The 54992-nt window shown below is 63.4% G+C and carries 56 protein-coding genes (1 of these 56 running past the window's edge); 30 read left to right on the top strand and 26 right to left on the bottom strand.

Annotation, left to right across the window (positions count from 1 at the left end):
• The 3 genes from NKJ88_RS28075 to NKJ88_RS28065 all read left to right on the top strand — a co-directional run.
• Nucleotides 1-202, top strand: the end of a protein-coding gene (locus tag NKJ88_RS28075) for a superoxide dismutase (RefSeq protein ID WP_023673687.1). It extends 401 nt beyond the left edge of the window; the window shows 202 of its 603 coding nt (coding positions 402-603); its start codon lies off the left edge, out of view; the stop codon is at nucleotides 200-202.
• A gap of 159 nt (nucleotides 203-361) precedes the next feature.
• The gene (locus tag NKJ88_RS28070; protein WP_023684552.1) at nucleotides 362-799 is read left to right on the top strand and encodes a c-type cytochrome; all 438 of its coding nucleotides are present in this window, start codon (nucleotides 362-364) and stop codon (nucleotides 797-799) included.
• Between the two features lie 9 nt (nucleotides 800-808).
• Nucleotides 809-1759: a cytochrome c gene (locus NKJ88_RS28065; protein ID WP_352446351.1), complete on the top strand. Its 951-nt coding sequence runs from the start codon at nucleotides 809-811 to the stop codon at nucleotides 1757-1759.
• Nucleotides 1760-1779: 20 nt separating this feature from the next.
• Here the strand turns inward: NKJ88_RS28065 and NKJ88_RS28060 are convergent, their stop codons facing one another.
• The 3 genes from NKJ88_RS28060 to NKJ88_RS28050 all read right to left on the bottom strand — a co-directional run bounded on the left by NKJ88_RS28060 (nucleotide 1780) and on the right by NKJ88_RS28050 (nucleotide 5086).
• On the bottom strand, nucleotides 1780-2169 hold the full coding sequence (locus NKJ88_RS28060) for an SET domain-containing protein (RefSeq protein WP_023673684.1): 390 nt from the start codon (nucleotides 2167-2169) through the stop codon (nucleotides 1780-1782).
• Between the two features lie 146 nt (nucleotides 2170-2315).
• Nucleotides 2316-2942 (bottom strand): LysE family translocator, encoded by a 627-nt coding sequence (locus tag NKJ88_RS28055; RefSeq protein WP_023702202.1) that lies wholly within the window; start codon nucleotides 2940-2942, stop codon nucleotides 2316-2318.
• Nucleotides 2939-5086: a S9 family peptidase gene (locus NKJ88_RS28050; protein WP_352446350.1), complete on the bottom strand. Its 2148-nt coding sequence runs from the start codon at nucleotides 5084-5086 to the stop codon at nucleotides 2939-2941. Before NKJ88_RS28050 ends, NKJ88_RS28055 begins: the two co-directional genes overlap by 4 nt.
• A gap of 114 nt (nucleotides 5087-5200) precedes the next feature.
• Here NKJ88_RS28050 and NKJ88_RS28045 point away from each other — a divergent pair, with 114 nt between their 5' ends.
• Together NKJ88_RS28045 and NKJ88_RS28040 are read left to right on the top strand one after the other, a co-directional pair.
• Nucleotides 5201-5575 (top strand): SH3 domain-containing protein, encoded by a 375-nt coding sequence (locus tag NKJ88_RS28045; protein WP_352446359.1) that lies wholly within the window; start codon nucleotides 5201-5203, stop codon nucleotides 5573-5575.
• A 412-nt stretch (nucleotides 5576-5987) separates the two neighbouring features.
• Nucleotides 5988-6413: a Ros/MucR family transcriptional regulator gene (locus NKJ88_RS28040; protein WP_023673680.1), complete on the top strand. Its 426-nt coding sequence runs from the start codon at nucleotides 5988-5990 to the stop codon at nucleotides 6411-6413.
• A 126-nt stretch (nucleotides 6414-6539) separates the two neighbouring features.
• Here NKJ88_RS28040 and NKJ88_RS28035 read toward each other — a convergent pair whose 3' ends face one another.
• Complete coding sequence (locus NKJ88_RS28035; RefSeq protein ID WP_023673679.1) at nucleotides 6540-6968, bottom strand: SufE family protein; 429 nt, start codon at nucleotides 6966-6968, stop codon at nucleotides 6540-6542.
• A gap of 116 nt (nucleotides 6969-7084) precedes the next feature.
• Nucleotides 7085-7453 (bottom strand): DUF5330 domain-containing protein, encoded by a 369-nt coding sequence (locus NKJ88_RS28030; RefSeq protein WP_023684546.1) that lies wholly within the window; start codon nucleotides 7451-7453, stop codon nucleotides 7085-7087.
• A gap of 532 nt (nucleotides 7454-7985) precedes the next feature.
• Here NKJ88_RS28030 and NKJ88_RS28025 point away from each other — a divergent pair.
• The 3 genes from NKJ88_RS28025 to NKJ88_RS28015 all read left to right on the top strand — a co-directional run bounded on the left by NKJ88_RS28025 (nucleotide 7986) and on the right by NKJ88_RS28015 (nucleotide 10915).
• Nucleotides 7986-9731, top strand: coding sequence for a sensor histidine kinase (locus NKJ88_RS28025; RefSeq protein ID WP_023709816.1), 1746 nt, complete (start codon nucleotides 7986-7988; stop codon nucleotides 9729-9731).
• Nucleotides 9706-10494 carry a peptidoglycan-binding domain-containing protein gene (locus NKJ88_RS28020; protein ID WP_023826777.1) on the top strand — a complete coding sequence of 263 codons (789 nt, stop codon included), beginning with the start codon at nucleotides 9706-9708 and terminating at the stop codon, nucleotides 10492-10494. The genes NKJ88_RS28025 and NKJ88_RS28020 overlap by 26 nt, the downstream gene beginning before the upstream one ends.
• 73 nt (nucleotides 10495-10567) lie before the next feature.
• Nucleotides 10568-10915, top strand: a complete 348-nt coding sequence (locus NKJ88_RS28015) for a DUF1491 family protein (protein WP_023670160.1) — start codon at nucleotides 10568-10570, stop codon at nucleotides 10913-10915.
• On the opposite strand, the gene NKJ88_RS28010 is transcribed toward NKJ88_RS28015, so the two are convergent.
• The 4 genes from NKJ88_RS28010 to NKJ88_RS27995 form a co-directional block, all read right to left on the bottom strand.
• Nucleotides 10902-11909, bottom strand: a complete 1008-nt coding sequence (locus NKJ88_RS28010) for a DUF2336 domain-containing protein (RefSeq protein ID WP_023702198.1) — start codon at nucleotides 11907-11909, stop codon at nucleotides 10902-10904. The two genes, NKJ88_RS28015 and NKJ88_RS28010, sit on opposite strands and share 14 nt — an antisense overlap.
• A gap of 396 nt (nucleotides 11910-12305) precedes the next feature.
• Entirely contained in the window at nucleotides 12306-12854 is a 549-nt protein-coding gene (locus NKJ88_RS28005) for a DUF1254 domain-containing protein (RefSeq protein ID WP_023735535.1), read from the bottom strand.
• Nucleotides 12847-13431 (bottom strand): DUF1214 domain-containing protein, encoded by a 585-nt coding sequence (locus tag NKJ88_RS28000; protein ID WP_023670163.1) that lies wholly within the window; start codon nucleotides 13429-13431, stop codon nucleotides 12847-12849. The genes NKJ88_RS28005 and NKJ88_RS28000 overlap by 8 nt, the downstream gene beginning before the upstream one ends.
• A 73-nt stretch (nucleotides 13432-13504) precedes the next feature.
• Nucleotides 13505-15664 (bottom strand): transglycosylase domain-containing protein, encoded by a 2160-nt coding sequence (locus NKJ88_RS27995; protein WP_023687235.1) that lies wholly within the window; start codon nucleotides 15662-15664, stop codon nucleotides 13505-13507.
• Nucleotides 15665-15791: 127 nt separating this feature from the next.
• On the opposite strand from NKJ88_RS27995, the gene NKJ88_RS27990 reads away from it, so the two are divergent.
• The gene (locus NKJ88_RS27990) at nucleotides 15792-16091 is read left to right on the top strand and encodes a glycine cleavage T C-terminal barrel domain-containing protein (protein ID WP_023824203.1); all 300 of its coding nucleotides are present in this window, start codon (nucleotides 15792-15794) and stop codon (nucleotides 16089-16091) included.
• On the top strand, nucleotides 16081-17634 hold the full coding sequence (locus NKJ88_RS27985; protein WP_352446349.1) for a trimethylamine methyltransferase family protein: 1554 nt from the start codon (nucleotides 16081-16083) through the stop codon (nucleotides 17632-17634). The genes NKJ88_RS27990 and NKJ88_RS27985 overlap by 11 nt, the downstream gene beginning before the upstream one ends.
• 12 nt (nucleotides 17635-17646) lie before the next feature.
• On the opposite strand, the gene NKJ88_RS27980 is transcribed toward NKJ88_RS27985, so the two are convergent.
• From NKJ88_RS27980 to NKJ88_RS27970, 3 genes are all read right to left on the bottom strand, one after another.
• Nucleotides 17647-17811: a hypothetical protein gene (locus NKJ88_RS27980; RefSeq protein ID WP_023698576.1), complete on the bottom strand. Its 165-nt coding sequence runs from the start codon at nucleotides 17809-17811 to the stop codon at nucleotides 17647-17649.
• Between the two features lie 136 nt (nucleotides 17812-17947).
• A complete protein-coding gene (gene groL, locus NKJ88_RS27975; protein ID WP_023684537.1) occupies nucleotides 17948-19576 on the bottom strand; it encodes a chaperonin GroEL in 1629 nt (542 codons plus the stop codon).
• A 64-nt stretch (nucleotides 19577-19640) separates the two neighbouring features.
• Nucleotides 19641-20003, bottom strand: coding sequence for a co-chaperone GroES (locus NKJ88_RS27970; protein ID WP_023727642.1), 363 nt, complete (start codon nucleotides 20001-20003; stop codon nucleotides 19641-19643).
• A gap of 247 nt (nucleotides 20004-20250) precedes the next feature.
• On the opposite strand from NKJ88_RS27970, the gene NKJ88_RS27965 reads away from it, so the two are divergent.
• Complete coding sequence (locus tag NKJ88_RS27965; protein WP_023670169.1) at nucleotides 20251-20514, top strand: hypothetical protein; 264 nt, start codon at nucleotides 20251-20253, stop codon at nucleotides 20512-20514.
• Nucleotides 20511-20777, top strand: a complete 267-nt coding sequence (locus NKJ88_RS27960) for a DUF1488 family protein (RefSeq protein ID WP_023727641.1) — start codon at nucleotides 20511-20513, stop codon at nucleotides 20775-20777. Before NKJ88_RS27965 ends, NKJ88_RS27960 begins: the two co-directional genes overlap by 4 nt.
• A gap of 43 nt (nucleotides 20778-20820) precedes the next feature.
• Here NKJ88_RS27960 and NKJ88_RS27955 read toward each other — a convergent pair whose 3' ends face one another.
• Both NKJ88_RS27955 and NKJ88_RS27950 read right to left on the bottom strand, forming a co-directional pair.
• Entirely contained in the window at nucleotides 20821-20988 is a 168-nt protein-coding gene (locus NKJ88_RS27955) for a hypothetical protein (RefSeq protein ID WP_245261983.1), read from the bottom strand.
• A gap of 31 nt (nucleotides 20989-21019) precedes the next feature.
• Nucleotides 21020-21229 (bottom strand): hypothetical protein, encoded by a 210-nt coding sequence (locus NKJ88_RS27950; RefSeq protein ID WP_023727640.1) that lies wholly within the window; start codon nucleotides 21227-21229, stop codon nucleotides 21020-21022.
• 217 nt (nucleotides 21230-21446) lie between these two features.
• Between NKJ88_RS27950 and NKJ88_RS27945 the strand changes: the two genes are divergently transcribed.
• Nucleotides 21447-21854 carry a DUF3168 domain-containing protein gene (locus NKJ88_RS27945; RefSeq protein WP_023670173.1) on the top strand — a complete coding sequence of 136 codons (408 nt, stop codon included), beginning with the start codon at nucleotides 21447-21449 and terminating at the stop codon, nucleotides 21852-21854.
• A 6-nt stretch (nucleotides 21855-21860) separates the two neighbouring features.
• On the opposite strand, the gene NKJ88_RS27940 is transcribed toward NKJ88_RS27945, so the two are convergent.
• Entirely contained in the window at nucleotides 21861-22247 is a 387-nt protein-coding gene (locus NKJ88_RS27940) for an ester cyclase (protein WP_023684533.1), read from the bottom strand.
• A 280-nt stretch (nucleotides 22248-22527) separates the two neighbouring features.
• Here NKJ88_RS27940 and NKJ88_RS27935 point away from each other — a divergent pair, with 280 nt between their 5' ends.
• The 8 genes from NKJ88_RS27935 (at nucleotide 22528) to NKJ88_RS27900 (ending at nucleotide 29679) form a co-directional block, all read left to right on the top strand.
• Nucleotides 22528-22788 carry a hypothetical protein gene (locus NKJ88_RS27935; protein WP_023670174.1) on the top strand — a complete coding sequence of 87 codons (261 nt, stop codon included), beginning with the start codon at nucleotides 22528-22530 and terminating at the stop codon, nucleotides 22786-22788.
• An 81-nt stretch (nucleotides 22789-22869) separates the two neighbouring features.
• Nucleotides 22870-23535 carry a response regulator transcription factor gene (locus NKJ88_RS27930; protein ID WP_023670175.1) on the top strand — a complete coding sequence of 222 codons (666 nt, stop codon included), beginning with the start codon at nucleotides 22870-22872 and terminating at the stop codon, nucleotides 23533-23535.
• A complete protein-coding gene (locus NKJ88_RS27925) occupies nucleotides 23519-24937 on the top strand; it encodes an ATP-binding protein (protein WP_023670176.1) in 1419 nt (472 codons plus the stop codon). The genes NKJ88_RS27930 and NKJ88_RS27925 overlap by 17 nt, the downstream gene beginning before the upstream one ends.
• A 174-nt stretch (nucleotides 24938-25111) precedes the next feature.
• Nucleotides 25112-25555 (top strand): RT0821/Lpp0805 family surface protein, encoded by a 444-nt coding sequence (locus tag NKJ88_RS27920; RefSeq protein WP_023670177.1) that lies wholly within the window; start codon nucleotides 25112-25114, stop codon nucleotides 25553-25555.
• Nucleotides 25556-25640: 85 nt separating this feature from the next.
• Nucleotides 25641-26780, top strand: coding sequence for a c-type cytochrome biogenesis protein CcmI (gene ccmI, locus NKJ88_RS27915; protein WP_352446348.1), 1140 nt, complete (start codon nucleotides 25641-25643; stop codon nucleotides 26778-26780).
• Between the two features lie 3 nt (nucleotides 26781-26783).
• A complete protein-coding gene (gene ccmE, locus NKJ88_RS27910; RefSeq protein ID WP_023670179.1) occupies nucleotides 26784-27227 on the top strand; it encodes a cytochrome c maturation protein CcmE in 444 nt (147 codons plus the stop codon).
• Nucleotides 27227-29218: a heme lyase CcmF/NrfE family subunit gene (locus tag NKJ88_RS27905; RefSeq protein WP_023684529.1), complete on the top strand. Its 1992-nt coding sequence runs from the start codon at nucleotides 27227-27229 to the stop codon at nucleotides 29216-29218. Before ccmE ends, NKJ88_RS27905 begins: the two co-directional genes overlap by 1 nt.
• On the top strand, nucleotides 29215-29679 hold the full coding sequence (locus tag NKJ88_RS27900) for a cytochrome c-type biogenesis protein (RefSeq protein ID WP_023670181.1): 465 nt from the start codon (nucleotides 29215-29217) through the stop codon (nucleotides 29677-29679). The genes NKJ88_RS27905 and NKJ88_RS27900 overlap by 4 nt, the downstream gene beginning before the upstream one ends.
• On the opposite strand, the gene NKJ88_RS27895 is transcribed toward NKJ88_RS27900, so the two are convergent.
• Nucleotides 29676-29984 carry a type II toxin-antitoxin system RelE/ParE family toxin gene (locus NKJ88_RS27895; protein ID WP_023670182.1) on the bottom strand — a complete coding sequence of 103 codons (309 nt, stop codon included), beginning with the start codon at nucleotides 29982-29984 and terminating at the stop codon, nucleotides 29676-29678. The two genes, NKJ88_RS27900 and NKJ88_RS27895, sit on opposite strands and share 4 nt — an antisense overlap.
• A complete protein-coding gene (locus NKJ88_RS27890; RefSeq protein ID WP_023684527.1) occupies nucleotides 29981-30250 on the bottom strand; it encodes a CopG family ribbon-helix-helix protein in 270 nt (89 codons plus the stop codon). The genes NKJ88_RS27895 and NKJ88_RS27890 overlap by 4 nt, the downstream gene beginning before the upstream one ends.
• A 191-nt stretch (nucleotides 30251-30441) precedes the next feature.
• On the opposite strand from NKJ88_RS27890, the gene NKJ88_RS27885 reads away from it, so the two are divergent.
• From NKJ88_RS27885 to NKJ88_RS27865, 5 genes are all read left to right on the top strand, one after another.
• The gene (locus NKJ88_RS27885; protein ID WP_023702184.1) at nucleotides 30442-31995 is read left to right on the top strand and encodes a Do family serine endopeptidase; all 1554 of its coding nucleotides are present in this window, start codon (nucleotides 30442-30444) and stop codon (nucleotides 31993-31995) included.
• Nucleotides 31996-32249: 254 nt separating this feature from the next.
• Entirely contained in the window at nucleotides 32250-32924 is a 675-nt protein-coding gene (locus tag NKJ88_RS27880; RefSeq protein WP_023670185.1) for a response regulator transcription factor, read from the top strand.
• A gap of 107 nt (nucleotides 32925-33031) precedes the next feature.
• Complete coding sequence (locus tag NKJ88_RS27875) at nucleotides 33032-34507, top strand: sensor histidine kinase (protein ID WP_023709807.1); 1476 nt, start codon at nucleotides 33032-33034, stop codon at nucleotides 34505-34507.
• Entirely contained in the window at nucleotides 34507-37473 is a 2967-nt protein-coding gene (locus NKJ88_RS27870; protein ID WP_352446347.1) for a bifunctional [glutamine synthetase] adenylyltransferase/[glutamine synthetase]-adenylyl-L-tyrosine phosphorylase, read from the top strand. The genes NKJ88_RS27875 and NKJ88_RS27870 overlap by 1 nt, the downstream gene beginning before the upstream one ends.
• Before the next feature lie 64 nt (nucleotides 37474-37537).
• Nucleotides 37538-38011, top strand: a complete 474-nt coding sequence (locus NKJ88_RS27865) for an EF-hand domain-containing protein (protein ID WP_352446346.1) — start codon at nucleotides 37538-37540, stop codon at nucleotides 38009-38011.
• A gap of 103 nt (nucleotides 38012-38114) precedes the next feature.
• Here NKJ88_RS27865 and NKJ88_RS27860 read toward each other — a convergent pair whose 3' ends face one another.
• Both NKJ88_RS27860 and pepN read right to left on the bottom strand, forming a co-directional pair.
• Nucleotides 38115-40436, bottom strand: a complete 2322-nt coding sequence (locus NKJ88_RS27860; protein WP_023684522.1) for a PAS domain-containing sensor histidine kinase — start codon at nucleotides 40434-40436, stop codon at nucleotides 38115-38117.
• 310 nt (nucleotides 40437-40746) lie between these two features.
• Nucleotides 40747-43386 (bottom strand): aminopeptidase N, encoded by a 2640-nt coding sequence (pepN, locus tag NKJ88_RS27855; protein WP_352446345.1) that lies wholly within the window; start codon nucleotides 43384-43386, stop codon nucleotides 40747-40749.
• A 419-nt stretch (nucleotides 43387-43805) separates the two neighbouring features.
• Between pepN and NKJ88_RS27850 the strand changes: the two genes are divergently transcribed.
• Nucleotides 43806-44708: a DMT family transporter gene (locus NKJ88_RS27850; protein ID WP_023687251.1), complete on the top strand. Its 903-nt coding sequence runs from the start codon at nucleotides 43806-43808 to the stop codon at nucleotides 44706-44708.
• A 19-nt stretch (nucleotides 44709-44727) separates the two neighbouring features.
• Here NKJ88_RS27850 and NKJ88_RS27845 read toward each other — a convergent pair whose 3' ends face one another.
• The 3 genes from NKJ88_RS27845 to NKJ88_RS27835 all read right to left on the bottom strand — a co-directional run bounded on the left by NKJ88_RS27845 (nucleotide 44728) and on the right by NKJ88_RS27835 (nucleotide 47339).
• The gene (locus NKJ88_RS27845) at nucleotides 44728-45540 is read right to left on the bottom strand and encodes a helix-turn-helix domain-containing protein (RefSeq protein ID WP_352446344.1); all 813 of its coding nucleotides are present in this window, start codon (nucleotides 45538-45540) and stop codon (nucleotides 44728-44730) included.
• A gap of 224 nt (nucleotides 45541-45764) precedes the next feature.
• Nucleotides 45765-46643 (bottom strand): uracil-DNA glycosylase, encoded by an 879-nt coding sequence (locus tag NKJ88_RS27840; RefSeq protein WP_023684518.1) that lies wholly within the window; start codon nucleotides 46641-46643, stop codon nucleotides 45765-45767.
• Nucleotides 46644-46784: 141 nt separating this feature from the next.
• On the bottom strand, nucleotides 46785-47339 hold the full coding sequence (locus NKJ88_RS27835; RefSeq protein ID WP_023698594.1) for a hypothetical protein: 555 nt from the start codon (nucleotides 47337-47339) through the stop codon (nucleotides 46785-46787).
• 302 nt (nucleotides 47340-47641) lie between these two features.
• Between NKJ88_RS27835 and NKJ88_RS27830 the strand changes: the two genes are divergently transcribed.
• Entirely contained in the window at nucleotides 47642-49321 is a 1680-nt protein-coding gene (locus NKJ88_RS27830; RefSeq protein WP_023816446.1) for an electron transfer flavoprotein-ubiquinone oxidoreductase, read from the top strand.
• A 34-nt stretch (nucleotides 49322-49355) separates the two neighbouring features.
• On the top strand, nucleotides 49356-50063 hold the full coding sequence (locus NKJ88_RS27825; protein ID WP_502897977.1) for a DUF922 domain-containing protein: 708 nt from the start codon (nucleotides 49356-49358) through the stop codon (nucleotides 50061-50063).
• Between the two features lie 25 nt (nucleotides 50064-50088).
• Here the strand turns inward: NKJ88_RS27825 and NKJ88_RS27820 are convergent, their stop codons facing one another.
• The 3 genes from NKJ88_RS27820 to NKJ88_RS27810 all read right to left on the bottom strand — a co-directional run bounded on the left by NKJ88_RS27820 (nucleotide 50089) and on the right by NKJ88_RS27810 (nucleotide 53175).
• Entirely contained in the window at nucleotides 50089-51090 is a 1002-nt protein-coding gene (locus tag NKJ88_RS27820; RefSeq protein ID WP_245261982.1) for an endonuclease/exonuclease/phosphatase family protein, read from the bottom strand.
• 152 nt (nucleotides 51091-51242) lie between these two features.
• The gene (locus NKJ88_RS27815) at nucleotides 51243-52703 is read right to left on the bottom strand and encodes an AMP nucleosidase (protein ID WP_023731828.1); all 1461 of its coding nucleotides are present in this window, start codon (nucleotides 52701-52703) and stop codon (nucleotides 51243-51245) included.
• A 277-nt stretch (nucleotides 52704-52980) separates the two neighbouring features.
• Nucleotides 52981-53175, bottom strand: coding sequence for a hypothetical protein (locus tag NKJ88_RS27810; RefSeq protein ID WP_023824191.1), 195 nt, complete (start codon nucleotides 53173-53175; stop codon nucleotides 52981-52983).
• Between the two features lie 51 nt (nucleotides 53176-53226).
• On the opposite strand from NKJ88_RS27810, the gene NKJ88_RS27805 reads away from it, so the two are divergent.
• Complete coding sequence (locus tag NKJ88_RS27805; RefSeq protein WP_352446360.1) at nucleotides 53227-53457, top strand: hypothetical protein; 231 nt, start codon at nucleotides 53227-53229, stop codon at nucleotides 53455-53457.
• 373 nt (nucleotides 53458-53830) lie between these two features.
• Here NKJ88_RS27805 and NKJ88_RS27800 read toward each other — a convergent pair.
• The coding region (locus tag NKJ88_RS27800; protein ID WP_352446343.1) for a COG3904 family protein at nucleotides 53831-54992 on the bottom strand (1162 nt) is incomplete at its 5' end.

Genomic DNA, 54992 nt, shown 5'->3' with positions numbered 1-54992 from the left:
CGGCAAGCTGGCGATCTCCAAGACGCCGAACGGCGAGAACCCGCTCGTCCACGGCGCATCGCCGATCCTCGGCGTCGATGTCTGGGAACATTCCTATTACATCGACTACCGCAACGCGCGGCCGAAATATCTCGAGGCCTTCGTCGACAGCCTCATCAACTGGGACCATGTCCTTGAAATGTACGAAGAGGCGAAAGCCTGATCGACCCAGAGAAGCCCCGGTACTCCGGGGCTTTTCTTTCTCAGCTGAAGCAGCAGGCACTCAAAATTCGGCGGAATCCGGCCGGCGGACAGGGAATAATCCCGGCCCGCCCTCCGTTAACGTTAGGTCGCGACCCCTCATCATCCTGGAGCCAATTGAATGAGAAAGCTTGTTATCGCCATCTCTATGCTCAGCCTCGCCGCCTCGGCGGCTTTTGCCGACCCGATCCTCGACCGACAGGGACTGATGAAGGAACGAGGCAAGATCGTCGGCGGCCTGTCAAAAATCGCCAAGGGCGAGGCAGACTTCGATGCCGCCGCCGTGCTGACGGCGCTGCAGGCGCTGCAAGTCAATGCCGAGAAGTTCGATGTCGACACGCTGTTCCCGGCCGGCAGCGACAGCGGTGATACCACCGCCTCGCCCAAAATCTGGAAAGACATGGCGGGCTTCAAATCGACCGAAGACAAGTACCTCGCCGACGTCAAGGCCGCAGTCGCCGCCGCACCCGCCGATGTCGATGCGTTGAAGGCGCAGATCGATACGCTCGGCAGTGATTGCGGCACCTGCCACAAGACCTATCGGGTGAAGAAGAGCTGATCCCGGGCAATGCCCTTGTGGAAAAAATTTGTCGGCGCCGCCCTTGTCCTGGGTGTCGTCGGTGCCGGCGCCGGCTGGCTGTTGTCGGCGCCGGTCAAGCTCGACACTGACACCCTGGCGCAGCTCGGCCCCGGCGACGCCGCCAGGGGCAAGCGCATTTTCAATGCCGGCGGCTGCACCTCCTGTCACGGCAAGCCAGGCTCGCAGGGTGACGCCCGTTTGCAACTGGTCGGCGGCCTCGAGCTCAAGACGCCGTTCGGCACCTTCGTGCCGCCCAACATCTCGCAGGATCCCAAGGACGGCATCGGCGCCTGGACGGTCGAGGACCTTGCCAACGCCATGCTGAAGGGCGTGTCGCCGTCGGGCGAGCATTTCTATCCGGCCTTCCCCTACACATCCTACGCCCGCATGAAGCCGGCTGATATTGCCGATCTCTATGCGTTCCTGAAGACGCTGCCGGCGGTCGCCGGCAAGGCGCCGGACAATTCCCTGAGTTTCCCCTTCAACATCCGCCGCGGCCTCGGCCTGTGGAAGCGGCTCTATCTCAGCAAAGAGCCGGTGATTGCCTTTGCCGATGGCACGCCTGATCCGGTACTCGCCGGCCGCTATCTGGTCGAGGGGCCTGGCCATTGCGGCGAATGCCACACGCCGCGCGACTTCACCGGCGCCACCAGGAAGAGCCAGTGGCTGGCTGGCGCGTCGGCAGCCGAAGGCAGCGGCGTCGTGCCGAACATCACATCGGGCGAGGGCGGGCTCGGTGACTGGTCGGAAGCCGACATCGCCAACTATCTCGAAACCGGTTTTACCCCCGATTTCGACTCGGTAGGCGGCGCCATGGTCGACGTGCAGCGCAACATGGCCGAACTGCCGCCGGGAGATCGCGCGGCAATAGCCGCCTATCTCAAGGCGGTGCCGCCGCATCCCAACGGCTACCCGGTGCGCAGCAAGCCGGCCAAGTGATCCCGGCTACAGGTGGCCATCTACAGGTGGCGATCGCCGAGGAAGTCGAAGCCCGTCTCGAAGAAATGGCTGTAATTGCAGGTCAGTTCCTCGCCGGGTGCGATGTCGCGCAAGGCATAGGTTTCCTCGGGCGAGGAGACATCGCAATTCGGTTCGTCGTCATGGTTCATGTAGCGGGCGTCGTCGGCTTCGAAGACGATGTAGTTCGGATCCCGGCGGTCTGGATAGGAATAACGGTCGAGATAGTTCTTCACCGGGCCGCTCTCGCCTTCATAGGTCTCGACGTCGATGATCCGGTCGAATCTGGGGTCGAGCTTCCAGACCAGCGTGCCCTTGGCAATGTGGTTCCTGGCGAAAACCCCGATGCCCTGGATCGGTGATTTCTCGAGATAGGTGTCGACGAGCAACATAGTGGCCCCTTTGCGTATGTCATGGTCTGGAAGGTGGCGCGCATTGGGTAGCGCGCAGCCATTGCAAATGCGAGTGAAAATGAGCAGCCTGGAATTCAAAAAGTGACGACCGGCGCGCCTCGACGGGCGCGCCTTTCGCATCGACATCAGCGCTGCTGCAAGGCCAGACGGACGCCTAACGCGCAGTAGATGCCGCCAACCACCTTGCCTTGCCATTTCACCACCGACGGATTGCGGCGCAGGAACGTGCCCAGCCGGCCCGCACTCACGGCAAAGACGACTGTGCTGAAAAGGCCGAGCAGAACAAAGATTATGCCCAGCGTCATCAGCTGGAGCATCACCGATCCGTTTTCAGGCCGCACGAACTGGGGCAGGAAGGCGAGGAAGAAAAGCGCCGTCTTTGGGTTAAGCACTTCGGTCAGGACAGCTTGACGAAACGCCTTGCTGGCGGAGATCGCGAGTGCGCCGGCAGTAGGGTCGGCCGGTATTCTCTCGATGATTGCGCGGATGCCGAGGTAAACGAGATACGCCGCGCCGATATATTTTACGACGCTGAACAGCGTTGCCGAAGTGGCGATGATCGCCGAAATGCCGACCATCGCCATGATGGTATGGAACACATCGCCAGCCGCGACGCCCGCGCCCGTCGCGACGCCGACCCTGGTTCCGGAACTCGTCGCTCGCGTGACCGTCAAAAGCGTGGCTGGGCCTGGAATAAACACAAAGCCAAGCACAACCGCTATGTAAGCCGTCAAGGTGGATAGATCGATCATTGCGACGCCTCCGTTGCATTCTCAGCCTTGCCCGTAACCTCGGGTTCGGGCTTGGCCGTAACCTTGAGCGCGAAGGAGTAGGTATAGGCGATCTCCTCCAGCCTTGAAAAGCGGCCGGAGGCGCCGGCATGGCCGGAATCCATGTTGATCTTGAACAGCACCGGATTGTCGCCGCTCTTGCGCTCGCGCAGCCGCGCCACCCATTTGGCCGGCTCCCAATAGGTGACGCGCGGATCGGTGAGGCCGGCCAGCGCCAGTATCGGCGGGTAGTCGTGATCGGCGACATTGTCATAGGGTGAGTAGGCGGCGATCGTTTGGTAATCTTCCGCCGACGCGATCGGGTTGCCCCATTCCGGCCACTCCGGTGGCGTCAGCGGCAAGCTTGCGTCGAGCATCGTGGTCAGCACGTCGACAAAGGGAACCTCGGCAACGATGGCGCCGAAACTATGCGGCGCCATGTTGGCGATCGCACCCATCAGCATGCCGCCGGCCGAGCCGCCTTGCGCGACGATGCGGTCGTGTTGGGTGTAACGCTCGGCGACGAGATGCTGCGCGACGGCGATGAAATCGGTGAACGTGTTCATCTTGTGCGCCCGCTTGCCGTCGTCATACCAGCCATAGCCCTTGTCCTTGCCGCCGCGGACATGGGCGATGGCAAAGACAAAGCCACGGTCGACCAGCGAGAACCAGTTGGTGTTGAACGCCGCCGGAATGGCAATGCCGTAAGAGCCGTAGCCGTAAAGCAGGCACGGTGCGGAGCCATCGAGCGGCGTGTCGCGGTGGTGCAGCAGCGAGACCGGCACCAGTTCGCCATCGGCGGCCGGCGCCATCAGCCGGCGCGTGACATAATGATCCGGATTGTGACCGGACGGCACTTCCTGGGTCTTCAGCAGCACACGCTCGCGGCTGCGCATATTGTAGTCGAAGACCTGCGCCGGGGTCGTCATCGACGAATAGGTGAAGCGCATGATCTCGGTGTCGTATTCATAGGACCCCGACAGGCCGAGCGAGAACGCCTCTTCGTCGAACGAGATCAGATGCTCCTCGCCGCTGCGGCGATCGCGAACGACGATGCGCGGCAGCCCTTCCTTGCGCTCGAGCCTGACCATATGATCCCTGAAGCCGACCACCGACAGGATCAGCCGGCCTGGCTCGTGCGCCACCAGCTCTTCCCAATTGGCGCGAACCGGGTCATTAGCCGGCGCCGTCATGATCTTGAAGTCCTTGGCGCCGTCGGCATTGGTGAGGACGAAGAAGATGTCGCCGCCTTCTTCCAGATCATATTGCAGGCCAGTCTCGCGCTTTGCCACCAGCTTTGGCTCGGCGAAAGGCTCATCGGCGCGCATCAGGTGATATTCCGAGGTTTCGTGATCGTTGATCCCGATCATGATCCATTCGTTGGAGCGCGTGCCGCCGACATCCATGAAGAAGCCGGGATCGGTTTCCTCATAAATCAGCCGGTCATTAAGGGGGCTGCCGCCGAGCGCGTGGAACAGCACCTTGGACGGGCGATGATTGTCGTCGAGCCTTGTGTAGAAGAAGCCGTCATCGGCGGCATTCCAGACGCCGCCACCACTGGTGGCCTCGATCTGTTCGCTCAGTTCCTTGCCGCTGGTGAGATCGCGCACGCGAAGTGTGAAGAATTCAGAGCCCTTGTCGTCGAACGCCCACAACAGCTTGCGGTGATCGGCCGAATGGTCGACGCCGCCGAGGCGGAAATAGGGCTTGCCCTCGGCTTCCGCGTCGCCATCGAGCAGGATCTGCTCATCGCCGCCATCGCGCGGCATGCGGAAATAGCGGGGCTGTTCGCCGCCAAGCTTGAAGGATGAGCCGTAAGCATAGGGGCCATCCTTCATCGGCACCGTCGAATCATCTTCCTTGATCCGCCCCTTCATCTCGCCGAACAGCTGCTTCCGAAGCTCTAGCGTATCGGCCATAAGCACTGCTTGATAGGCGTTTTCGGCTTCGAGATGGGCGCGGATGCGGCCCTCAAGCAGGGAAGGGTCCCTGAACATCGCCTGCCAGTTCTCGGCCCTCAGCCAGGCATAGTCATCTGTGCGGGTAATGCCGTGATGCGTGTCGAAGACGGGGTGTTTCTCGGGGCTCGGCGGGCTGGCGGTCGGAAAAGCTGAGGTCTTGGTCATTGCATCTCACTGAAGAAATTACTTGAATGGCAAATGAACACGCCGATCAGCGCGGGTTCAAGGGCCGGGATGTATTGGTTGCGGCGGGCTCGGGAGATGAGCCAAAAGGAGAGGATGATGAATTTCCATATCAACACCGCTGCGGCTCTCGCCGTCGTCGCTTCGACCGTTATGGCTTTCACCGGCCAGTCTCATGCAACCGCGTTCGCCGCTTGGCAAGTGGCTGGCGTGCCGTTCGGCGACACGCTCAACGTTCGCAAATATCCGTCCGGCACCTCGCAGAAGCAGGCCGCCTATCCCAACGGGACGATCCTGCAGATGACCGGCAAGTGCACCGGCGGCTTGAATCTTCTGGAGATCGCCGGCCAGCCGCACTGGAAACAGAAACAGGCAATTCGCTATCAATGGTGTCAAGTTTGGCACGACCCGGCGCAAAATGGTGGTTTTGTTAGTGGCTGGGTCTATGGAAAATACCTCACGCCGTATTGAATCCGGTCAGACCGAAGATCTTCTTCGGCGGGTTTCGCCAACGCTTTGCAACTTGCGGTTTGGTACGAATCCGACAATCAGCTGCCCAAACCTTGAAGCATAGACCAAGCATCGCTGCCCATTTTATGAGTCCCTGCTGATTTAGCGATGGCGTGACCTTACGTCATGCTAGTCCTGGTCCGACCAGAAAATATCGCGAAGTTACAGAGTGCACGAAAGATTGAAGCTGAAGAGCGACTATTCGATGAATATCGTTGAATATAGCGCAAGATGCGAATTGACTTACTTTGTCTGTGGGCTCATTAAGATGCCCGGACGCGAATCCATGAAGCTCTTCCCGCGTGAAATTCGCGCCATGCCCGATCTTCCAAAAAGGGCGCAAACAGAAACATCCTTCGTTGGGGCCTAAACCATGGATATCGTCGAAACACCTTCCAGAAATAGCGATGCGCTGATCGAGCTGACCGCCGATGTGGTGGCAGCCTATGTCAGCAACAATCCCGTGCCGGTCGGCGAATTGCCGAACCTTATCGCTGATGTCCATGCCGCTCTCGGGCGCGTGGGCGGAGCAAGCGAACAGCCTCCGGCCGACAAGCAGAAGCCTGCGGTAAACCCGAAGCGCTCTGTTCATGACGATTACATCGTCTGCCTTGAAGATGGCAAGAAGTTCAAGTCGCTGAAGCGCCACCTGATGACCCATTACGGTCTGACGCCCGATGAATACCGCGAGAAGTGGAATCTCGACGCCAGCTATCCGATGGTTGCCCCTAACTATGCCGCTGCCCGTTCGCAGCTGGCCAAGAAGATGGGCCTCGGCCGCAAGCGCAAGGGGCGGTAACACCGGCTCCAATGGACAAGATCAACGGCGCCCCTTACGGCGCCGTTTTTGTTTCTAGAACAATTCCAGGAAAACTGCCGAGCGCTTTCCCTTGGAATTGCGTCGAAAGAAGAGAAGATAGAGCAATCAAGCAGTCTGCTTGAGAGCCATCTCGGCGTCCCGCTTGACGCGCTTGACCATCGAGCGCAGGCCATTGGCCCGCTGCGGCGACAGATGTTCGTCGAGGCCAAGCGACCTCAGCGTCGCCTCTGCGTCCGTTTCAAGGATCTGGCTGGCAGTCCGTCCCGAAAACAGCGCCAGCATGATGGCGACCAGACCGCGCACGATATGAGCGTCTGAATCGCCTGTGAAGGTGATGACCGGATCGGCGCCCGGCGCTCGGCTCGTGGTCAGCCAGACCTGGCTGACGCAGCCCGGCACCTTGTTGGCGGCGTTGCGTTCGGCGTCGGGAAATGGCGGCAGCGCTTCGCCGAGCTCGATCACATAGCGATAGCGGTCTTCCCACTCGTCGAGCAGGGAGAAGTCGTCGCGGATCGTCTGGATCGTCGTGGCCATTGCTCGCGATATAGTCATCCGCGGCTGCGGCGTCACGGAAAAAGAAGAAAAGCACCGCAGGCATCGAGAGGTCCGACCGGCCTGCGGTGTCGCTGTAGATACAGCTGAAACGGTGTTTAGTTCTTCGCCACCAGCTTGGCAGGTATGTTGACTGTCGCCGGCAGCACGATGTCCTTGGCGACGCTGCCGGTGGCCAGCGATGTATCGGGCGAGGTCTCGGCGCTCTTGTCGTCCAGCATGGCGGCGGCGATCTTGGCGGTTTCCTTGGCCCGGGCGCTGATCGTATGCATCGCCGACTTGCCGGTTTCGCAGACGTCCGGCTTGCGCTCGCAAATGCCCGCGATGTCGCCGACCGCTTCGCGCGCCGCAAAAAGCGCCTGGAACGGCCCGACGCTCTCGCGGCCATCCTCGTCGGGGCCGACGGTCAGCGGCAGCGCCAGCAACACCAGCGAAAACCAGAACGCCATTCTTATCAAAAAGCCCATCGATCTGCCCTCTCGTCCAATGACCGGATCATGCGTCCATGCGCAATGACCTCTTTATATCAGCGACAATGGCACATGAGGCGCAAAGGACGGCTTTCCTGCTCAGCGAAAATTTTCCTCAAATTTTAGGCAAATTCGAAGCGAGGCGTTTTGCAGTGCATTAGCCTCAAATGCCGGCAATTTTCTTAACCTTGCAGTAACCATCTAAGCGATTGTTGCGCATGGATATCTTCAGAAGAGCAGGCATGCCGGCTCAGGGTTTCGCAGCCACGGGCACGCCCTTTGCACATAACGCTCCGTTTACTATGGCCACAAATGGCGGTGCATTCCGGTGCCGGCGCTCCAATTTTTGCCGCAGCGCGCTCGTTGTTCCGGTCAGCCTTATTCATTCCTTAAACGCTGGATGCGAGTTTCAAACAAGCAAAAGCGACCTGCAAAGCAGGGGCAGTCACGACCGGGTGCGAGTGCGTTGAGTTTGACAACTGCCAGATATATTGAACTGCCTGGCGCGCTGGCGGCCGGTTGCGAACGCATGGTCCATCCGGCCATCATCGGCCAGGGCGATCGCCTGCGCCAGCGCCGGTTCATCGGCATCATGCTTGCCGCTCCGTTCTTCGCCGCCGGTGCGGCGGTGACACTGGTCACCTCGGGCATGGGCGCCGCCGTCACCGTCGCAGCCATTTTCGCCGCCTTCGGTCTTTGCTGGTTCGCCGCCTTGCTGGTGGCGGCGTCAGGCAAGATGGCGCTGGCAGCCCAGGTTGCCCTTGCCGCCGGCGGTCTTGCGCTTGCCGGCGCCGTCGCGGCAGCAGGCGGCCTGGCGTCGCCGGTTGCGCTGCTGGCCCTGGCACTGCCATTCGAGGCCTGGTGGATCGGCGGTTCAAAGCGCGCGGCACTTTGGGGCGGCCTCTCGGCCTTGGCCGCAATGCTGCTGCAGCCCTTTGTCGCCTCTGTCGTCCCGCTCGGCGGGGCGCAAGTCGCGGCGTGGCACTGGCTGCTGCCGCTCGCCTGGGGCCTGACGCTGGTTCCCCGGCTCGCAGCCCTAGGCGATGCCGCACGCGCGCAGCCCGCGCTGCTTCCAAACGACCGCCTTGAAGACATGATCGACGCCGTTGTCCTGCATGTCGCCCGGCATGGCGAGGTCCTGGATGCCTCGGCCAAGGCGCGCACCATCCTGAAGCTGCCGCCGGAACTGCTTTTCGGCGCCGGGCTGTTCGACCGCATCCACCTGTCCGATCGCGTCGCTTATCTCAGCGCGCTTGCCGACATGCGCGATGGCGCCCTGGCGCGCCGGCTCGATCTTCGGGTAAGGCTGCCGCAGGACGGCAGCGCCTCGACGGCCGACAATTACCGGCCATTTCAGCTCGAACTGATGCGCGCCGAAGAGCAGCAGGAGACCTTCACTCTGCTGCTGCGCGAGAACGACGAGACTGCCGAATTGCGCGACGAGCTTGCTGCCGCCAATGAGGCCGCAGCGTCGGCCGAGGTGGCAAAGGGCCGCTTCCTGGCGGTCGTCAGCCATGAGCTTCGGACGCCGCTCAACGCCATCATCGGTTTTTCCGACATGCTGCTGCATGAGATGTTCGGCGGCTTCAAGGACCCGCGCCAGAAGGAGTATGTCAGCCTGGTGAAGGAGTCGGGCCAGCATCTGCTTGCCGTCGTCACCTCCATCCTTGATGTCTCGAGGATCGAGGCCGGCGCCTACGCGACCGAGCCCGAACCGTTCCGATTCATCGAAGCGGTCGAGATGTGCCAGTCGATGATGCAGCTGCAGGCGAATGCCAAGAACATCGATCTCCAGGCGCAGATTGCGCCGGACGCCGGGGAGATCAATGCCGACCGTCGTGCCGTGCAGCAGATCCTGATCAACCTCGTCTCCAATGCGGTCAAGTTCACGCCCGATGGCGGCAATGTCGTCGTCGGCGCCAAGCGGATCGGCTCGCGGCTGCATTTCTGGGTCAGGGACACCGGCATCGGCATCGCCGAGGAAGATTTTGTCAATCTCGGCAAGCCGTTCATGCAGATCCAGAACGACTATACGCGCCGCTTCGAGGGCACCGGGCTCGGCCTGTCGCTGGTCAAGGGCCTGGTGGCGCTGCACGACGGCACGATGTCGATCGAAAGCATGCCGGGCGAGGGGACGACGGTCACGATCAGCCTGCCGGTGAACGGGCCGAAGAGGAGCGCGACCGACAGGAACGGGGTGCTGCCGATGCCCGCGACCAGGACGAAAGGCGACGCGAAAGGGGACAGGAATGGCTCGCTCCGCAAAACAGCCTAAGGCGGTCAAGCGCCGCAGCGGCGCGTTCGAGGCCGGCGCGATTGCGCTGGGCGGCGCGATCTCGCGCAATCCGGTCCTGGTCGGCGGCTCGACCGCCTTCCTGGTGACGCTGTTCTACGTTTCCGCCAACGCGCTGTGGTACCAGCCGTTTCCGCATGCCGGCGCCTTCTTCGCCACCCGCAGCATCGAGGGTTTTCCGCACCCCGGCGCGGACGAACCCGAAACCACCATCAACATCCTGCGGCCCGGCCCGGCTCCGGTCAAAAGCGATCCGACCGTCGAGCAGGTCCAGGGCATCCTGAAGGATCTCGATTTCTACACGGGAACGGTCGACGGCATTTCCGGGCCGAATACCCAAAAGGCGATCCAGGCATACCAGCAGAAAGTTGGCCTGCCGGCCTCCGGTGAGATCGATGCTGTGCTGCTCGACCAGCTCGGCGCCAAGCAGACCACGGCTGGCATCCCGCATCCTGTGCCGAGGCCCGTGGATATGGCCGCTGCTCCCGTCGCCGCGCCCGAGGCCGCGCCTGCGCCCATCCCGGTTTCCGCGCCGGTATCCGCCCAGGCGCCCGATGCCCGCATCGTCAAGATCCAGGCCGGCCTGAAGGCATTCGGCAATGACGACATGCAGCTCGACGGCGTCGTCGGCGCCCGCACCAAGGCGGCGATCAAGGAATTCCAGTCGCTATTCGGCCTGCCGGAAACGGGCGAGCCCGACGAGGTCGTCTACGTCAAGATGCGCGAGATCGGCCTGACCAATTGAGTGGTCAAGACGACCGCTCGCGGATAGACGAAAATCCGGCTAAGACGCCGCGCATGTCCTCCGGAGCCTCGTCATGCGCGTAACCACCGAGTTTTGGGTGTCGGCCCTGCTGCGCCGTGTTTTCGGCGCCGGCGGCTTTGCGGCCGTCGTCAAGCGCGGCGCAACCGAGGCCGGCGCTGTCTTCGTGCTCTCCCGCGGCAGGCTGGGCGACGTCTCCCTGTTCGGCCCGGCGCCGCAGACGAGCTACGATTCGGACAAACCGGATGATCGCTTTTTCACGCTGCTCGGCGCCGGCGACGATGCCGCCGCGCTTGACGCCAGGCTTGAGCGGGAGAAAAAATTCGATCCCGACATCTGGGTGGTCGAGATCGAGGCCGCAACGGTTTCCGTCGAGGAGCTTCTCTCCGTCAAGACGCCTTGAGGCTGGCCGCTAAGCTGGCTTTGTCGTCCGGCGCTTGGTCGCCATTCGCGGCGACAGGGGTGTTGCCGCGCACCGCTCGCGACAATGTTTCGGCCTTCCAGCCGCGCACCTTGTCGAGCGCCGCCTCGTGGTGCAGCAGCCGGTAGCGGTCGAGGAAGATGCGGATCGCCTGCGGGTGCGGAAACTCCCGGGGGTAAACCGCGACCACGATCAGGAATGCCCTGTCCTCGCTGAGGTCGAGCGCCCGCAGCGCGGCCAGCAACGAGACATAGCTCGAATGCTCGGTCAGCGACCGCGCCGTGGAGAAGTCGATGTCGAGCGCGTCGGCAAGCGCGGTCTGAAAGAAGGCGGCGTTGCCGGTCAGCGCCGTCTCGCGCAGCTTGCTGTAAGTTGCTGAGCCGACGAAGGGATTGACCGATGTCGCCTCGCCCTCGGCGAGCATCATCGAGCGCAGGCGGCGCCTGGCGGTTTCGGCGGCGCTGCCGGGCAGTTTTGGTGCGCTGGGAGCGGCGGCAGCGGCTTCGGCACCGTTGCCCGCCACGTCGGCGATCGGCTCGGGCTGCCGCACGCGCACCAGGGTCGGCTTTTCCAGCGCCTTGATCAACTGCGCGATGGCCGGGTTCAAATCCTTGCGGCGGGCAATGGCGCGCGCATGCGGCAGGCCGTGGCGGCCGATCAACGCGATCAGGTCGATGTCGCCCAGCGCCCGCGAACGGACGAGCAAAGGCGCGCAGACATCGACCGGCTCCTCGCAAAGCCGCCGCACCAGGGCGGCCGGCGCATATTCGCATTCGGACAGGGCGGCGGCGACATAGCGGCGCGATTCGTCCGGCACGCTGTCGAACAGCGGCAGCGTCAGATCCTCGAGCTGGGCGATCTCGCGGCGCGACGGGCGGGTCAGCGAGCAGAACGCCGACACGGCGGCGCGAAACAGCCTTTCGGCTTTTCCCGATTCCGTCCGTATGGCGATTTGCCTGAAATCCGAAGCTGACACGGAAGATACGCCCGACACTCGACACAACCCGGACCATGCTCAACCGCAACTGTGTCGGTTTCGCGCTAGGCCTGGAACAAACATCAAATTAGCCGCGATCCGTTAGCGCTCCGTTAACCCTCTGCCGGCCTTAATCACATTTGGAGGCGTTGCGTTGTGCTCCGGGGCAACCGAGAGGAATACGCGAACCATGGGCATGGTACTGTCTTTCGTGCCGCGATCGGCACCAGTCAATCGAGCAGTTCAGGACACCGGTACGCCGGCGGCGGTGATCATTTTTCCCGGCGTCCGCTACGAGCATCCGCCATTGGCGGGCCAGGCGCGACCGGCGGACCAGCCGGGCACACCACGGACGCCTGTTCCGCACCACTGAATTTGCTGGTCGTCGGGGTGAGGTCAGTAGTCCTGCAGTTCGCAGGAGCTCTGGTCCAGGAACTGCGACACAACTGGCTTCCAGCTGTCGTCAGGCACGAAGGCGCGGATGACGAAGATGCCTTCCTCGATCGGCGCCTCGACGAAGATCGCCCCTTGCAGGTCTTCGGGAAGCTCCCTGCGCACGTCGATCATCTGTGCCGGCGTCAGCACCACGGTGTCCAGCTTGTTGCCGGTCGCCGTGCGGTCGTTGAATGAATAGAAATTGTGGCCGTTGCGGTCATAGACCGACACCGACCAGAACGGCACGCTGCCCGGCGCCTTGATCCGCACCACGCCTTCGGCAAGGTCGAAGCGGCAGGCGGCGGCGTAAAACAGCGGATCTACCGACTTCACCACCGGCGCGCCGCCCGCCTCGGCATCCAGCCTGGTCATCTTGTAGAGGTCGGACGCCATCGCCAGCCGTGACCAGGCATCGCGCTCGGTAAATTCCGGCACCAGCAAAAGCACCACGATGTGGACGATGCCGGCGCCGAGCAGGCCGAGCAGGATGGCGTGCAGCAACCTACGCATTGCAGCCAGCCTTGACGATCCGGGGCAGCGACACGTCGGAAAGGCCGGTGCTTGAGGCAATCGGCGTGTCGTAGAAGGTGAGCACGAAGTACATCCGGCCAAAACCTTCGGTCAGAAGCCAGTTGCCGGGGGCCGGACGGTTGCCGACGGCGATGATCACCGAATTGTCGGGCTGACGCAGCACCTGGTAGGATTGCAGCGCCGCCAGCCTCGGCTTGCCGGTGTCGACCACGCCGAGCGATTGATCCGCGGCATAGAGCGTCCAGAACCGGGCGGTCGGGAAACTGCCTTCGATCCTGTAGTCGCATTGCCGCTGAAGCTCATCGCCGGCCGCATCGCGTTCGGCGATGAAGGACAAGCCTTCCGCCTTGCCGAGCGCCAGCACGCCCTCGCGCGCCACGCGCGCCTTCGAATAGGGGTCGGCATCTTGCGTGCCGATCTCGGGGAAGGCGGTCCATTGGCCGATGCTGATCGCGCCGACGCCGCTCTGCGCCTGCAGCGCATACCAGACGCTGCCGCCGCCGAGGCCGATGGCTATGGCAAGCGAAAGCAGCGTGAAAAAGGCGGTCTTGAGCATGAAGAACCGGGACGAGAGAATTATCGTTCGGGGATATAGCGGGGCAGGCCACAGAGCAAGCAGCGCTGTGGAATCAAAGCGCCGACAGGGTCTCCGGTGTCTGCGGCGAGCCGAGCACGGGCGCTGTCTGGAACACCTTGGTCATCTCGCGCAGCGTCTGTGTCGTGCGGCTGGACAGCACCGCCGGGCGCTCGGCCGCGGCATCCGCTGCTGCCTGATCGGCATTTTTCTTCTCCGCTTCCTCGGCCTTGGCCGCGATCTCTTCGTCGACGAAGGGTTTGTCTAGGCCGGGGATCGGCTTCAGGTCGATATTCTGGTGCGCATAGACCATCAGCCGCTGCCACACCATCGCCGGCAGCGTGCCGCCGGTCATGTTGCGGGTCGGGGTGAAGTCGTCATTGCCGAGCCAGACGGCAGCCGTGTAATTGCCGGTGAAGCCGACGAACCAGGCGTCGCGATAGGATTGCGTCGTCCCCGTCTTGCCGGCGACGACGATGTTGGGCAGCTGCGCGCGCCGCGCGGTGCCGATCGCCGGCACGGCAGCCAGCATGGTGTTCATGTATTTCAGCGCCTGTTCCGACAAAACGCGATGCGGCGCCGGCGCATCCTTGGCAAAGTCGTAGACGACGTCGCCGGTGCGGGTGACGAGCTGGGTGATGCCGTGCCTCGAGCCGGCGAAGCCGTTCTGCGCGAACACGCTGTAGCCCGTCGCCTGGTCCATGACCGTCATGCCCGATGTGCCGAGCACCATGGTCTTGTGCGACTCCAGCGGCGATTCCACGCCGAATGATTCGGCCATCGCCTTGATCGGGCCGATGCCGAGATAGTCCTTGGCCAGCCGTACCGGCACGGTGTTGATCGATTTGGCGATCGCCGTGATCAGCGTCACATTGCCGGCCGAGCCGCCATTGTAATTGTGCGGTGACCAGCCGCCCCAGCTGATCGGCCCGCCTGAGACGACGGAGTCCGGGGTGAACCCGTGCTCCATGGCGGTGGCGTAGACGTAAGGTTTGAACGAGGAGCCGGTCTGGCGCAGCGCCTTGGTGGCGCGGTTGAACTGGCTTGCGCCATAGTCGCGGCCGCCGACAATGGCGCGTACCGCGCCATTGGTCTCGATCACTACAACGGCGCCCTCGGTGACGTTGTATTCCTTGCCGAACTGGCGGAGATGGAATTCGACGGATTCCTCCGCCGCTTTCTGGATGTTGGCGTCGAAAGTGGTGTGGGCGACCAGCGAATGCTGGCCGGGCTTGGCGATTTTCTTGACCTCATCGAAGGCCCAGTCGAGGTAATAATCCGGGCTCTTCTGCTCGCCGCGGTCGACGATCTCGGCTGGATGCAGCCTTGCCTGCAGCACCTGGCCTTCGGTCATGAAACCGGAATCGACGAGGTTCGACAGCACCACATTGGCGCGAGCACGGGCGGCGGGCAGGTTGATGTGCGGGGCGTATTTGGTCGGCGCCTTGAACAGGCCGGCCAGCATCGCCGCCTCGGCGAGGTTCAGATCCTTGACGCTCTTGCCGAAATAGAAATCCGCCGCCGCCTCGATGCCGAACGTGCCGCCCCCCATATAGGCGCGGTCGAGATAAAGCTGCAGGATCTCCTTCTTCGACAGATTGGCCTCCAGCCACAGCGACAGGAAGGCTTCCTTGATCTTGCGTTGGAAGGTCCGCTCATTCGACAGGAACAGGTTCTTGGCCAGCTGCTGGGTGATGCTGGAGCCGCCCTGGACGACGGAATTGGCCCGCACATTCTCGAAGATGGCGCGCGACAGGCCGAGCACGTCGATGCCGTAGTGCTCGAAGAAGCGCCGGTCCTCGGTCGCCAGCACTGCTTTGATGACATGGTCCGGCATCTCGTCGACAGGCACGGAATCGCGCTGGATGATGCCGCGCTGGCCAATCTCGTTGCCGTAGCGGTCGAGGAAGGTGACGGCGAAATCGCCCTGACTGCGCCAGTCGCCGGTGGTGATCTGGAAGGCCGGCATCGCGAGTGCGAGCAGCACGACGACGCCGCCGGCGCCCATCGTAAAACCTTCGCTCAGCACCTCGATGATGCCGCGTCGCCAGCCGGTGACTCGGAAGCGCCGCGAAAAAATGGTTGCCGATTCCCAGAACTGGCCGGCCTTGAAGCCGATTTCGTAGAGCGAGGAATCGATCCACGCGTCCACCGCCAGCAGTGCGGCGGCGATCGGACCTCTTCGTCTTGGACGTCGTTCTAAAGGACTGGCCATTCCCGAAACTCACCCAACCCACCTGAGAACCGCAAGCGGGCAATTTCAGGGCGGGCATACCCGGCGAAGACTATTCTTCCATTTCAGCCCGGCTCACAAGGGCAGCCAGGCCACACCGCACGGTTTGTTGAGCGCCGCCCGCATCGTGACGCTGGAGTTCTGCTCCGTCGATGCCGACGCCAGTGGCTTCGAGCCAGACTGGCACAAGGGCCGGCGGGTCGGATTCGTCACCTCAGGCGGCTATGGCTACACAATAGGCAAAAGCGTCGCGCTGGCGTTGCTGGACGACGAATTCGCCGGGGAGGGGACCGCGCTTTGGGTGCACATTGTCGGCGGCGTCGAGCGGCCGGCGCGAATTATTCCGGCTCGCCATACGGCCCGAGGGCAAGGCGATGCGGCAATGAGGAGTTTTGGCCATGGTCGATGACATCATAAGGGAGACCAGGCGCGAGCGCCGGCGCGGGCACACCGGCGTGGCCGGCAGCGGGTCAAGCCGCCACCCGAACTATCGCTCGCTCAAAAACCCGTTCCTGCCGCAGCCGGTGTTTTCGGACGACCAGGTCGCGGCCATCCACGGCACGGCGTTGCGCGTGCTGGAAGAGCTCGGCATCAAGGTGCTGCCGCCGGAGGCACGGGCGATCTACGCCAAAGCCGGTGCGCTGGTAGATGAGGACAGCCAGATGGTGCGCATCGGCCGCGATATCGTCACCGCCGCACTGGCCTCGGCGCCGAAATCCATCCGGGCGCTGGCGGGCAACCGTAGCCGCGATCTCATGCTGGAGCTCGGCTCGATGACGTTCCTCGCCGGGGCCGGGGCGCCCAACGTCACCGATCTCGAACGCGGACGGCGTCCGGGCACGCTCGCCGCTTTCGAAGAACTGACCAAGCTTGTTCAGAATTTCGATGTGCTGCATATGCTCGGCCCCTGGATCGAGCCGCAGGATGTCGACAACCATTTGCGCCACTATGCCGTCAACCGTGCGCAGCTGACCCTGTCGGACAAGTTTCCCTTCGTCTTCGCCCGTGGCACGCCGCAGGTCGAGGACGGGTTCGAGATGATCCGGTTGGCGCGCGGCCTCTCGCAGGACGAGTTCCTTGCCGGCGTCCATTGCTATACCGTCATCAACACCAATTCGCCGCGCCAGCTCGATATCCCGATGGCGCAGGGCATCATCGACTTCGCCAAGGCCGGCCAGGTGTCCATCATCACGCCCTTCTGCCTGGCCGGCGCCATGGCGCCGATCACCGTCGCCGGCGCATTGACGCTGCAGCATGCCGAGGCGCTGGCTGGTCTCGCGCTGGCGCAGATGGTGCGGCCGGGCGCACCGGTGGTTTACGGATCCTTCTCCTCCAATGTCGACATGAAGTCCGGCGCACCGGCCTTCGGCACGCCCGAGCACGTCAAGGCGACGCTGGGCGCCGGCCAGCTGGCGCGCTTCACCGGCCTGCCTTGGCGGTCCGGCGGCGGCAGTGCGGCCAACATTTCCGATGTGCAGGCGGCGCACGAGACGCAGTTCGCGCTGTGGGGCTCGGTGCTTGCCGGCGCCACCGTCTGCATCCATGCCGCGGGCTGGCTGGAGGGTGGCCTCAGCGTCTCCTACGAGAAGCTGATCACCGATATCGAGGCATTGCAGACGGTTGCCGAACTCTGCGCTAGGACCCCCGGCGACGAGGATTCTATCGGCTTCGAGGCGATCGCCGAAGTCCAGCCGGGCGGGCATTTCTTCTCCGCCGGCCACACCATGACGCGCTACCGCACCGCCTTCTACGAGCCGCTGGTCGCCGACTGGTCGAATTTCGGCAGCTGGACGCAGTCCGGTTCGAAGTCGGCCACCGAGCGCGCCACCGGCATCTGGAAGCGGACGCTGGCCGAGTTCCAGCCGCCGGCGTCGGCCGTTGCCACATCCGATGTGCTCGACGAGTTCATTGCCCGCCGCACCGAAGAGGGCGGAGCGTTGCCGATGTCGTGAGGTTGGCAGCCGTCACATCGGCCGCTTGTCGCCGGTCTTCGACGGCTCGCGGCCAATCGGCCCGGCATCGGCCTGCGTGTGCTTGTCGGCGGCGATCCGGCGGATGCGATCGAAGCGGCTCTCCTCCGCCGGCTTGGTCGCGGATACAGCGTTTGGCTTCGGGGCAAATGTGATCATCTGTCGATCTCCCTGTCGTTGCTGACTGGTCTTGACTGACTGACGGAAATTCCTGGCTCGCCGGGGAAATGTCCCCGGCAGCCTGTTCTGATTTATGCCCGCCCAGATTCCCAGGCGGGCAATTTTCGGGCGATGGTCAGTAGCCGCCCATGCCGCCACCGCCGCCCGCAGGCGCCGCATCCTTGGCCGGAACGTCGGTGATCATCGCTTCGGCGGTGATCAGAAGCGCTGCAATCGAGCCGGCATCCTGCAGTGCGGTGCGCACCACTTTCGCCGGATCGACGATGCCCGCCTTGATCATGTCGACATAGACCTCGTTCTGGGCATCAAAGCCCTGATTGTGGTCCTTGCTGTCGGACAGCCTGCCGACGACGATCGAGCCTTCGACACCGGAATTCTCGGCGATCTGGCGGATCGGCGCTTCGAGTGCCCTGAGCACGATCGAAATGCCTGCCGTCACATCGTCATTGGCGCCAGTCAGCCCGGCCAGCGCCGATCTGGCGCGCAGAAGCGCCACGCCACCGCCGGGCACGATGCCTTCTTCCACCGCCGCGCGCGTCGCATTCAGCGCGTCGTCGATGCGGTCCTTCTTTTCCTTCACTTCAGACTCGGTGACGCCGCCGACGCGGATCACGGCGACGCCGCCGGCGAGCTTGGCCAGCCGCTCCTGCAGCTTCTCCTTATCGTAATCGGACGTGGTCTCCTCGATCTGGCCCTTGATCTGCGCGATGCGCGCCTGGATGGTCGCCTTGGTGCCGGCGCCGTCGATGATCGTGGTGGTGTCCTTCTCGATCAGTACGCGCTTGGCGCGGCCAAGCATCTCGATGGTGACGTTTTCGAGCTTGATGCCGAGATCCTCGGAAATCATCTGGCCCGATGTCAGCACGGCGATGTCTTCCAGCATCGCCTTGCGGCGATCGCCGAAGCCCGGCGCCTTGACGGCCGCGACCTTGAGGCCGCCGCGCAGCTTGTTGACGACCAGCGTCGCCAGTGCTTCGCCTTCGACGTCTTCCGAGATGATCAGCAACGGCCTGCCGCTCTGCACCACTGCTTCGAGGATCGGCAGCATCGCCTGCAGATTGCCGAGCTTCTTCTCGTGGATGAGCACGTAAGGCTCTTCCAGTTCGACGCGCATCTTGTCGGCATTGGTGACGAAATAGGGTGAGAGATAGCCGCGGTCGAACTGCATGCCTTCGACGACGTCGAGTTCGGTGTCGGCGGTCTTGGCCTCCTCGACGGTGATGACGCCGTCATTGCCGACCTTGTCCATCGCCTTGGCGATCATGGCGCCGACGCTGGCATCGCCATTGGCGGCGATGGTGCCGACCTGCGCGATCTCGGCCGACGACTTGACCTTCTTGGCCTTCGCCTTGATGTCCTTGACCACGGCGGCGACAGCCTGGTCGATGCCACGCTTGAGGTCCATCGGGTTCATGCCCGCGGCAACCAGCTTGGCGCCTTCGCGCAGGATCGATGCGGCCAGCACCGTGGCGGTGGTGGTGCCGTCACCGGCGAGGTCGTTGGTCTTCGAAGCCACTTCGCGCACCATCTGCGCGCCCATGTTCTCGAACTTGTCAGCAAGCTCGATTTCCTTGGCCACCGTCACACCGTCCTTGGTGATGCGCGGCGCGCCATAGGCCTTGTCGATGATGACGTTGCGGCCCTTGGGGCCGAGCGTGACCTTCACCGCATTGGTGAGGATCTCGACGCCGCGCAGCATGCGGTCGCGCGCGTCGGTGGCGAATTTGATTTCCTTGGCAGACATTTTTTTCAATCCCGTTGGTGTGGTGAAGCAAGCGGCTCGCCGGAGCCTGGCAAAGCCAGGCCGGTCAGGCAGCCTTCTTGGCTTTGACGCTCTTCTCGGTGACGACCGTCCCGCTCTTGCCGATAGCGGCCGTCTCGCTCTTGCCGATGACGCCCATAATGTCGGCTTCCTTCATGATCAGCAGGTCCTCGCCGTCGATCTTGACCTCGGTGCCCGACCATTTGCCGAACAGGATGAAGTCGCCGGCCTTGACGTCGAGCGGAACAAGCGCGCCGTTTTCGTCGCGTGCGCCCGGCCCAACGGCGATGACTTCGCCTTCCTGCGGCTTTTCCTTGGCATTGTCGGGAATGATGATGCCGCCCTTGGATTTGACATCGCCTTCGGCGCGCCGGATGACGACGCGGTCGTGGAGTGGCCGAAACTTCATGAGAACTTCTTTCTGGGGCCGGCATAGGCGACCGCGCCGTTCTTATAGGCGTGTTGGCACTCGATAGATAGGAGTGCCAAAAATTATTCGTGGCCAAAATTAAATATTAAAAAGTATTATGATGTCTGCAGGGTTCGAAACGTCGCGAGGCGCCTAGATATTTCAAAAAATTGAATTTCGAGGCAAAAGTGGCTATTTATATCGTAAGTTCGATTTCACAATTTCAGGCACGAAGGAGATTTAGGCGATGGCCGAAGGCAATCAGAGCATCATGGAAAAAGCTGAAGCCCGCTTCATGGACAAGCAGAAGAAGACGGCCGAGCGCAACAAGGCAACCTCCGACTACATGTCCGAAGCGAGGGCCAGGGAGATCAAGACAGCAAGGCTCAGGGAATTGCGCCTGGCCAAGGAAGAGGCCGACCGCGTCGCGGAAGCCTTGAACCCGACACCGAAGAAGAAGCGGGCGACAGTCAAGAAAGCCGCCGCCGCGCCGAAGGGGGGCACGTCATGAGCCTGACATTCCCCAATCCAAGTCGCTTCTATGACGAGGCCGGCAAGCGCATCCGCTTTGTCGGCCACGACGGCATGTTCCAGATTTCCTTCTCTGTCGCAGCCGATGCCCTCTCGAAGGCGCCATCAGGGACGGCGACCGCGGAAGCCACCTATCTGGCGGCTTTCGACACCGCGTCCAGCTCCATCCATGACGTTGCCAGCAAGGCCTACGCCCGCACCCGCAAGAGCATATATGTGCTCACAGCCGCGGATTTCGGTTAGCGCGCGTTCGTCTTGCAATCAGAGCGGCTGAGATCAGCGTGCGTCAGGACTTGCGGTCGGCTTTTGCCCGCCGCTTGACGTCCCGGCTGTTCAGGCGGTCGGCCATCGCTTCCGCATCCCGCAAATTCATGGCCACCATCACCTGTTGCTTAAGCTCGACAGGCTGGCCGGTGAAGATGTCGAAGATAGTCCAGCTCTCGGGCTCGTCCATGCGCAACGCGTAGCGGTTTGTCATATCGGCATCAGGCCTTTGACATGAAAAATGCCGCCGCCAGGATCAGGATTGTCCAGGCCACCACCGACAGCTTCAAGGCCAGGCCGCCATGCATTGAAAGTATCTCGCGCATGCGCAGGGCCACGGTCCTCTTCGACAGGGCGGGTGCTGCCGCAATCGCGACCGGGGGCTTGACGCCGAGCTTTCCAAAAGCCGGCAGCAGCGGTGGCGTTCGCATGAAATGACCTCGAATTGCCGGAGAAAACAGGGCTCCTCATAACACCCTTCTTGAAACTCCCCGCATGCCAAATAGAACCCGGTCCGTGAAAGGGCCATGCCGCCCGATTCGCCGCCTTCCATCAGGCGGATCGTCATCTGGCGAAATCCGTGCAACGCGGTTAGGTTGCGCGCGAAACTGAGGTTGTTCAAAGCGTGACAGGCGAACGGAGACGACGATGACGGCGCCCGGCGATTTGCTGCAAGCCTTGTTCATGAGATTGAAGAGCGATGCCTCGCTGACGGCGCTGCTCGGCGGCGCCGGGTTGCGCGAGCAGGCGGCCGACAGTGCCGCCTTCCCTTATGTGACCTATGGCAGGACCAGCGCATTCGATCTGGACACCGGCGCCGACAATGATGACGACCAGCTCATCACGCTGCATGTCTGGTCGAAGGCGCAAGGCGAGGCCGAGACGCGTCTGATCATGGACAGCATCCGGGCGCGCCTTGACGGCGCCGCTTTCGCCACCGGCTCGCGCGACCAGACCCGCCTGTCCTTGGAGTTCGCCGAGGCCCGCTACGACGAGGACCTGGCGCTCTACCACGGGGTGCTGCGGATACGCGCCCTCACCGAGCAAAGTGATTGAAGCAACCTAGATTTGCGCCTGGATCTCGGCCTTGTCGATGACTGACCACACCTCGCGGATGCGACCCTCTCCGAATTCGTAGAAAACATTCTCAGCGAACGACACGCGCTTGCCGTTCACCGGCAGGCCGAACAGCACGCCCTTGGGATGACAGTCGAAATGCAGGCGCGCCGCCACGCGCGGCGGCTGGCAGACCAGCAGTTCGATGTTGAAGCGGAGGTCGGGAATCGCCTCGAAATCGCCTTCGAGCATACGGCGATAACCCGACAGGCCGAGCATTTCGCCATTGTGCTGCACCTCGTCGCCGACAAAGTCTCCAAGTTTCGCCCAGTCCTGGGCATTCAGGCAAGCGATATAGCCCCGGTAAAGGTCGGCAAGGTCTTTATCCGTCATGGCGCACTCCGATGATTTGGCGTTTCCCGCGCTATTTAGGGCGGCCCTTCAGAATGGTCTCGCCTTGACCTGTTCCCAATCTGGCTGCGAATTGAGAACCTGCGCGCAAACACCATAGCCGCGCAGCCGGTTTTCCGGTTATGAATCCATTGCCCGGTCTGAGGGACTGGGCGGTAGGATCGCATTCATTCGTTGCGCGCGCAGGGGGTATTGCGGGGATGGATTTTCACCCGTTTACCGTTCATTTCACGTTCAGCACAGTTGCGTTACAACGCCGACCATGAAAACGCTTCGCTCTCATGTCAGAACCGCGATACTGGCGCTCACAGCGGCCGGCCTGTTGGCGTCGCAAGCGACGCCGGCAGCCGCGGCGGATTGCTACGCGATCGGCCAGCAGGTTGCCGAGCAGAATGGCGGCACGCTGGCCAAGGCTTCGCAGACGACGCGTGGCGGCCAGGAGGTCTGCGTCATCGTCGTGCTTGTGCCGGGCAAGGACGGCCAGCGTCCGCGCCGCTCCGAGATCGTCGTCCCGGCGAACTGATCCAATCTTCCCCCTTGCAGGGTCGTTTCCCAGACCACCGGAATCGGCCTATAGCTGACCCATCAACAGGCCTGACCGATCATGCGCGTACTCGTCGTCGAAGATGACAAGGATCTCAACCGGCAACTGGCCGACGCGCTGGTCGATGCCGGCTATGTCGTCGACCGCTCCTATGACGGCGAGGAGGGGCATTTCCTCGGCGACACCGAGCCCTACGATGCCGTCGTGCTCGACATAGGCCTGCCGCAGATGGACGGCATCAGCGTCGTCGAGCGCTGGCGCCGCAACGGCCGCAAGATGCCGGTGCTGATCCTGACAGCGCGCGACCGCTGGAGCGACAAGGTGTCGGGCATCGATGCCGGCGCCGACGACTATGTCACCAAGCCGTTCCACATCGAGGAGGTACTGGCCAGGGTGAGGGCGCTGATCCGCCGCGCCGCCGGCCATGCCTCGTCCGAGCTCACTTGCGGGCCGCTGCGCCTCGACACCAAGGCCTCCAAGGCCGATGTCAACGGCGTGCCGCTGAAGCTGACCTCGCATGAGTTCCGCCTGCTGGCGTATCTGATGCACCATATGGGCGAGGTGGTGTCGCGCACCGAGCTGGTCGAGCATCTCTATGACCAGGATTTCGACCGCGATTCCAACACCATCGAGGTCTTTGTCGGCCGGCTGCGCAAGAAGATGGGCATCGACATGATCGAAACCGTGCGCGGCATGGGCTATCGCATGCGTGAGCCGGAGGCGTAAGGCGGAACCGCTCCCCATACCAGCAAGGAAGCCTTTTTCGGCGCGGCTCTGGCCTCGCTCGCTGGCCTTCCGCGTCATCGGCTTTTCCACGATCTGGGCGATCCTCACCCTGATCGTCATCTTCACTCTGATCACCACGCTCTACCGCCAGGCCAGCGAGCGCGGCTTCGACAGCCTGCTGTCGGCGCATCTGTTCAATTTGATCGGCTCCGTCGGCGTTTCCGAAACCGGCCAGCTCACCGGCGCTCCCGACCTTGGCGACCTGCGCTTCTCGGAGCCGAATTCGGGCTGGTACTGGTCGGTGGAGCCGGCTTCCGAAGGCGTGCACGGCAACCTTCATTCGTCCTCGATGACCACGACGATCCCGTCGCCGACCGTTGCCGAGGTGCCTTTCAATTCCAGTTTCCAGCGCAGCTATTCCACCGACGGCATCGGTGACGAGGAACTGCAAGTGTTCGAAAGCGAATTCGTCCTCGATGCCAAGAACCGCGCCGCGCGCTTCCGCGTGATGGGCAACAAGACCGAGCTCGAGCACGAGATCGCCACCTTCCAGGGCCGCCTGTTGACCTATCTCAGCCTGTTCGGCGTCGGCATGATCGCCATCAATGCGATCGCTATCCTGCTCGGCCTCCAGCCCTTGCGCCGGGTTCGCAACGCGCTTGCCCAGGTGCGCGAAGGCACGGCGCAGCGGCTCGATGGCCGGTTTCCCGCCGAGATCGAGCCGCTCGCCAACGAAACCAATGCGCTGATCGAAAACAACAAGCGCATCGTCGAGCGCTCGCGTACGCAGGTCGGCAACCTTGCCCATTCGCTGAAGACGCCGCTCGCCGTGCTGATCAATGAGGGCCGGGCTCTAGGCGGCGCCAAGGGCCAGCTCATCGCCGACCAGGCGGCGTCGATGCAGAAACAGGTCGACCACTACCTGCAGCGGGCACGGGTCGCGGCGCAGCGCGACAGCGTCGTCTACCGCACGCCGGTGACGCCGCTGGTGCAGCGCATGGTGCGCGTGCTGCAAAAACTCAAGCCTGATGTCAGCCTGTCGCTTACGCTGCCGGCGGCCGACATCGTCTTTGCTGGCGAGCGCGAGGATTTGGAGGAACTGCTCGGCAACCTTCTCGACAATGCGATGAAATGGGCGAAGAGCACTGTTGCCGTATCCGTCACGCCGGCCGCAGCCGGCCTGTTCGAGCTATCGATCGAGGATGACGGTCCCGGCATCCCCGAGGACAAGGCCCGCGATGTCTTGAAACGCGGCCGGCGCCTCGACGAGACAAAGCCGGGAACCGGGCTCGGACTTGCCATCGTTGCCGACCTCGTCAACGAGTATGGCGGGGCGCTGGCGCTGGAACGCTCCACGATGGGCGGGCTGAAGGCGGTTGTGCGCTTGCGGAGCTTGCAATGATGTACTGCCCAGGGCCAATCGACACGGCCGAATGCCTGTGTTATGGCGGCCCCTCGATTGCACAAAAGCCGTTAAAAACGGCCAAATTTCCGACAAATGTCAATAGTATGACGTCCTGACGCCCCCGATGACGCGGCCCCCAGCGCATCCCGTTCAAGAAAACCGGTTGTTGCCATGAAGATTCGCGTTGCGCTCGTTTCCGCACTGCTCGCTCTTTCCGGCTGCGGAACGCTGGGCAAGGGCAGTGGCCCGGATATCTCCATCACCAATCCGCCCGCGTCACCTCCCTCGGGTGCCAAGGTCGCGACGACGATCATCTCGGCCATGGCTGGCGGGCTCGTCGGCGGGTCGATCGGCAGCGGCCTGACCAGCACCGAGAAGCGCAAGGCGCTCGAGGCGGAGTACAAGGCGCTCGAATATACCGCGAGCGGCCAGAAGGTGACCTGGAAGGGCGACAGTTCGGCCCATTCCGGCGAAGTCGTCGCGGCCCAGCCCTACCGCGTCGGCTCGCAGGATTGCCGCCAGTACACCCATACAGTGTTTACCGGCACGGGCGGCCAGACCGCGCGGGGCACCGCATGCCGCAACGCCGACGGCAGCTGGACGCCGCTGACCTGAACATTGGGCCGGGGTCGGAATCCCGTCAAAGCGTCGCAGCGACCTCATGTTGTGAGAGCAGGGCTCTCGCTCTATTGGAAGAACCATGCTGTTCTGGGTCATAGCCGCACTCCTCACGCTGGGCGCAAGCCTGGCGGTGCTGCTGCCGCTGACCGGCGGCGGCACGGACGCTCCGACCAGCAGCGACCATGACCTCGAAGTCTATCGCGATCAATTGGCCGAGCTCGAGCGTGACGCCGCGCGCGGCCTGATCCAGCCGGCGGAAGCCGAGGAGGCGCGCGCCGAAATCGCCCGCCGCGTCCTTCGGCTGGGAAATGCCGGCCAGGCCGATGCCGCGACGCTTCAGCAGCCGTCAAAGGCGGCCAGGCTGGTGGCGACATCAGCGGTGCTGATGGTCCCGCTGCTCAGCTGGGGCATGTACAGCCAGCTCGGCTCGCCCGATCTGCCGTCGCAGCCGCTTGCCGAACGGCTGGCCAAGAATCCGGCCGATAGTTCGGTCGATGAGTTGGTGGCGCGCGCCGAGGCCCATCTTGCCGCCAACCCTGGCGATGGACGCGGCTGGGACGTGCTCGCCCCGATCTATCTGCGCCTGCAGCGCTTTCCCGATGCCGTGACCGCCTATCGCAATGCCATCCGCCTCGATGGCGACACGGCTGCCCGCGAGGCCGGTCTCGGCGAAGCGATTGCCAATGCGGCCGGCGGCATCGTTTCGGCCGATGCGCAATCCGCTTTCGAACAGGCGCTAAAACTCGACCCGGCAAACGCGAAAGCCTCGTTCTATTTGGCGATGGCGCTGGCCCAGGAAGGCCGCATACCCGAGGCAACCACGGCTTGGCAGAAAATGCTCGATTCCCTGCCGCAGGATTCGCCATGGCGCGGAGCTGTCCAACAGGCACTGGCCGAGGCCGCCAACCGCAGCGTCGCGTCAGGAGAGCCCGCCAAAGGCCCCGACGCCGCAGCCGTCGATGCCGCCTCGTCGATGGCGCCGCAGGACAGGCAGGCCATGATCGAAACCATGGTCGCCGGCCTCGACGAAAAATTGCGGCAAAATCCGCGCGACACGGAAGGATGGATGCGGCTCATTCGTTCCTATGTTGTGCTGGGCAAGGCCGACCAGGCGCGGGACGCGCTGCATCGCGGTATTGCCGTGTTTGGCGCCGACAGTGAGGAAGCGAAGAAATTCACCGCCTTTGCCGCCTCGCTCGGCCTGACGGCGACGGAGTAGGACATGACGCGCAAGCAGAAGCGATTGTCGGTGATTGTCGGAGGTCTTGCCTTCCTCGGCGCCGCCACCGGGCTGACCTTCTATGCGTTGGGCCAGAAGGCCTCCTATTTCTATATGCCCGCCGATCTGACCACCGCCAGCTTGCAGCCGGGACAGCGCATCAGGCTCGGCGGCCTCGTCGAAAAGGGCACGGTCGTGCGCGGGCAGGGCGCGACGGTTGCGTTCTCGGTCACCGACACGCACAAATCGGTCAAGGTCAGCTATACCGGCATCCTGCCCGATCTGTTCCGCGAGGAGCAGGGCGTCATCACCGAAGGCAGCTTTGGCGCCGACGGCGTTTTCGTCGCCGACAGCGTGCTGGCCAAGCATGACGAGCGCTACATGCCCAAGGAAGTCGCTGACGGGCTGAAGGCCAAGGGCGTGTGGCAAGAGAGCAAGAGCCAGTAATGGTTGAGACCGGACACTTCGCGCTCGTCCTCGCCTTTGTGCTGTCGCTGGTGCAGACGCTGGTGCCGCTGATCGGCGCCCGTACCGGCAACCAGAGGCTGATGGCTGTCGGCGGTCCCGTCACGGTCACAGGCTTCGCGCTCACGGCGCTATCGTTCGCAGCACTCGCCGGCGCCTATGCAAGTTCCGATTTCTCGGTGGCGAGCGTGTGGGAAAACTCGCATTCGCTGCAGCCGCTGATCTACAAGATCACCGGAACCTGGGGCAATCACGAAGGCTCGATGCTGCTCTGGGTGCTGATCCTGACCTTCTTCGGTGCGCTGGTCGCTGTCTTCGGCTCCAACCTTCCGGCGACGCTGCGCGCCAATGTGCTGGCCGTGCAGGGGGCGATCGGCGCCACCTTCTTCCTGTTCATCCTGGCGACATCCAATCCGTTCACCCGGCTCAATCCGGCGCCGATCGAGGGCCGCGATCTCAACCCGGTCCTGCAGGATCTTGGCCTCGCCATCCATCCGCCGCTGCTCTATCTCGGCTATGTCGGGTTCTCTATCTGCTTTTCCTTCTCGGTCGCCGCCCTCATCGAAGGCCGCATCGATGCCTCCTGGGCGCGCTGGGTGCGGCCGTGGACGCTGGTCGCCTGGATGTTCCTCACCGGCGGCATCGCGATGGGCTCCTACTGGGCCTACTACGAGCTCGGCTGGGGCGGCTTCTGGTTCTGGGATCCGGTCGAAAACGCCTCCTTTATGCCGTGGCTGGCCGGCACGGCTCTTCTGCATTCGGCGATCGTCATGGAGAAGCGTTCGGCGCTCAAGATCTGGACGCTGCTGCTTGCCATCCTCACCTTCTCGCTGTCGCTGCTCGGCACCTTCCTGGTGCGCTCCGGCGTGCTGACCTCGGTGCATGCTTTCGCCACCGATCCGACCCGCGGCATCTTCATCCTGTGCATTTTGACGCTGTTCATCGGCGGCTCGCTGGCCCTGTTTGCGCTGCGCGCCTCGCGGCTGACGGCCGGCGGCCTGTTCCACCCGATCTCGCGCGAAGGCGCACTCGTCCTCAACAATCTGTTCCTGACCACGGCCACGGCCACCGTGCTGGTCGGCACGCTCTATCCGCTGGCGGTCGAAGCGCTTTCGGCCGGCAAGATCTCAGTCGGCGCCCCCTTCTTCAACCTGACATTCGGCCCGCTGATGGTGCCGCTGCTGGTCGTGGTTCCTTTCGGACCATTGCTCGCCTGGAAGCGCGGTGACCTCTATGCCGTCGCCCAGCGCTTGATGGCGGCTTTCGGCGCCGCTCTCCTGGCGATGCTGGTCACCGGGCTGTTCATCGACGGCGCGTCGGTGTTCGCCGCCCTTGGTGTCGGCCTCGCCTGCTGGCTGGTCTGCGGCGCGCTCACCGACCTCGCCGTCAAGTCCGGCTTTGGCAATGTGTCGCACGCCATCATGCTGCGCCGTTTCGCCGGCCTGCCGCGTTCGGTGTTCGGCACTGCACTTGCCCATCTCGGCCTCGGGCTGACGACGCTCGGCATTGTCGGCACGCTGTGCTTCGGCACCGAAAGGATACTGTCGATGCATGCCGGCGAGAGCGTCGAACTCTCCGGCCACACGCTGCGTTTCGACGGCCTCTTCCCGGCGCAGGGTCCGAACTACAGCGAGCAGCGCGGCCGCTTTTCCCTGATCGGCGCCGATGGCGGCGTTTCAGCCGAAATCACCTCGGCCAAGCGCTTCTTTCCGGTGCGGCAGACGACGACGACCGAATCCGGCATCGAGACGATCGGCTTCAACCAGCTCTATCTGTCGCTGGGCGATGAAGGCACCGATGGATCCGTCGTGGTGCGCCTGTGGTGGAAGCCGCTGGTGACGCTGATCTGGGGCGGAGCTCTGGTGATGATGGCGGGAGCCGCAATGTCGCTGCTCGACCGTCGCCTGCGGGTTGGCGCACCCTCGCGCCGCCGCAAGCAGGCAGCCTCCATGCCGTCGGCAGGCGCGCCGTGAGCACCAGGTTCTCGTTGGCCTCGCTCACCCTGCTTCTGGCGCTGCTGTTTGCCGGCGCCGCGCAAGCGGTGAAACCGGACGAGGTTCTCACCGATCCGGCGCTCGAGGCGAGGGCGCGGCTCCTGTCGGAAGGCCTGCGCTGCATGGTCTGCCAGAACCAGTCCATCGACGAATCCGATGCAGACCTCGCCCGCGACCTGCGCATCCTGGTGCGCCAGCGCCTGGTTGCCGGCGATACCGACCAGCAGGTGATGGACTATATCGTGTCGCGCTACGGCGAGTTCGTGCTGTTGAAGCCGCGCTTCAGCCCGCGCAACGCCTTGCTTTGGGGCACGCCGGTGCTTCTGCTTCTAGTCGGCGGCATTTTCATTGTGCTGACCACACGCTCCCGCCGCTCGTTGGCAACCAAGGCGCTGAGCGCCGAGGAACAGGCGGCGCTGGACAAGATGCTGAGCGACTAGCTCGGCCATTCCTCCAAAGGCCAGTCCCGCGACGTGTGGATGGCGCGCAGGATAACAATGCTCTGACGGCCGGCGATCAGGCGCAATTCATAGGCAATGATGTAGGGCAGGCGGCCGATGGGCTTCTCATAAGTGCCTGTTACCCGGCCAGGTCGGCCCGTCGCCATATCACCAAGGCCCCGGCCCATTTCACGGATACGGTCCGCGAGGCGTCGGGCGGCGGCAGGATTGTCCTGAGCGATAAAGGCAACTTGCTGCGTGAGATCGTCCAGCGCTTCTCGCGACCAGGTGACGAACCGCTTCACGCCTTGCCTGCGCGCCTGGCTTTCGCTGCTTCGATCACCGCGTCGAGCTCCGCCATGGCGTCGTCGTGGGGCACGACACGGCCAGCCTCTGCGTCGGCCATGCCACGTTTTATGCCTTCGATGATATCCAGCTCGCGATCGACATAGGCTGAGACCGCCTCGGCGGCGAGGAACGATTTACTACGCCTGGTATCGGTAGCGATCTGCTCCAGCTTCAGCTTGGTCTCGGACGAGACTCGAATGGTCATGGTGGTGCTTGCTGTCATTGTGAAAGCCTTGTGCTGAGTTGTGTACACCATAGGGCAGCAGGCGAGCGCAACCAAGCGATTTGTGCGACCGCCCAACATTACAAAACTTTCATGCACCGGAAATGGCGCCGTAATGTGCGCCTCTCTATTTCTCTTGTCCGAGGATGCTCTGCCTGAGCCGCATCCAGTGAAAAGAGGATACGAGACCCATGACTATCGCCCCCAACCCATATTCCCGCACCCGCAAACGCCTGTTGGCCGCCGCCGCTTCGCTGGCCATTGCCGGCGGCATCGGTTTCGGCGCCGTTGCCACTGGTACAGCTCCCGTTCTGGCCGACGCCGTGCGGGTCGAAGCGCCCCAGGTGCCGGGCTTTGCCGATGTCGTCGAGCGCGTTTCGCCGGCCGTGGTCAGCGTCAAGGTCAAGGCCAAGATCGAGCCTGCCGCCGATGACGGCTCCGACCAGTCCGACGATCCGGACGGCATGAACAACCTGCCCGACAATCCGCAGCTGCGCCAGTTCTTCAAGCAATTCCGCGGCTTTGGTGATCAGAACGGCCATGACGGCGGCAATCGTCGCTTCAGCCACCGCGACCATAACAACGACCAGCCGCGTCCGGTGGCGCAGGGTTCTGGCTTCTTCATCTCCGATGACGGCTATCTCGTCACCAACAACCATGTCGTCGAGGAAGGCTCCGCCTTCACAGTGGTGATGAATGACGGCAAGGAGCTTGACGCCAAGCTGATCGGCACCGATCCGCGCACCGATCTGGCGGTGCTCAAGGTCGATGGCGTCGGCAAGTTCACCTATGTCGATTTCGCCGACGATTCCAAGGTTCGCGTCGGCGACTGGGTGGTGGCCGTCGGCAATCCGTTCGGCCTCGGCGGCACCGTCACCGCCGGCATCGTCTCGGCCCGTGGCCGTGATATCGGCGCCGGTCCCTATGATGACTTCATCCAGATAGACGCTTCGGTCAACCGCGGCAATTCGGGCGGCCCGACCTTCAACCTTAACGGCCAGGTCGTCGGCATCAACACCGCGATCTTCTCGCCGTCGGGCGGAAGCGTCGGCATCGCCTTCGACATTCCGGCCTCGACCGCCAAGCAGGTGGTGCAGGATCTGATGAAGAGCGGCTCGGTGCAGCGTGGCTGGCTCGGCGTCGAAATCCAGCCGGTTACATCGGACATCGCCGAATCGCTGGGCCTGAAGTCGCAGAACGGGGCTCTGGTTTCGGGCGCCCAGGACGGTGGCCCCGGCAAGAAGGCCGGCATCACCGCCGGTGACGTGATCACCCAGGTCGAAGGCAAGGACGTCGCATCGCCGAAGGAACTGGCTCGTCTGATCGGCGCCTACCCACCCGGCAAGTCGGTCGACGTCACGGTGTGGCGCGACGGCAAGAGCCAGACCATCAAGGTCGATCTCGGCACGTTGCCATCCACTGACAAGCAGGCCTCGGCCGACCCGCAGCAGCCCGCGGCACCGGCAAAGCCCGCCGCGCTGGCCGATCTCGGCCTCACCGTCACCAAGTCGGAAAACGGCAAGGGCCTGGTGGTGACCGATGTCGATCCCGACAGCGATGCCGCCGACCGCGGCATCCAGCCCGGCGATGTCATCACCTCGGTCAACTCGACGGAGGTGAACGGCACCGACGACGTCGCCAAGGCGATGGCCGATGCGGTCAAGTCCGGCCGCAAGGCGGTGCTGATGCAGATCACCCGCGACGATTCAAACCGCTTCGTCGCGCTGCCAGTCGCCAAAGGCTGACATCACACAGTTTCCAGTGCGGCGGTTTCAACACCCCCGAGCCGCCGCACGGGAAGCAAGGGGCCGATCGCGTTAGTCAGTCATCGTGTTCTGCCCCCGGCGGCAGCGGGCCCCCATCGCCCGCTGCCGCTCTAACAGCGAAGCATGTCGCCCAAAAGTGCACTGCGGTTTTGGCAAAACGACATGCTTGAACGAAAGCTTTTGCGCTCATGGCGGCCCCTCAATCTTCCGGCGAAATCGCGTATAACGGCTCTATGAAGATTCTCGTCATAGAAGACGATCGCGAGGCGGCCGACTATATGCAGAAGGCCTTTGCCGAGGCTGGGCACACCGCCCATGTCGCCGGCGACGGCGAAACCGGCTTTGCGCTGGCCGATGCCGGCGACTATGACGTGATGGTCGTCGATCGCATGATGCCACGCCGCGACGGGCTCTCCGTCATTGCCGGCCTGCGCTCGCGCGGCAACACCACGCCGGTGCTGATCCTGTCGGCGCTGGGCGAAGTCGATGACCGCGTCACCGGTCTGCGCGCCGGCGGGGACGACTATCTGACCAAGCCCTATGCCTTTTCCGAATTGCTCGCCCGCGTCGAGGTGCTGAACCGCCGCGCCAGCGCCAGGGAGGCCGAAACCGTCTACCGGGTCGGCGATCTCGAGCTTGACCGGCTGTCCCATTCGGTCAAGCGCGCGGCGCGCGAGATCACGCTGCAGCCGCGCGAATTCCGCCTGCTCGAATATCTGATGCGCCATGCCGGCCAGGTGGTGACGCGCACCATGCTGCTCGAAAATGTCTGGGACTATCATTTCGATCCGCAGACCAACGTCATCGACGTTCACGTCTCGCGCCTGCGTGGCAAGATCGAGAAGGGTTTCGACAAGCCGATCCTGCATACGGTTCGCGGCGCCGGCTATATGCTGAAGAGCGGCTAGAGCATGATCCCAAAAAGTAGGTACCGGTTTTTGGAGAAGATCATGCTCCAACAAAGGGGTAGGTCATGATGAGATTTCAGCCAAATCTCATCATGAGCTAGAACTCGATGGCCCTTTCCCTGCCGGCCATCATGAGGACGACGGCGGCGCGGCTTTCAGCGCTTTATTTCCTGCTTTTCGCGCTATGTGCCGTGTTGCTGGTCTTCTACATGACGTCGTTGTCGGCCCGCATGCTGACCGGCCAGACCCAGCAGACCATCAATGACGAGGTGCTCGGCCTCGCCCGTGCCTATCAGAGCGGCGGCCTGCCGCGGCTGGTGCGCGTCGTCGAGCAGCGCTCGCGCCAGCCCGGCGCCAACCTCTATCTCATTGCCGACGTCAACGGCCAGATCCTCACCGGAAACGTGCAGAGCCTGGCGCCGGGGGTGCTCGAGACCGATGGCTGGACGACCGAACCCTTCTCCTATCGCCGTTTCGGCGAAGGTGAGCTCGAACGGCAGCGCAACCAGGCTTCTGACCCGAACGGCGCGCAGCCCGGCGAGACCGAAATTCAGTCCGAGGGCGAGAAGGGCCACAACGCCATCGCGCTGGTGCTGCGGCTGCCCAACCAGATGATCATGCTGGTCGGCCGCGATCTCGGCGAGCCCGAGCGCTTCCGCGCCGTCGTCCGCCGCGCCCTGATGCTGGCGCTGGGCATGATGGGCCTGGGCGGGCTGCTGATCTGGTTCCTTGTCGGCCGCGCCGCGCTGAAGCGCATCGACAGCGTCTCGGAGGCAAGCCGCCGCATCATGGGCGGCGATCTCACGGGACGGCTGCCGGTGACCGGCGCTGGCGATGAGTTCGACCGCCTGTCGGAAAACCTCAACACCATGCTGGCCAGGATAGCGACGCTCAACGAAGGGCTGAAGCAGGTCTCCGACAACATCGCCCATGATTTGAAGACGCCGCTGACCAGACTGCGCAACCGCGCTGAGGCGACACTTTCGGGCAAGCACAAGACCACCGACTACCGGCAGGCGCTGGAAGGCACCATGGCCGAATCCGACCAGCTGATAAAAACCTTCAACGCCATCCTGATGATCTCCAGGCTGGAGGCCGGCTATTCCTCGGAGAGCACCAGCAAGGTCGATCTCGCCGCCGCGGTGCATGACGTTGTCGAGCTTTATGAGCCGGTGGCGGAGGAGGCTGGCGTGGTGCTCGAAACTGCCGCGGACGGGAATTTTTCCGTCAATGGCAACCGCGAGCTGATCGGCCAGGCGCTGTCGAACATCGTCGACAACGCCATCAAATACTCGACCGATGCGACGGAAAAGCCTGCTGTGCGCGTAGCCCTGCAGCGCGTCGGTCACGAAATCCGCCTTTCTGTTGCCGACAACGGCCATGGCATCCCTGATGACGCCGACCGCGCCAGGGCGACCGAGCGCTTCGTGCGGCTGGAAAAGAGCCGCTCGCAGCCGGGATCCGGTCTTGGCCTCAGCCTCGCCAAGGCGATCATGACTTTTCACAATGGCCGGCTTGAACTTCTGCCTGCCAATCCCGGATTGTCCGTTATCATGAGCTTCCCGGCGCGGGAGGACCATTGATGGCGGTGAGGATGGCTGCGAAACGGATCGAGACCGAATGGCGCCTGCAACTGGCGGCGCAGCTCGCGCCGCTGGATGAGACCCGCGCCCGGCGTGAACTGTCGGAGATCGCTGGCGATGCCAAGGACGAGAACCTGCCGCGGCTGGCGAAATTCCTAGGGGGCAAGGGCGCGGCCCAGGAGTTTCTCGCTGCCGTCTTCGATCTCTCGCCTTTCCTCCGCGATGTCGCGCGCCGCCGGCCGCAAATCCTCGACGCGCTGTTCGATGGCAGTGTCGAGGCTCGGCTGCTCGCCATCGCCGAAACGATCGGCAAGGCCGCCTTTTCCGAGACCGTTTCCGAATCCAGCCTGATGATGGAACTCAGGCAGTGGAAGGGTGAAGCTCACTTCCTGATCGCACTTGCAGACCTCTCCGGCGAGGCCGATGCCGCGCTGACGGTAAGGCGCCTCAGCAATCTCGCCGATGCCTGCACCTGCGCGGCGGTCGACTTCCTGCTGCGCGAGGCGCACAGCCAAGGCAAGCTCAAATTGCCCGATCCCGAAAATCCGTCACGGCAATCCGGCTGGATCGTGCTCGGCATGGGCAAGCTTGGCGCGCATGAACTGAATTTCTCCTCCGACATCGACCTCGTCGTCTTCTTCGATCCGGATGCGCCGGCGATCGTCGATCCGCTCGACGCCACAGAGCTGTTTGCGCGCCTGACCCGCAGGCTGGTCCGCATCCTGCAGGACCGCACCGGGCACGGCTATGTCTTCCGCACCGATTTGAGGCTTCGTCCCGATCCAGGCTCGACGCCGCTGGCGATCCCGGTCGAGGCAGCACTTCGCTACTATGAGGCGCGCGGCCAGAACTGGGAGCGCGCCGCCATGATCAAGGCGCGTCCCGTGGCCGGCGATCTCGATGCCGGGGACGCGTTCCTGCGGGAATTGCAGCCCTATGTCTGGCGCAAATACATGGACTATGCGGCGATCGCCGACGTTCATTCGATCAAGCGCCAGATCCATGCCCACAAGGGTCATGGCGAGATCGCGGTCAAAGGACACAACGTCAAGCTCGGCCGCGGCGGCATTCGCGAAATCGAGTTCTTCGTCCAGACCCAGCAGCTGATCGCCGGCGGCCGTTTTCCGGAGCTGCGCGGCCGCGAGACGGTGCCGATGCTCGGTGCGCTGGCCGCGCGCAACTGGATCACCGCCGATGCACGCGACGCGCTCACGCAGCAATATTGGTTTCTGCGCCGCGTCGAACACACCATCCAGATGGTCGCCGACGAGCAGACGCATATTCTGCCCGACGATTATGAAGGGCTGGAACGCATCGCCCATATGCTGGGCTTTGCCGATGCCGCCAGATTTGCCGAAACCTTTCGCGCGGCTTTGCATGAGGTCGAGCGCCATTACGCCGCGCTGTTCGAGACCGCGCCTGAATTGTCGGCCGGCGTCGGCAATCTGGTCTTCACAGGCGATGTCGACGATCCCGACACGCTGCAGACCTTGCACGGCCTTGGCTTCCAGCGGCCAAGCGACATCTGCCGCGTGATTCGAGGCTGGCATTTCGGCCGCTACCGCGTCACCCAGTCTGCGGAAGCGCGCGAGCGGCTGACCGAACTGACGCCGGCGCTGCTCAAAGCCTTCGGCCAGACGCGCCGGGCCGACGAGGCGCTGGTTCGCTTCGACGAATTCCTCGCCGGCCTGCCCGCCGGCATCCAGCTGTTTTCGCTGCTGCAGTCGAATCCCGCCCTGCTGAAGCTTATGGCGACGATCATGGGCGCCGCGCCTCGGCTGGCGGCAATCATCACAAGGCGCCCGCATGTCTTCGACGGTCTGCTCGACCCGGCGCTGCTCGCCGAACTGCCCAACCGAGCCTATCTCTCAGCGCGGTTGGCCGCTTTCATCGAAGGCGACCGGGCTTATGAGGACGTGCTCGACCGTTTGCGCATCTTTGCCTCCGAGCAGAAATTCCTGATCGGTGTCAGGCTGCTCGCCGGCTCGATCGACCCGGCGCGCGCCGGCCGCGCCTTTTCCGATCTCGCCGACCTCACCATCGACGCCGCATTGCAGGCGGTGACCACCGAATTCGCGCTGCGTCATGGCCGCATCGCCGGCGGCACCGTGTCGCTGCTCGGCATGGGCAAACTCGGCAGCCGCGAGCTCACCGCCGGCTCCGATGTCGACCTCATTCTGCTCTACGACCACGACGCGAATGCCGACGAGTCCGACGGCGACAAGCCGCTCGCACCATCGCACTACTATACCAGGATGACGCAGCGGCTGATCGCGGCTGTCTCGGCGCCGACCGCCGAAGGCGTTCTCTACGAGCTCGACCTGCGCTTGCGGCCATCCGGCAACAAGGGGCCGGTGGCCACCCACATCGATGCCTTCAAGAAATACCAGCGCCAGGAGGCCTGGACCTGGGAGCACATGGCGCTGGCCCGGGGGCGCGCCATCGGCGGCGACGCGGCCCTTTGCGCCGAGGTCGAGGCCGAGGTGGCGGCACTTCTGGCCTTGCCGCGCGACGCCGCCAAGGTGAGGGCGGAGGCATCCGAGATGCGCGCGCTGATCGAGAAGGAAAAATCGCCGCGCGATCTCTGGGACATCAAGCTCATCTCCGGCGGCCTCATCGACCTCGAATTCATCGCGCAGGTGGCGGTTATAACCGGGCAGGTCGAAGGCGGCCGCAGGGTGACCGCGACCGGCGAAATCCTGGCGCATCTGTCGCCGGATTTCGCCGAGGCTGACGTCAGGCAGCAGCTTTGCGAAGCCTACCAACTCTATCTGGCACTGACCCAGATGACGCGGCTTTGCCTCACCGGCGCATTCGAACGCGATGACGTTCCGCCGGGATTGTCGGATCTGCTTCTGGCGGTGACTGACCTGCCGGATTTCGGTGTGCTGGAAGCACATCTCAAGGAAACGTCGCAAAAGGTCAGAAAGGATTTCGACCTTTTGCTTCGTACGAAACGGTCGTGAGGGCGTGAAGCGCTGGCGGCTGTTTCGGATCGCATCGGGGGTGACGATGCAACAGGAGATACCCATGAGAAAGACAACCGGACTTGCCCTTGCCTTCGTCGCGCTTGCCGGCGCCGTCGGCACCACCGCCTATGCCGAGAACAATGCCAGCGCCAGAATGCGCGAGGGCACCATGATGCGCCTCGACAAGGCGATGAAGGATTCCAACGGCACCATCAGCTTCGACCAGTTTTCCGACGCCATGAACGCGCGGCTGAAGAAGCTGGTCGCCGATAATGGCGGCAAGCTGACAGTCGCCCAGCTCGCTGACGCGCTGGAGAAGGCGCGGTTCGAGGAAATGGCCAAGCGCATCGTTGCCCGCTACGACAGCAAGGGCGACGGCACGCTGACCACGGACGACATCACCGGGCGCGAGAAAAAGGTGTTCGCGATGCTCGACCGCAACAATGACGGCAAGATCGAGCGCAACGAACTACCGAAGAACGGCCGCATGGGCCGCCACCACCAATGGGACGGCGGCGACGACAGCATGGAGTGAGTGGCGATATGTCTCCGGCGGCGAAAGCCGCCGGAGCCCTTACATGACCGCGGCTACTCAGTCCTTGAACGCGGCGGAGAGCACCGCTGGCATTGGCGGGCCGTCAGGCCGCCGCCTTCACCGCCGGCTGCGCCTTCTTCACCGGGATGCGCACCGACACGATGGTGCCGACGCCTTCGGTCGAGCGGATTTTCAGCGCTCCTCCTTGCAACTCGGCCAGCGAGCGCGAGATGGCAAGGCCGAGGCCGGAACCGGCGTGGTTCTTCGAAAACTGGTTCTGCACCTGTTCGAAGGGGCGGCCAAGCTTGCTCAGTGCCTCCTTCGGAATGCCGCAGCCATTGTCCTCGATGGTCAGCACCAGCGCGCCTGACGTGTTGCGGGCGCGCACCGAGATATGGCCGCCCTGGCCGGTGAACTTCACCGCATTCGACAGCAGATTGATGGCGATCTGCTTGATCGCCCGGCGGTCGGCGAACAGCGTCATCGTATCGGCGATGCGGGTTTCGACCGTGATCGATTTCTCCGCCGCCTGCAGCGAGATCACCCGCACCGTCTCGCGGATCAGCGGGCAGAGATCGATTTCCTCGCGGTCCACCGAGAATTGGCCGGCTTCGATCTTCGACATATCGAGTATGTCGTTGATGACGCCGAGCAGATATTTGCCGCTGCCGTTGATGTCGTTGGCATATTCCTCGTAGCGCGGCGAACCGAGCGGCCCGAACAGGCCTTGTTCCATCAGTTCGGAGAACCCGATGATGGCGTTGAGCGGCGTGCGCAGCTCGTGCGACATGTTGGCTAGGAATTCGGATTTGGCCCGATTGGCGGCCTCGGCGCGCTCGGTTTCCTTCATATATTCGCGGTTGAGCTCGACCAGTTCCTTGGCGCGCTCTTCCTCGGCCCGGCGGGCGAGGCTGAGGTCGTGGATGGTCGCCATCAGCCGGCGCTCGCTGTCGACCAGCTTTTCCTGGTGCAGCTTGATCTGGGTGATGTCGGAGCCGACGGAGACCGTGCCGCCGTCCCGGGTCCTCAGTTCGTTGACCTGCAGCCAGCGGCCGTCGGAGAGCTGCCGCTCGAAGGTTGCGCCCCCTTGCGGCCCGTTGGTGTTGGCCAGCCGCCGTTCAGAGGCGAAGGCCAGCATGCGCTCTTCAAGCACGGCGCGCGCAGCGCCCGGCATGACGTCGCGGTCCGACAGGCCGTTGTCCTTCTGGTATTTGGAATTGCACATGATCAGGCGCTGGGCGGCATCCCACAGCACGAAGGATTCGTTGATGTTTTCGATCGCGGTCCGCAGGCGCAGGTCGGCCGCCTCCGAGCGCAGCGCCAGATGCCGCTGCTCGGTGACGTCGACGGCAATGCCGATCAGCTGGATCTCAGGCGCTTCCGGGTCGATCACCTGGGCCCTGGCGCGCATCCACACCCACTGGCCGTCGGCGTGACGCATCCGGAACACCTGGTCGATATGGTCGATCTCGCGCTCGACGATTTTGTTGGCGAGCTCGAACAGGTCGCCGTCCTCGGGGTGGATGATGTCGTCGACCTCGCCGAACGACAGCATCGAGTTGCAGGGCTCGTAGCCCAGCATGTCGTACATCGAGCGCGACCAGTACATCTTGCCGCGCACCATGTCCCAGTCCCACAGGCCGCAGCGACCGCGAACCAGCGCCATGTCGATGCGCTGATGGGCTTCGAGATAGATGCGGTCGGCTGTCTGGGCGCGCGATGCCTGGCCGAAATAGGCGTAGAGGATGATGATCAGCACGCCGGCTGTCAGCACAAACAGCGTGACGTTGAGCGAGACGGTCTTGCGCCAGTTGTCGAACGCCGCTTCCTGCGGCACCAGCACGGCGGCGGCGTTCTTGCGGTCCCGGGTCAGGCTCACCGCCGCGTACCAGTCCTGGCCGCCGATGCTGACATCCATGACCCCGGCGCGGTCGCCGAACATGAACAGCGGCTGGCCGTCCAGCACCAGGCTGTCCAGCGATCGCCCTTGCCAGCCGGTCGACAGCGGCGACACGGCAATGATCTTGAAGGCGCTGTCGGTGATCACAAGCACATGGCTTCTGCCCATGGCGCCCTGGCGGCTCGTGCTTTCCAGAAGATCAATTGCACCGCTGGATGCCGCGGTCGGGTCGGCCGAGATTGCGTTCGCCATCTGGCCGGCGGCGAGACCTAGCACCGCCTTGCCGTCGCGCTCGGCCTCGTCGCGCTCGTTCATCAGCGACAGCACGCGCAGTGCGGCGATGACGATCAGGAAGATGATGATGAGAGCCGGTATCGAACGGCGCAGAAGGGGTTCGGCAGCCAGGAGCCGCCGGTAGGCTGGTTCAGCGATGAGCCGCGTATTGCCGGCGAGGCCGTCGCCTCGCGCCTTGCGCCGCTCAAAAGCCGTCCCTTCGGGCGCGCCCCACGCGTCCGCCTTGGCCATAAATGGCACTCCCCGAATTTCCGTACGCTTGACGATCCGGCAACACCGCACATCCGAATCGTCTGTAAAGAATCAAAGGTGATTCGCCTTGTCCAGAGGCGCGGCCGAAAAACATTAAAAATTGATTGAAATAACGCTGAAATCCCTCCCCTTGAGGGGAGGGTGGCCCCAAGGGCCGGGTGGGGTCCTCGGCGAAGCGCTCGACTCTCTCAATCACGGTCGAAGTTGGTCGAGGTCGCGCACTGCCGCAACGACCCCACCCGTCCATCCGCCTTCGGCGGCTGTCCACCGTCCCCTCAAGGGGGAGGGATCAGGCCAGCGTTCGCTCCACAATGTCCCGCAAATCCGCCGACAGGTTCTCGGCACCGGCGATGGCCAGCAGCGCTTCCCTGGCCTTGGCTTGCCTGCCCGGCTCCAGCGAGCGCCACGAGCGCAGCGCTGTCGCCAGCCTGGCCGCCACTTGCGGATTGCGTTTTTCAACCTCGAGTACGGTCTGGGTAAAAAACCGGTAGCCTTCGCCATCGGCGCGGTGGAAGCCGGTCTGGTTGGCGCTGGCGAATGTGCCGACCAGCGAGCGCACCCGGTTCGGATTGGCCATCGAGAAAGCTGCGTGACCAGTCAGCTCGCGTACCGTGTCGACTGTCCGGCGTCCCGGCACGCTGGCCTGGATCTGGAACCATTTGTCCATGACCAGCGGATCGGCGCCATAACGCGCCTCGAAATCGGCCAGCGCCTTGATCGCCTCCGGCGAACCGTCATGGCGGTGCGCAAGGACGGTCAGCGCTGCGGCGCGGTCGGTCATGTTGGTCGCGGTTTCGAAATGCCGGGCGGCGAGCGCAGCACCTTTCGGCAGCAGCGAGAGGTAGTCGAGCAGGATGTTGCGCAGCGCGCGGCGTCCCGCACTTGCCGCGTCGGGGCTGAACGGCCCGTCGCCGGCGAGGCGGCCGTATAGGTCGGTGAACGTTTGCTGATTGGCGCGCGCGATTGCCAGCGCCAACGCCTCGCGAGCGGCGAAGATGGCGTCGGGATCGATGTTCGTGCCGATGTCGCGGGCAATGTCGGCCTCGCCCGGAAGTGACAGCGCCAGCGCCCGGTAGGCAGGTTCCAGGGTCTCGTCGCCGGCGATCTTCCCGGCAAGTCCGGTCAGCCTGGCGGTGAAAACCGGTTTCGCGCCGCCGAGGATCTGGCGGAAGGCCGCTATCAGCGCGTCGGTGAGCAGCGTGTTGAACGCCTGCCAGCGCGCGAAGGCATCGCTGTCATGGCCGGCGAGAAAGAACTGGTCGTCGGCCTTCTGCTCGACCGAAAGCGTGATCGGCGCCGAAAAGCCACGGTTGAGCGACACCGCCGGCCGCTCGGCGACGCCTGAGAAGCGCACCATATGTCGGCGCTTGCGGATATGGATGACACCGTCTTCGACGGTGGCGCCTTCGACGCCGCCATAGGCGACCGGTTCGCCGCCCGCGCCGACCAGCCCGAAGGCGAGCGGAATGTGCATCAGGCGCTTGCGGCTCTCCGACGGTGTCGGCGGCACCGACTGCTCGATCTCGAGGGTAAACTCGCGCGTCGCCGGATTGTGCGTCGAACTGACGGTCAGGTTCGGGGTGCCCGCCTGGTGATACCAGAGCGCGAACTGAGACAGGTCGCGCCCGGAGGCGTCCTCGAACACCTTCAGGAAGTCCTCGATCGTCGCGGCCTCGCCATCATGGCGCTCGAAATAGAGGTCCATGCCGGCGCGGAAAGCCTCGGCCCCGAGGATAGTGCGGATCATGCGCACGACTTCCGAGCCTTTTTCGTAGACCGTCGCTGTATAGAAATTGTTGATCTCGCGGTAGCGGCGCGGCCGCACCGGATGCGCCAGCGGTCCCTGGTCCTCGGGGAACTGGTGCGCCCTCAGCGTGCGCACTTCGGCGATGCGCTTGACCGCGCGCGAGCGCTGGTCGGCTGAGAATTCATGGTCGCGAAAAACCGTCAGCCCTTCCTTAAGGCAGAGCTGGAACCAGTCGCGGCAGGTGATCCTGTTGCCGGTCCAGTTGTGGAAATACTCATGCGCGATGATCGCCTCGATATTGGCGAAATCGGCATCGGTGGCGGTTTCCCGGTCGGCCAGCACATACTTGTCGTTGAAGATATTTAGGCCCTTGTTCTCCATCGCCCCCATGTTGAAGTCGGAAACGGCGACGATGTTGAAGACGTCGAGGTCGTATTCGCGGCCGAACGCTTTCTCGTCCCATTGCATCGAGCGCTTGAGCGCGTCCATGGCGTAGCCGGCGAGCCCCTCCTTGCCTGGCTCGACGTAGATGCCGAGTTCGACCTTGCGGCCGGACATGGTGACGAAACTGTCGGCGACCTGGCCAAGATTGCCGGCCACGAGCGCAAACAGATAGGACGGCTTGGGGAAGGGGTCGTGCCATTCAGCATAGTGCCAGCCATCGGCAAGCCCGCCGCTTTCGACCGGATTGCCGTTGGAAAGCAACAGCGGCGCTTCGTCCAGCCTTGCCTCGATACGCACGGTATAGACCGACAGGATGTCGGGGCGGTCGAGGAAATAGGTGATGCGGCGAAAGCCCTCGGCCTCGCATTGCGTGCAATAGACATTGCTGGAGCGGTAGAGGCCCATCAGCGCCTCATTGCTGGCCGGCGCGATCTCGGTCTCGAGCAGCAGCTGGAAACGGGCCGGCGGCCTCAAAATGGTCAGCTGGTCCGGCGTGGCGAGATACTCGGCCGGGGCAAGCTCGCGACCGTCGATGGCAATGCGCTTGAGCACCAGCCCGTCGCCGTCCAGCACCAGCGACGTCGAGGCGGCGGCGCCATCGCGGCGTTCGATCGTCAGCACTGCGGTGACACGCGTTGCGTCTGGCGAAAGGCGGAAGGTGAGGCCGGTTTGCGGGATGGAAAAGTCGTTGGGGCGGTAGTCTTCGAGCTTGAAGACCTGGCCGGTATCGGTTCGCATTCCCTTGGGTTTCCCTGTCGCTATCGGAGCCGCTGACGTGTCCTGGCCCATTAATCTAAAGTTGCGCGCTCTTTACACGAAACGGTCACTCGACAAAACTGCGCCAATGCCTATTTCGGGGCGTTCCCCTTCCGCCATCATCGTGAGGCCTTGATGACCGTCGTCAGATCGAAGTTCGGCATGGGCGCCTGTGTACCGCGTCGTTCGACGCGCATCTCAGCGGAGATCCGGGAAGCAACAAAACAGTGAAAGCCGGGCCTGGAGACGAAGCGGGCGGGAAACTGTCCGATCATCCCGGCGCGCATCGGCCCAAAAATCAATGTCGATTTTTGGAAAGCACGATGCGCAGATTTAAAGTGTCAGAGCGTCCTTTACGCGTCGAAGACGACGCGCGGCGCTCTAATGTTCTCACCGGGATCATGCTCAAGGTCATGTCGGTGGCAGTCTTTGTCGGCATGCAAACCTGCATCAAGGCCGCCGGCACTTTGCCGGCCGGCCAGATCGTCTTCTTCCGCTCCTTCTTCGCCATCTTCCCGATCATCGCCTTCCTGGCCTTCAAGAGAAAACTCGGTACGGCGTTCGCCACCAAACGCCCGCTGAACCACATTGCGCGCGGTGTCGTCGGCGTTTGCGCCATGGGGCTCGGCTTCTTTGCGCTGACCCGGCTGCCGCTGCCTGAGGCGATCACGCTGAACTATGCCCAGCCTTTGCTGGTGGTGGTGTTCTCCTCGCTATTCCTCGGCGAAGCCATTCGCGTCTATCGCTGGAGCGCGGTTGCGGTCGGTCTGGTCGGCGTGCTGATCATCTCCTGGCCGGAGCTGACGCTGCTCACGTCGGGCGTCGCGCTCGGCGACCAGGAGGTGCTGGGCGTCATCGCTGCTCTTGTTTCTGCAGCAATCTCCGCCAATGCCATCCTGCTCGTGCGCAATCTTGTCCAGACTGAACGAACAGCGACCATCGTGTTGTGGTTCTCGGCGACGGCGAGTGTCATGGCGCTGCTTACGCTGCCCTTCGGCTGGCAGGCGCTGACGCCGCTGCAGGCCGGTCTGCTGGTCGCAGCAGGGTTCTGTGGCGGGCTGGCGCAGATTTTGATGACGGCGGCGTACCGCCATGCCGAAGCTTCGGTGGTGGCGCCGTTCGAATACACCTCGATGATCCTCGGCGTGGTCGTCGGCTATTTCGCCTTTGGCGATATCGCCACCATCAACACGCTCGTCGGCGGTGTGATCGTCGTTGCCGCCGGCATGTTCATCATCTGGCGCGAGCGCCAACTCGGCCTGGAACGCACCCGAACGCGCAAGGCAGCGCCACCACAGGGGTGAGGAGGTCCGCGGGGTTGGCTCAGTTAGCTTCCGCACGTTCCTTCGCCAGCCGCACCAGCACCGCTCGCGTCTGCTCGTCGGCCGGGAAGAAAGACTCGATCGCCAGTTCCGACAGCGTCACGTCAAGCGGCGTGCCGAAGACGGTGATGGTGCTGATGAAGGACAGCACCTGGTCGCCATGCGCCAGCCGCAGCGGATGGACGATGCCGTTGGGCTCGACCCGCACCGGCCGCGCACCCTTGAGCCCGGACGGATAGGTTCGCAATTCGCGCTCCAGCTCGACCAGGACGGGATCGCCGGCGGCATCGTTCTGGTGTTTCAGCCGCTCCAGCAGATGCGCCCGCCATTCCGCGAGATTGACGATGCGCGGTGCGATGCCGTTCGGGTGCAGGCTGAGGCGCAGCACATTGACCGGCGGCTGGAGCAGCGACGGCTCGGCAACATCGGCCAGAAACGGGCCGATGGCGGCATTGGCGGAAATCAGGTTCCAGTACCGGTCGACGGCGAGGGCGGGGAACGGCTCATGCCCTTTGAGCACGCTCTCGACCGCGGCAAGCGCCGGCGCCAGCGTCGTATCTGTGAGTGGCCGCTCGCTGAAGCTCGGGGCAAAGCCGGCAGCCAGCAACAGCTGATTACGCTGCCGCAGCGGAATCTCAAGCTGCTCGGCCAGATGCAGCACCATCTCGCGCGATGGCGCGGCGCGGCCGCTTTCGACGAAGGAGAGATGACGCTGGGAAATCTCAGCCTCCATTGCGAGATCAAGCTGGCTCATGCGCCGGCGCGTGCGCCATTCGCGGATCAGGCTGCCGGCGGAGGTTTGGGCTGTTGTCATGGGGGATGAGTAGGCCGGGGAGAGGCGTATTTCAATTACCTGGGAGGTCATTGGCGCGGTTCTCCCTTCTCCCCCTGTGGGAGAAGGTGGCCGAGCGAAGCTCGGTCGGATGAGGGGTGTTCCAGGGAACGCCAACGTCTCACTCCGCTGGAACACCCCTCATCCGTCTCGGCGCTGCGCGCCGATCCACCTTCCCCCACAAGGGTGGAAGGAAGAGGCGCGCTTCACCCCACCTCCCGCAACTTCGCCTTCACCTCGAGAAAATCCCGCCAGGCCAGCTTCTTGTGCGCAGGGGTCCGCAAGAGATAGGCCGGATGCAGCGTCGGCATCGCCGGAATGGCGACACCGGAAGCCGTGGTGTGGACGCGCCAATTGCCGCGCAGGCGCAGGATGCCCTCGGTCGTGTTGAGCAAGGTTTTGGCTGATGGGCCACCGAGATTGACCAGCACCTTCGGATTGACCAGCTCTATCTGCCGCTCGATGAAGGGACGGCAGATTTCGGTCTCGTGCGGCGTCGGCGTGCGGTTGCCGGGTGGCCGCCAGGGAATGACGTTGGCGATATAGACCGAAGTCCGGTCAAGCCCGATCGCAGCCAGCATGCGGTCGAGCAGCCGGCCCGAGCGGCCGACGAAGGGCAGGCCCTCAATATCCTCGTCGCGGCCGGGCGCCTCGCCGACCAACATCACCAAACCTTCCGGATTGCCGTCGGCAAAGACCAGGTTCTTGGCGGTGAATTTGAGGTTGCAGCCATCGAACGACGCCATGTGCTGGCGCAGTTCGTCTAGCGTCGAGGCACTTGCCGCCATTTGCCGGGCCAGGGCCGCCTGTGCCTCGTCGGGCACCGTCGCCATGGCCGGAACGGAACGCGCCGGCGCGTCCGGCACCCGGCTTGCGTCCAGCCCGGGGCTGGCGGCGGCTTGTTCCGGAAACTTGTTTTCGCGAGGCGGCGCGGCAGGCGCCGTTGTGCGCTCGGGGCGCTTCGGTGCTGCCCCGGCAAACCGGTTCACCGGCGCGTCCTCCAACGCTTCGTCGACACCGGCAGAGGCGTAGAAGGCGAGCAACTCGGCCAGGTCGGATCGGTTGTTGGGGGAGGCGGCAGTCATGCCGGGCACATTCGTCCGCCGAGAGACGATTTGCAAGGTTGGGCGGTTAGTAATCTCCCCCTCAAGGAGGGAGATTACGCGCTCGTCGGCTTTCGCCAATCACGAAGGGCATTTTGTGGCGATTTTCACGGCGTCTGCCGCTTACCCCGTCGGTATCCGCGGATCCTGCACCAGATAGAACGTCCAGCGCGGCGTGTAGTCGGTGATCAGAAACTCGAAGCGTCCCCTCTTCAGCGGGTCGATCTGTCCACTCTTGAACAAGAGCCGGTCATAGGGTTCGAAATCGCGGTCGAAATCGGCGTACGCGCTCGACAGGATGTTGTCGGGCGTCTTGTTGCGCTGGTCGAAGGACAGGCCGTCGCCGAACACGCTCGGCTGGTTGAGTATCTCCTGCAGTTCGAACTGGAATTCGACCCAGGCCTGGCCGCTGTTGTTGAGCACCTCGATACGCATGTACAGGATGCCGTTGGCGAATTCGCCGTTGGTGCTGAACGGCTGGATCGGTTTGGTGGTGCGGATGGTGAGCGTCACCGGCGTTGACGAATTCAGCTCCTCGGAGATGACCAACGGATCTTCCTTGGTGCCGGTGCCCGAGGCGCCGGTGATGTGGAAACCGCCAAGCTCGTCGGAAAAGGAATAGGCGCCGGTCGCCCACACCTTCACCGGCTCGGCCTGAGCGCGAACCGGCGTAAGCATTGAAAGGGCGAGAAGGATCGCTCGGCAGGTCCGGCCGGGCGGAAGGGGGAAGCGCGTCAATGAATAGCCGGACGGCGTGCGCATGGAAATAAGTATGGCCGATAAGAGAGCCGTCGAACAATTAAAATATGGGACGCTGAGCGCGGCCGCGCGCAAAACGCTTGCGGCAGAGTTGTCATCCGCGACTTTTTGTCGAAATCGGCATTGTCACGTCAGCGCCGGTTTCCTGTCGCGGATTGATGCGCTATGCAGCGCAGGAGCCAGCAAAATGCCGGAAACGGTTGGCCAGAGCGGAGGGGTTGATGAGCGAGATCGAACGCGAGAGCATGGAATTCGACGTGGTCATCGTCGGGGCCGGCCCGGCGGGCCTTGCCGCAGCGATCCGTCTCAAGCAGGTCAATCCCGAGCTTTCCGTCGTGGTGTTGGAAAAGGGCGGCGAGGTTGGTGCCCACATTCTGTCAGGCGCCGTCGTCGATCCCATAGGCATCGACCGCCTGTTGCCGGGCTGGCGCGAGGAAGATGGCCACCCCTTCAAGACGCCGGTTACGGCCGACGATTTCCTGGTGCTCGGCCCCGCCGGCTCGTTCCGTCTGCCCAATATCCTGATGCCGCCGCTGATGAACAATCACGGCAACTACATCGTCTCGCTCGGCAATGTCTGCCGCTGGCTGGCAACCAAGGCTGAAGCGCTAGGCGTCGAAATCTATCCGGGCTTTGCTGCCGCCAGCCTCGTCTACAACGATGCCGGCGCGGTCACGGGCGTCATCACCGGCGACATGGGCGTCGAAAAAGACGGCACACATGGCCCGGGCTTTGCGCCGGGCATGGCGCTGATGGGCAAATACGTGCTGATCGGCGAGGGCGCGCGCGGTTCGCTGTCCAAGCAGCTGATCGCAAAATACAAACTGTCCGACGGCCGTGAGCCCGGCAAGTACGGCATCGGCCTCAAGGAGCTGTGGCAGGTCAAGCCCGAGAACCACCAGCCGGGCCTGGTGCAGCACTCCTTCGGCTGGCCGCTCGACCTGAAGACAGGCGGCGGCTCCTTCCTCTACCACCTGGAGGACAACCAGGTCGCGGTCGGCTTCGTCCTGCATCTAAACTACAAGAACCCCTGGCTGTCGCCCTTCGAGGAATTCCAACGGTTCAAGACGCATCCGGCGATATCGCGCACCTTCGAGGGCGCCAAGCGCATCGGCTATGGCGCGCGCGCCATTACCGAAGGCGGCTGGCAGTCGGTGCCGAAACTCTCCTTCCCCGGCGGCGCGCTGATGGGGTGTGCGGCGGGCTTCGTCAACGTGCCGCGCATCAAGGGTTCGCACAATGCGGTGCTGTCCGGCATGCTGGCGGCCGAGCATGTCGCGCAAGCGATCGGCTCCGGCCGCGCCAATGACGAGCTGTCGTCTTATGAGGACGCCTGGCGCGCGACCGATATCGGCAAGGATTTGAAGAAGGTCCGCAACGTCAAGCCGCTCTGGTCGCGCTTCGGCACCATTATCGGCGTCGGCCTCGGTGGTCTCGACATGTGGCTGAACACGCTGTTCGGCTTCTCGCCCTTCGGCACGCTGAAACATGGCAAGGCCGATTATGCCACGCTTGAGCCCGCGGCCAAGCACAAGAAGATCGCCTATCCCAAAGCGGACGGCGTGCTGACCTTCGACCGCCTGTCCTCGGTGTTCCTGTCCAACACCAATCACGAGGAAAACGAGCCGGTGCATCTCATCGTCGGCGACATGGAGTTGCAGAAGCGTTCCGAGCATGATGTCTTTGCCGGGCCTTCGACCCGCTATTGCCCGGCCGGTGTTTACGAATGGGTCGACAAGGACGGCAACGCCGCCGCCGATCCGTCTGCCAAGGATGTGCGCTTCGTCATCAACGCGCAGAACTGCGTGCACTGCAAGACCTGCGACATCAAGGATCCCAACCAGAACATCAACTGGGTGCCGCCACAAGGCGGCGAAGGCCCGGTCTATCAGGGCATGTGAGCCTCACCGACCGGGACCGTCTCAACCAGCAAAAATGGCGGCGATGGCCGGGTTTACCAAGGCATGTAAGGCGCTCGGCGCCAAGATTGTTGAAACCGTCGTCTGCTTGTGGTCTCATTGCCGCGTCCATGGGGAAAATGGCATGCGCGTGTTGGTCTTGTTTTGCGTCGCCGTCATAAGCGCGGCCTGCGGCGTCGTCGGGACGGCGTCGGCGGGGGTGAAAACCGTCGTCAAGACGCGAACCTATGACATCACCGGCACGACAGGTGCCGGTCTGGTTATCGCCATGAACCGCAGGGGCCCCAAGCACGGTTTCATGACCCACGCCATCGCGCAGACAAGCTACACCGCCGACTGGAGCCTGGACGTGGGTCAGGTCAACGGCGTCTGCCGCCTGCGCCAGGCCAATGGAACGCTCAACATCGCCTACACCTACCCGCGCGTCGCCTCGGCCGTCACGCCGGCGCTGCGCAAACGCTGGAACCGGTTTTTCACAGGCGTTCTCGCTCATGAAGGAACCCATGGCCGTATCGCCGGGCAGATGATGCAGGCTGCCGAGCGGTCGGTTCGCGGCCTGAAATTTGCCAACGATCCGCAATGCAACAAAACGCGCGTCGAAGCCACGCGGCGCTTGCAAGCCACTTCCAAGCTCTATGAGGCAAAACAGATCGCGTTCGACGCGCGCGAGCACAGTGAAGGCGGCCATGTCGAGCGCATCATCGAGGCCTTGGTAGGCTTGTGAAACCGTAAGCCCCGTGGCGTACGATCTAGCCGCCCATGCTGGGCTGGGTCAGCGACACAGTCGCGGTAGAATCCTCGTCGACCGGCTTGGTCTCGTCGCGAATCAATGAAAATTCCACCATCACCGGCAGATGGTCGGAGCCGGTCTCTTCCATCTGCGTCGACGACAGGATGGTCACCCCGCCCTTCGAAAACACCTGGTCGATCGGCAGGCCCACATAGCGCCGCAGGAAATCGGGCAGGGTCCGGTGGATCCAGGTCGGTCCGGCCGACGGCATCACGGTCAGTCCGCCGAGCGAGGCAACGCGCCGTACCGCGGCGCTCCACGGCACGGCATTGCAGTCGCCGGCCATGATCGCCGTCTCGCCGAGCGAGGTGAGCGTCTCGGTCAACTCGCCGATCTGCCAGTATTGTTCCTTCGGCCACGGCCAGCTCAAATGGATCGCCGCGACATCGACCGGAGTGCCGCCGAAATCGACGGTGGCGGCCGCCATCGCGCCGCGCGGTTCGCAATGCGGCTCGGTGCCGGCCGCAAAGGGTCGCCGGGACAAAAGCGCCACGCCCCACACGCCGTCGGGATGGGCGCACAGGATGCGATAGGGATAGGCGTTCTCGATATAGCCGAGTTCGGTCGCCCACATGGCCGATACTTCGTCGAGCGTGATCACGTCCGGGTTGGTCCTGGCGATCAGCGAAAGAACCTTCTTGGGTGTCGGATTGTTGAAACGCAGGTTCATCTGCAGCAGCCGGTAGACCGGTTCGTTGCCGGGCGCGGCGTCATTGGCGGCCTGCACCGGCCACAGGCGCGGCAAGGTGCTCAACGTGCTGGCGAAGGCGGCCACGGCCAGCAGCAGGCCCACGCCCGCCTGCAGGCGAAACGAGGTGGCGAGCAGCGGCAGCGCAATCAGCCCCATCAGCACGGCAAAATGGATGCGGAAATGGGCGAAGGAATCGAAGGCCGGATGCAGTGCGCCAAAGAACCCGGCTACAAGCGCGGCCGAGAGGCCGAGCATTGCCAGGAACGCCATTGAAGCCATCATCTTTCGCACGCGTGCCATCAGACCGGGTTTTGCCCATAGACCGGGTAATACATTGCCGAGGTATCAGGCCTTTATCGGCTGAAATGCGGCCCAATCAAGATGACGAAACGCCTCGCGGCAAACATTTACGGCAAGCCGGTCTACTGAAAGGCCGTCTCCGAAAAGCTTCTCAGCTTGCGCGAATGCAACCGTTCCATCGGCATTTCCGCCAGCTTCTCCATCGCCTTGATGCCGATGGTCAGATGCTGCGCCACTTGCCGCTTGTAGAATTCGGTCGCCATGCCGGGCAGCTTCAACTCGCCATGCAGCGGCTTGTCGGAGACGCAAAGCAGCGTGCCGTAGGGCACGCGGAAGCGGAAGCCATTGGCGGCGATCGTGGCCGATTCCATATCGAGCGCGATGGCGCGCGACTGCGACAGCCGCTGCACCGGTCCGCGCTGGTCGCGCAGTTCCCAGTTGCGGTTGTCGATGGTGGCGACGGTGCCGGTGCGCATGATGCGCTTGAGATCGTAGCCGGAAAGTCCGGTGACTTCGGCGACCGCCTCCTGCAGCGCCACCTGGATCTCGGCCAGCGGCGGTATCGGCACCCACACCGGCAGGTCATCGTCCAGCACATGGTCTTCCCGGACATAGGCATGCGCCAGCACATAGTCGCCCAGCGCCTGAGTGTTGCGCAGGCCGGCGCAATGGCCGAGCATCAGCCATGCATGTGGCCGCAGCACCGCGACATGGTCGGTGATCGTCTTGGCGTTGGACGGGCCGACGCCGATGTTGACCATGGTGATGCCGCCATGGTTCGGCTTCTTCAGATGATAGGCTGGCATCTGAGGCAGGCGCGGCGCCGCCACGCCTTCGCTGGGTGCGTTTTGCCCTGCCTTGGTGATGACATTGCCCGGTTCGACGAATTCGGTATAGCCGTGGCCGCCTTCAGCCATCTGGGCCCGCGCGCGGGCGACGAACTCGTCGATGTAGAACTGGTAGTTGGTGAACAGCACGAAGTTCTGGAAATGCTGCGGGCTGGTCGCCGTGTAGTGCGTCATGCGGTGCAGCGAATAGTCGATGCGCTGCGCCGTGAACGGCGCCAGCGGCCTTGGTTCGCCGAACGCGACCTCGAAGGTGCCGTTGGCGATCTGGTCGTCGGTGCCGTCAAGATCCGGCACGTCGAACAGGTCGCGGATCGGCCGTTTGATGCGGTCGGCGGCGGCGCCATCGACATGGGTTCCTTCAAGGAACGCGAAATGCAGCGGGATCGGCGTGGTCGATTCCGAAACCGTTACCGGCACGCCGTGATTGCGCATGATCAGGCGAAGCTGCTCTACGAGATAGCGTTCGAACAGCACCGGCTGGGTGATGGTGGTCGAGAAATGCCCGGGGGTCGGCATGTGGCCGTAGGCCTGGCGCGAGTCGATCTGGGTGAACGAATTGGTGGTGACGCCGATCTCCGGGTAGAAGGCGCGGTAGCGCTTGCTTTCGTCGCCGCCGGCGGCAAGCGTGGCAAAGGAGTCGCGCAGAAACTTGGTGTTGCGGTCGTAGAGCACCTGCAAGGCGGCCACGGCCTTTTTGGCGTCGTCAAAGCTCTGCTTGCCGAAAGGCTCCGGCATGACGACCGATTCGATAGCTTGTGGGTAGATTCGCTTTTCCATGGCTCAATATAGAGACTTGACGCCGCACTTGGGAGGGGAGGGTGGCCGCCAAGTGGTCGATTTATTCGTCCACGCCCAAGGTGTGCTGAGATTCAGGTAAGGCTGAGCCGGAGTCGAGGACGGGCGCGAAGCGACCAAACTGGTTGGCTTCGAGAACCGGAGCGGAGCGTACTCGAAGCATGTGAGCACCAAGGCCGCCACTTGCAGGCCGGCATCACCTTAATACCGGCACACCTTACCCGCGCTGCAGACTGACCAGCAAGACAAAGCCGACGCCATGCGTCTTCGTCGCCGGCGCGTCGATCGTCGTGTCGGCATTGGCCCGCATCATTGGCATGGCCAGGACCGGCGCCGACAGCACGACCAGGACGAGCGCCGCCCGCGGCAGGAGCCGAAGGGTCTGGAGGGCGTTGATGGCGATGCGGTTCATGGCTTTTGCTTTTCTGTTTGGATCTATGTCTTTGTCGTCTCAGGGGCGAAAATGGTTCATGCAATCGAATTGGCAGGAACTGGCTGCATCCCAGGAACGGGCCGGACGGCCGGATTCGGCCACGAGGATGGCGAAGAGCATCCCGAACAGGCTCATCAACAGGCAGACGATGGTGAAGCGGCGAGCGAGCATTTGCGGAGTGTCTCCTTGAACACGCCATCAAAATGCCCTGATGCGACTGAACCGGCGCTGATGCCGGCGTTCATCTGCGGTTCAAAGTGATTGACGAGGTCTTAGAGAGAGCGTCGGTTCGGGTTTGCGCCGCCGCAAACGGCACGGTCGTCGCTATGGCGCGGACCGTCCTGCAAAAGAAAACGGGGCCTGTGAAGGCCCCGTTGGTCAACTCAAAGCAGCAAGATCAGAGCTTGTGCCAGAAGTGACTTTATTTCTGCAGATTGTACAAGGATACGACGAGATTGGGCAGCGCACAGGGGCGAAAATGCCTGGTCGGCCCACGATGAACGCGCGGTATAGGGCGAGAATGCGGGTTACCCCAAGGGGTACCGGGGGGATATGGCTTTTGCTCCATACGCAAATACCGAAACACAGGTCTGCCAAAAATGTCCGCTGGTTCGGCCTGCAGCCAAGTCACCAGTCAGCGCTGAACCTTGCCCGTCTCTGCGACGATTTTGGGGTTGGGGCCAACCGAGATCGTGTAGCTGAAGTTCGCCACGCCTTTTGCCTGCTTGTGTCTCGGCAGGCTGCGCACAACCCAGTCATAGACGCCCGAGACCATGCACTGGTCGTTGGCGCACGTGGCCATGACGCTGTTGTCGTGGACCCTGTATACCCGCTCGGGCCAGCGCTGGAAATAGTTCATCTTGTCCTCGATGATTGCGTTCAGGTCAGTCCATTTCCCGTAATAGTCGACGGAGAGAGCGTAGGACGCCTGAACCTGCGCGAGGGCCAATTGAGCGTTAGCCCCGTGGCTCTCGATGAGCCCCTTGATGAAGGCCACCGCAGCGCTCTCCATTTGCTGCTTGGCCACGGCGTTCGGTTCGGGAGCGGGAGTGGGTCGGGCGGGCAGCTGAGAGGTATCCAGCGGCGTCCGCGTCGCGGCAACGGTGGTCAGCTTTAGGTCGGCCATTTCGCTGGCCGACAGGTATCTCATGTCGGACCTATCATAGCTCAAGGCCATTTGCATGAGTCTGGGATCCACGCCCATGTCGCTCATGTAGGACATGACCAAGGCAGTGACAGCCTGGACGCTGGCCACAGCTTCGTCGGCGGACATACCGCTGTCTGGCGCGAAGGATGATCGATGAACGCCGATGGAGCCTGGGTCGGCTGCGCGGTGGACACCGCCCATGAAGGCCAGTGAACACGCGGAAGCGCATTCAAGTTGGCGAAGCTGGACCGTGTCCAATCCGGCTGCACGGATCATGCGGCCTATCTGCATCGCGGTGCCAACACTGCCGCCAGGAGAGTCGAAAACGATTGCCACGGCCCCGCTGCTCGCAACGGCGTTGCTGAACGCGTTCAAGGGTTCGTTGATGCCAAATTCGCCGGAGACCAAAAGGAAGGTCTGCTGGCCCGGAGAAGTAACCGGCTTGTATTCCAGTGCCTCGACCCGGCCTGTCGCTGCCGCGACAATTGCCCCAACTGCCAGAACTAAAGAAAACGCGCGCACAACTTGACAGAGCCCCCAGATCGCCTGCCGTAAACTAAGAACGGTTGTGTGCGTCAAGTTCTGCAAAAAGGGGCGGCCATGATGCTGGTCATGCGGCTTGGCGCAGAGCGAGCTTCTTGTGCTCGCG

The organism is Mesorhizobium sp. M0016, from assembly GCF_040324035.1.
Lineage (GTDB): Bacteria > Pseudomonadota > Alphaproteobacteria > Rhizobiales > Rhizobiaceae > Mesorhizobium.
The sequence above is the reverse complement of the archived record's forward strand: the minus strand, read 5'-3'. Positions and strand labels throughout refer to the sequence as shown.

Coding starts and splice junctions, on each gene's coding strand:
- NKJ88_RS27840 (WP_023684518.1), bottom strand. CDS start 46,643: ATGACTGCCGCCTCCCCCAACAACCGATCCGACCTGGCCGAGTTGCTC.
- NKJ88_RS28000 (WP_023670163.1), bottom strand. CDS start 13,431: ATGCTCAAGACCGCCTTTTTCACGCTGCTTTCGCTTGCCATAGCCATC.
- NKJ88_RS27890 (WP_023684527.1), bottom strand. CDS start 30,250: ATGACAGCAAGCACCACCATGACCATTCGAGTCTCGTCCGAGACCAAG.
- NKJ88_RS27865 (WP_352446346.1), top strand. CDS start 37,538: ATGAGAAAGACAACCGGACTTGCCCTTGCCTTCGTCGCGCTTGCCGGC.
- NKJ88_RS27860 (WP_023684522.1), bottom strand. CDS start 40,436: ATGGCCAAGGCGGACGCGTGGGGCGCGCCCGAAGGGACGGCTTTTGAG.
- NKJ88_RS27875 (WP_023709807.1), top strand. CDS start 33,032: ATGGCCCTTTCCCTGCCGGCCATCATGAGGACGACGGCGGCGCGGCTT.
- NKJ88_RS28055 (WP_023702202.1), bottom strand. CDS start 2,942: ATGATCGATCTATCCACCTTGACGGCTTACATAGCGGTTGTGCTTGGC.
- NKJ88_RS27830 (WP_023816446.1), top strand. CDS start 47,642: ATGAGCGAGATCGAACGCGAGAGCATGGAATTCGACGTGGTCATCGTC.
- NKJ88_RS27825 (WP_502897977.1), top strand. CDS start 49,356: ATGGCGGCGATGGCCGGGTTTACCAAGGCATGTAAGGCGCTCGGCGCC.
- NKJ88_RS27905 (WP_023684529.1), top strand. CDS start 27,227: ATGGTTGAGACCGGACACTTCGCGCTCGTCCTCGCCTTTGTGCTGTCG.
- NKJ88_RS27980 (WP_023698576.1), bottom strand. CDS start 17,811: ATGATCACATTTGCCCCGAAGCCAAACGCTGTATCCGCGACCAAGCCG.
- groL (WP_023684537.1), bottom strand. CDS start 19,576: ATGTCTGCCAAGGAAATCAAATTCGCCACCGACGCGCGCGACCGCATG.
- NKJ88_RS28050 (WP_352446350.1), bottom strand. CDS start 5,086: ATGACCAAGACCTCAGCTTTTCCGACCGCCAGCCCGCCGAGCCCCGAG.
- NKJ88_RS28040 (WP_023673680.1), top strand. CDS start 5,988: ATGGATATCGTCGAAACACCTTCCAGAAATAGCGATGCGCTGATCGAG.
- NKJ88_RS27935 (WP_023670174.1), top strand. CDS start 22,528: ATGAAAACGCTTCGCTCTCATGTCAGAACCGCGATACTGGCGCTCACA.
- NKJ88_RS27885 (WP_023702184.1), top strand. CDS start 30,442: ATGACTATCGCCCCCAACCCATATTCCCGCACCCGCAAACGCCTGTTG.
- NKJ88_RS28060 (WP_023673684.1), bottom strand. CDS start 2,169: ATGTTGCTCGTCGACACCTATCTCGAGAAATCACCGATCCAGGGCATC.
- NKJ88_RS27850 (WP_023687251.1), top strand. CDS start 43,806: ATGCTCAAGGTCATGTCGGTGGCAGTCTTTGTCGGCATGCAAACCTGC.
- ccmE (WP_023670179.1), top strand. CDS start 26,784: ATGACGCGCAAGCAGAAGCGATTGTCGGTGATTGTCGGAGGTCTTGCC.
- NKJ88_RS28005 (WP_023735535.1), bottom strand. CDS start 12,854: ATGCGTAGGTTGCTGCACGCCATCCTGCTCGGCCTGCTCGGCGCCGGC.
- NKJ88_RS27995 (WP_023687235.1), bottom strand. CDS start 15,664: ATGGCCAGTCCTTTAGAACGACGTCCAAGACGAAGAGGTCCGATCGCC.
- NKJ88_RS28070 (WP_023684552.1), top strand. CDS start 362: ATGAGAAAGCTTGTTATCGCCATCTCTATGCTCAGCCTCGCCGCCTCG.
- NKJ88_RS27970 (WP_023727642.1), bottom strand. CDS start 20,003: ATGAAGTTTCGGCCACTCCACGACCGCGTCGTCATCCGGCGCGCCGAA.
- NKJ88_RS27930 (WP_023670175.1), top strand. CDS start 22,870: ATGCGCGTACTCGTCGTCGAAGATGACAAGGATCTCAACCGGCAACTG.
- NKJ88_RS27965 (WP_023670169.1), top strand. CDS start 20,251: ATGGCCGAAGGCAATCAGAGCATCATGGAAAAAGCTGAAGCCCGCTTC.
- NKJ88_RS27920 (WP_023670177.1), top strand. CDS start 25,112: ATGAAGATTCGCGTTGCGCTCGTTTCCGCACTGCTCGCTCTTTCCGGC.
- NKJ88_RS27820 (WP_245261982.1), bottom strand. CDS start 51,090: ATGGCGTTCCTGGCAATGCTCGGCCTCTCGGCCGCGCTTGTAGCCGGG.
- NKJ88_RS27955 (WP_245261983.1), bottom strand. CDS start 20,988: ATGGACGAGCCCGAGAGCTGGACTATCTTCGACATCTTCACCGGCCAG.
- NKJ88_RS28045 (WP_352446359.1), top strand. CDS start 5,201: ATGATGAATTTCCATATCAACACCGCTGCGGCTCTCGCCGTCGTCGCT.
- NKJ88_RS27845 (WP_352446344.1), bottom strand. CDS start 45,540: ATGACAACAGCCCAAACCTCCGCCGGCAGCCTGATCCGCGAATGGCGC.
- NKJ88_RS27940 (WP_023684533.1), bottom strand. CDS start 22,247: ATGACGGATAAAGACCTTGCCGACCTTTACCGGGGCTATATCGCTTGC.
- NKJ88_RS27960 (WP_023727641.1), top strand. CDS start 20,511: ATGAGCCTGACATTCCCCAATCCAAGTCGCTTCTATGACGAGGCCGGC.
- NKJ88_RS27950 (WP_023727640.1), bottom strand. CDS start 21,229: ATGCGAACGCCACCGCTGCTGCCGGCTTTTGGAAAGCTCGGCGTCAAG.
- NKJ88_RS27805 (WP_352446360.1), top strand. CDS start 53,227: ATGGTTCATGCAATCGAATTGGCAGGAACTGGCTGCATCCCAGGAACG.
- NKJ88_RS28065 (WP_352446351.1), top strand. CDS start 809: ATGCCCTTGTGGAAAAAATTTGTCGGCGCCGCCCTTGTCCTGGGTGTC.
- NKJ88_RS28025 (WP_023709816.1), top strand. CDS start 7,986: ATGGTCCATCCGGCCATCATCGGCCAGGGCGATCGCCTGCGCCAGCGC.
- NKJ88_RS28030 (WP_023684546.1), bottom strand. CDS start 7,453: ATGGGCTTTTTGATAAGAATGGCGTTCTGGTTTTCGCTGGTGTTGCTG.
- NKJ88_RS27835 (WP_023698594.1), bottom strand. CDS start 47,339: ATGCTTACGCCGGTTCGCGCTCAGGCCGAGCCGGTGAAGGTGTGGGCG.
- NKJ88_RS27810 (WP_023824191.1), bottom strand. CDS start 53,175: ATGAACCGCATCGCCATCAACGCCCTCCAGACCCTTCGGCTCCTGCCG.
- pepN (WP_352446345.1), bottom strand. CDS start 43,386: ATGCGAACCGATACCGGCCAGGTCTTCAAGCTCGAAGACTACCGCCCC.
- NKJ88_RS27880 (WP_023670185.1), top strand. CDS start 32,250: ATGAAGATTCTCGTCATAGAAGACGATCGCGAGGCGGCCGACTATATG.
- NKJ88_RS27815 (WP_023731828.1), bottom strand. CDS start 52,703: ATGCCGGAGCCTTTCGGCAAGCAGAGCTTTGACGACGCCAAAAAGGCC.
- NKJ88_RS27985 (WP_352446349.1), top strand. CDS start 16,081: ATGGTCGATGACATCATAAGGGAGACCAGGCGCGAGCGCCGGCGCGGG.
- NKJ88_RS27870 (WP_352446347.1), top strand. CDS start 34,507: ATGGCGGTGAGGATGGCTGCGAAACGGATCGAGACCGAATGGCGCCTG.
- NKJ88_RS28035 (WP_023673679.1), bottom strand. CDS start 6,968: ATGGCCACGACGATCCAGACGATCCGCGACGACTTCTCCCTGCTCGAC.
- NKJ88_RS28015 (WP_023670160.1), top strand. CDS start 10,568: ATGCGCGTAACCACCGAGTTTTGGGTGTCGGCCCTGCTGCGCCGTGTT.
- NKJ88_RS27945 (WP_023670173.1), top strand. CDS start 21,447: ATGACGGCGCCCGGCGATTTGCTGCAAGCCTTGTTCATGAGATTGAAG.
- NKJ88_RS28020 (WP_023826777.1), top strand. CDS start 9,706: ATGGCTCGCTCCGCAAAACAGCCTAAGGCGGTCAAGCGCCGCAGCGGC.
- ccmI (WP_352446348.1), top strand. CDS start 25,641: ATGCTGTTCTGGGTCATAGCCGCACTCCTCACGCTGGGCGCAAGCCTG.